Here is a 57,464-nt window from a genome sequence, read left to right as displayed (position 1 = left end):
GTTTTGAGCCGGGATGGTCCGGGCATTGAAGCCATCGCTTTGTCCCTGCGTCAAGCCCAGAGAATAGTCAAAGCCGCCCGCTGAACCGCTGGCGGCGAGCTCGACCCGGCTGGTATTGTAGGAACCGTAACCCACCGTCACGGAAGGCGAAAAGGGGCCTTGGCCGCGCTTGGTGAATATCTGGATCACGCCGGCCACGGCGTCGGAGCCATAGACTGCGCTGCTGGGGCCGCGCACGATCTCAATGCGATCAATCAGCGAGAGTGGAATGTTGTTCCAGGAGGCGGCTCCAGCCGTCGTCTGCGACTCCATCCTCACGCCGTCTACAAAAACCGGGGTGTGGCGGGTTTCACCGCCACGCACAAAAACGCTTGTATTGCTGCCGATACCGCCGTTACGGGTGATCTGTATGCCCGGCACGCGAACCAGAACATCAGCCAGCCCCACCAGGCCGGCGCGCTCTATGGTTTCACGGTCAATGACCGTGACATCAGCAATGACATCGCCGATGGGTTGGGCGCTGCGCGTAGCGGTTACCACCATTTCCTTGAGTTGTGGCGCCGCGCCGGCCTGGGCCGCCGGGGCAGTCTGGGACAAGGCGGGAAAGGCAGCGGCCACAGCCAGCGGAAGCACGGCAAGGCGTGTGTGGAAAACACAGGTTTTCATGGAATCAGACAATCAACAAAATACCCTCACTGGCTTCCCCGCCAGTGCATGAGCGTTACAAACGCTCATGCCAGTTCATGGACGTGCGCGTTCACCTTGTTGGCCGGTATCCGGGCTGACGGAACTGCCTCCATCGCCTTCCCAAGCGTGTGTTCAAAACGCTCAGTGGCTAGTGATGAAAGCTGAATGGGCTTCTGACTTGGCGTCAGGAGCCCATTCGTCCGTATTACCGTTGCGGGGGCAGCGCAGGTTAAAGGTCTCGGCGCCAGCGAATCAGGTTGACCTGATGCATGGCTTTGACCCCCTCCTGCTTCCCGTTGAACTGCAGCGTGCGAACCACACTGCGGGCACCAACAGGGCAGATTCTACGCGGGCCTTCCCCATGTCCGGCCGCAAACCCTACAATCGGAGCTGCCATGTCGAACCAAACCCAAATCGACCAGATCGTCGAACGCGTTGAGCGGCTCCTGCTGCGCTATGAGGAGCTGCAGCGTACCAACGAGCTCCTGGTGGAGCAGGTTGGCGTTCTGACGCACGAACGCGACTCCCTCAAATCGCGGCTCGGCGCGGCACGCGCCCGTGTGGATGCACTGCTGGAGCGCCTGCCCGAAACCAACGGGCATGCCGCCAAAAACACCGTGGGAACCGAGTCATGAAACAGCTCGAAGTGCAGATCATGGGCCAAAGCTATTTGCTGGGCTGCCCCGAAAATGGCGACGCCCGAATGCTGGACGCGGTCAACCGTGTTGACATGGCCATGTGCAGGATTCGCGATGCCGGGAAAATCAAGGCACGTGACCGCATTGCCGTTCTGGCGGCGCTCAATCTCGCCTTTGAGCTCCCCGAGCGCACGCCAAACGCTACGCCCACACCCGCCGCGACAACAGCGGAAACAACCGCCAGTGCTGGCGAAACAACGCATCCGCAACTCACAGCCTTGCTACAGCGGCTTGACACAGCCTTGGGCGTTGACGGCCGCCTGCTTTAAGCCCGCACCCCTGCGGTAAATCACTCCCCCACTTCGCGCGCGGGAGCCGCAAAGGCCTACAATGAACACGTCTGCGATGCGCATTGGGCTTTATATTTCCTTGAACCAATGCTCTTCGAGCACGGGCTTGGTAAATTGTCCGGCAGGTGTGATCGTCTCGCGTCAGACGAACCCGAAACCTGACTGCCCTCGCCCACCTGAACCCCGGTTCAGGATGACGGTCCAGTGGCACTCGCAGACACCTTTCTTTTCTTGTCCCGGATCCGAACGGAATCCAGGCCGCGAACAAAAACAATAGCCGGTTGCGGACCCAGCCCGCCGTGCCACAGCAGATCTGATGTCTCTCGAACCCCAACTTATTGCCGAACTTCTCCTGTTGGGTCTGTGCACCGGTTTTCTCGCAGGCCTGCTGGGCATCGGCGGCGGGATGCTGATGGTGCCGTTCATCACCTTCATCCTCACGGCAAAGGGCTACCCGCAGGAATACACCGTGAAAATGGCGGTCGCCACCTCGCTGGCCACCATCTGCTTCACCTCGTTGTCATCAGTGCGTGCGCACCACCGGCGCGGGGCCGTGCTATGGCCCATCGTTCGGCTGCTGGCGCCCGGCATTTTGCTGGGGTCATTAATTGGTGCCCAACTGGCGGTGGCCTTGCCGGGAAAAATCCTCAGCATCCTGTTTGCCGTTTTTGTGGCGTTTTCAGCCACCCAGATGTTTCTGGGCCGTAAACCCAAACCCAGCCGCACTCTGCCCGGCCGCCTGGGCACCTTTGGCATGGGTGGTGTCATCGGCATGCTGTCTTCGCTGGTGGGCGCAGGCGGCGCCTTCGTTTCGGTGCCCTTCATGACCTGGTGCAACGTGAAAATCCATGACGCCGTGGGAACCTCGGCAGCGCTTGGTTTTCCGATTGCGCTGGCCGGCACCTTGGGCTACATCTGGGCTGGCCAGAACCTACCTCAAATGCCGCCCGGCTCCATCGGCTTTCTTTACCTGCCAGGACTGGTCATCATCTCGGTGGCCAGCATTTGTACGGCGCCGCTGGGCGCACGCACCGCGCACCGCATGGACATCCAGCCGCTGAAAAAAGTCTTCGCCGTCGTGCTGTATATCCTGGCAGCCTATTTCCTGCTGCGCTAACCCTTGTTGTGCTAACGGCGGGTGACAGCACGCCGGGGCTGTGCCGTTTTGGGCCGAAAACCAATTGTCTGCTCGATCAACGCCCCGCCATCCGTCATCAAAAAAGTCTTGAACGCCTGCGCTACCGGCGTCAGCCGCTTGTTGCGACGGTGCACGACATACCAATTCAGCATCAACGGAAAACCCTGCACGTCGAGCACGGTCAGGCTGCCCACCTGAAGTTCGCGGCTGATGGTATGCGCCGACAGAAAACTCACCCCCATGCCCGCGATCACGGCCTGTTTGATGGTTTCCGTGCTCTTGATCTCCATCGCGATGTTGAGGTCGGCCAGGTGCGTGCCGAAACCCTCCTCCATCGAATTCCAGGTATCAGAACCTTTTTCACGCACAACAAAGGGTTCGCTGGCCAGGCGCGATAGCGGAATGCGCTTTTTGGCGGCCAGCGGATGGTTGGGTGCTGCCACAACAACATAGGGGTGCGGGGCGAAAGGTTCGCTCACCGTGTCCATATCCAGTGGCGGGCGCACCATGACGGCCAGATCTGTCAGGTTGTCGGTCAGTTGGCTCAAGAGTTCCTCGCGATTGCAGACGCCGAAGTCCAGCGTCACGCCCGAGTGGCGCCGTGCAAACTCAACGAGCAGGCGCGGAAAGAAATAGTCGCCGGCGCTGATCACCGCAACGTTCAGCTTGCCGCCGGAGATGCCCTTGAACTGCGCCATGGCTTCCTCCACCTCCTTGAACTGCTGGATGATGATCCGGCTGGAATGAAGCATCTCAATGCCCGCCGGCGTGAGATGAATTTTTTTGCCGAGCTGCTCAAACAGCGGAAGGCCTGCGTGGTCTTCCAGTTTGTTGACCTGGATGGACACTGCTGGCTGCGTCAGGTGCAGCTCTTCGGCGGCTCGCGAAAAACTCAAGTTGCGGGCCACAGCCTCGAACACCTTGAGCTGGCGCAATGTCGCATTCTTCATCTCGGCCCCTTTAGTCCATAACTCACAAGTAATTCATGGTATCAAATGGATTAGCAATAAATAATCATTCATTGCAAGCCGGTCGACCTGGGGGCAAGCTTTCGCCTGTGGCTATTTCTGGTCCGCCCACCAGGACTCGCCGAACTGGCCTTGCAGCCAGCCGACAAAACCGTTGACCTTGGCCGGCACCAGTTGGGGTGAGGGATAGACAGCATGGATTTCCTGCGACGGCAGCACCCAGCCGCTCAGGAGAGGCACCAGGGTGCCGCTGCGCACTGACTCATGCGCCACATACCGGGGCAAGGCCGCCACGCCCATACCGCCACGCGCTGCCACCAGCAGCGCCGAGAGATTGTTCGAGCGCAGCGGCCCACTGACCGAGACCTGCCACGCTTGGCCTTCGGCTCCGTTGAAATGCCAGCGCGCATCACCTTGCACCGTGCTGTAGATCAGCGCATCGTGCGTGACAAGATCCGCAGGATCGGCCGGCGCACCGCGCTTCCTGATGTATTCGGGCGAGGCCACGACCACCCACGGGTTGATACCCAGGTAACGCGCCCCCAACGTCGAGTCAGCGAGCGGTCCCATCCGGATCGCCACGTCAATGCCCTGCTCAACCAGGTTGACATAACGGTCTTCAAAGTTCAACTCGATTTGCAATTTGGGGTGCATCTGCATGAACCGCATGACCAGCGGCACCAGCACACGCCGTCCAAAAGCTACGGAGGTAGTGATTCGCAGGCCGCCCTGGACCTGCGACTGCAATAGCGCCGCCACCGTCTCGGCCTCTTCGACATGATGTGCAATCAGCTTGCACTTGGCGTAATACAGCGCGCCTATCTCAGTGGGCGTCACGCCGCGGGTCGAGCGGTGGAGCAGCCGCGAACCCAACTGCTTTTCCAGTTGCACCACCAGTTTGGTGGCCGACGGCTGGCCCATACCCATGTCGGCCGCCGCCTTGCTGAAAGAGCCGAGGTCCACCACGCGAATGAAAAGCCGGATGGCTTGAATGCGGTCCATGGCCACAAGTAGACCACGGCGACATCGGCCAGGCAATCATTTATTCCAGTTTGGAATAAGCGTAATGCACAGGATGGGGCTTCCCCGCAACCACCAACGCCGCGACCATCCGTCTCAACGATCAGCAACCTCTAGGAGACTTCGATGGCAAAAATGAAGGCCGCCATGGCCGCCATTCTGGTGATGGAAAAAGAAGGCATCACACAAGCTTTTGGTGTGCCCGGCGCGGCCATCAACCCGTTTTACTCCGCACTGCGTGAGCGCCAGTCGATCACGCATATCCTGGCCCGGCACGTCGAGGCCGCGTCGCACATGGCCGAAGGCTACACGCGCGCCAAGGCCGGAAACATCGGTGTGTGCATTGGCACCAGCGGCCCGGCCGGCACCGACATGATCACCGGGCTGTACTCGGCGATTGCCGACAGCATCCCCATTTTGTGCATCACCGGCCAGGCGCCGCGTGCGCGTCTGTACAAGGAAGATTTTCAGGCGGTCGACATCGAGTCCATTTCCAAACCGGTCACCAAGTGGAGCGTGACCGTGCGCGAACCGGCTTTGGTGCCGCGCTCCTTCCAGCAAGCCTTTCACCTGATGCGCTCGGGACGACCCGGCCCGGTGCTGATCGACCTGCCTTTTGATGTGCAGATGGCCGAAATTGAATTCGACATTGACACCTATGAGCCGCTACCGGTCTACAAGCCGGCTGCCAGCCGCAAACAAATCGAAAAAGCACTCGACATGCTTGCTGCTTCCAGCAAGCCTTTGATCGTCGCCGGCGGCGGCATCATCAACGCCGATGCTTCAGATCTGCTGGTCGAGTTTGCCGAGCTCACCGGTGTGCCGGTCATCCCCACCCTGATGGGCTGGGGCACCATTCCCGACGATCATCCCCTGATGGCCGGCATGTGTGGGCTGCAAACCAGCCACCGCTACGGCAACGCCACCATGCTGGCCAGCGACTTCGTCATCGGCATCGGCAACCGCTGGGCCAATCGCCATACCGGTTCGCCCGAGGTGTATTGCAAAGGCCGCACCTTTGTGCACGTAGACATCGAGCCGACACAAATCGGCCGGGTGTTCAATCCCGACTTTGGCATTGTCAGCGACGCCAAGGCCGCGCTGGAACTTCTGGTGCAAGTCGCCCGCGAACGCAAGGCTGCCAAGAGCCTGCCCGACTATGACAGCTGGGCCGCCCGTTGTGCCGAGCGAAAAAAGCTCATGCACCGCAAGTCTCACTTTACCGAGACACCCATCAAACCGATGCGTGTGTACGAGGAAATGAACAAGGTGTTCCCCCGCGACACCATTTACGTGACAACCATTGGCCTGAGCCAGATTGCCGGGGCGCAGTTCCTCAATGTGTACGGACCACGCCAGTGGATCAACTGCGGCCAGGCGGGTCCGCTGGGCTGGACCATCCCCGCGGCCCTCGGTGTGGTGGCCGCCGATCCGACACGTACCGTTGTCGGGCTGTCCGGCGACTACGACTTCCAGTTTTTGATGGAGGAGCTGGCCGTGGGCGCGCAGTTCAATCTGCCCTATGTGCAGGTGCTGGTCAACAACAGCTATCTGGGCCTGATCCGCCAGGCCCAGCGAGGTTTTGAGATGGACTACTGCGTCCAGCTGGCTTTTGAAAACCAGAACGTACCGGAAGGCGAAGGCGATCTGCGCAGTTACGGTGTGGACCACCAGGCTGTAGTGCAAGGCCTGGGCTGCAAGTCATTGCGCGTGACCGACCCTGAAAAGATCAATGACGCCATGGTCGAAGCACAGGTGATGGCACGCAAATACCGGGTGCCGGTGGTTGTGGAAGTCATCCTCGAAAAGGTCACCAACATCGCCATGGGCACGGAGATCGACAAGGTCAACGAGTTTGAAGACATCGACTGTCGCCACCCCAAGGGCCGAGAAGGCCTGGAACTGGCTGGCTTGCTCGAATAAGCCCCCCAGCAACGCCCAACGCCCCACCAGCAGAGAAACCATGCCTAAATTTTCCGCCAATCTCAGCATGCTTTATACCGAACATGCGTTCCTCGACCGCTTTGAACCGGCCGCCAAAGCTGGCTTCAAGGCCGTGGAGTTTCTTTTCCCCTATGCCTTCAGCGCCGCTGACATCAAGGCCAGGCTCAATGGCAATGGTTTGCAGCTGGTGCTGCACAACCTGCCCGCCGGCGATTGGGAAGCCGGCGAACGCGGTATTGCCTGTCACCCCGATCGCGTGGAAGAATTCCGTGCCGGTGTGGCCCAAGCCATCGCGTATGCCCAAGTGCTCGGTGTGGGTCAACTCAACTGCCTGGCCGGCAAAACACCCGCGGGGGCCAGTGACACCGTTCTGCGCAAGACTTTTGTCGATAACCTGCACTATGCAGCCAGCGAACTGAAAAAAAACGGCCTCAAATTACTGATCGAACCGATCAACACCTTTGACATTCCGGGCTTCTACCTGAACCGTACGGCACAGGCACTGGACATTCTGGACGAGGTCGGCGCCAACAACGCCTTCGTGCAGTACGACATTTACCACGCGCAGCGCATGGAAGGGGAAGTGGCGGCGACGATACAAAAACATCTGGCACGCATCGCTCACATCCAGCTGGCCGACAACCCCGGCCGCAACGAGCCGGGCACCGGCGAGATCAACTACGCATTTTTGTTCACGCATCTGGACCGCCTTGGCTATGGCGGCTGGATAGGCTGCGAATACAAACCTGCCAGCACGACGGACGCAGGACTGGGCTGGCGCCAGCGCCTGACAAGCTGACCCGCACCATCTCACAAGGAATACTTCTACATGACCTCCAACGCCCTGAAAATCGGCTTCGTCGGCCTCGGCATCATGGGCACGCCCATGGCCGGCCATCTGATCAAGGCCGGGCACCAGCTGTTTGTCCATACCCTCGGCAAGATGCCCGACGCGATTGCCAGTGGCAGCGCCACGCAATGCGTAAATGCCCGCGGCGTGGCTGAGCGCGCGGACATCATCTTCATCATGGTGCCTGATACCCCCGACGTGGAGGCTGCGCTGTTCAGCGAAGGCGGTGTTGCAACCGGTCTGAAGGGCTCGTCCGCAGACGCAGGTGAACGCAAGGTTGTCGTCGACATGAGCTCCATCTCGCCCATAGCCACCAAAACCTTTGCGCAGAAAATCAACACACTGGGCTGCGACTACCTCGACGCACCGGTGTCCGGCGGCGAAGTCGGTGCAAAAAATGCGACGCTGTCCATCATGGTCGGCGGCCCGGAAGCCGTGTTTGAACGCATCAAGCCGCTGTTTGAATTGATGGGAAAGAACATCACCCTGGTTGGCGGCAATGGTGACGGCCAGACCGCCAAAGTGGCCAACCAGATCATCGTGGCGCTCAACATCGAAGCGGTGGCCGAGGCGCTGCTGTTTGCCGCCCGCGCCGGTGCCGACCCGGCGCGTGTACGCCAAGCCTTGATGGGCGGCTTCGCGTCATCGAAGATTCTGGAGGTGCATGGTGAACGCATGGTCAAGCGCACGTTTGATCCGGGTTTTCGCATCGAGCTGCACCAGAAGGACTTGAACCTGGCGCTCTCCACCGCGCGCCTGCTCGGCATCTCGCTGCCCAACACGGCCACCGCGCAGGAGCTGTTCAATTCCTGCGTCGCACACGGTGGCAAAACCTGGGACCACTCTGCCATGGTGCGTGCACTGGAGAAACTGGCCAACTTCGAGATCGGCCAGCAAGCCGGGTGATCGTTGCCGGAACGCGCGGCACAAGCGGGGATCCGGCGTCTTTGCGTTGCGCCCGTTTGCACCGGGAGTTAACCGTCCCCAAAGTCGCTCCGCACCGCTCATGCAGCCGGCATTGGGCCCGTTATTGGTCCAGTCGAAGAAAAAGTCTCGTGCGGCCGGATCGCATTCCGTGATGGAACTGCCGAAAAAGCTCCAGCCTCCATTTCTGACCCCACTTGCTCGGGATTGGCGTCCGCACGCAGGCGCACCGGAAAGTCACTGCACTCTTACCCACCTGCGTGAAGCACAACCCTTCGCGCCGGGCAATATTTATATATAACTCATAGATAATCATTTATATGAAATACTTTAACTATCATTAATCATCCATTCTTTCTACAGTTGTCTCAAGCCCGGTGCATCGCGCATCGAAAAGTGCCCCCAGAGCATCCACCCATCAAAGGAGACCTCCATGCTCAACGCCTCGCTTGACAACACTGCCGCCGACCGGACCGATCAGACCCGCCACGCCTACAACGCCGCATTCGAAGAGCTCGGCTTGACCTGGCACTGGGATGCCCCCACTTATGCCCGATTGCAGGCCCAAGGCCGTGATGCCGTGCGTACCTATCTGGAGACCGAGCAGGCGCATCTACTGCGAGCCTACGAAGCAGACTTCCTGGTTGAGGCCATCGAAGCGGCCAAGGCCCGCTGCCATGCCAGCATGGTCGCCAGCCGGGCAAACCCGGCTCCTTATGCCGGCTGGTCCAACCATTCACTCACGCCAGCCAATAGCCGGCCAAAAAACACCACCCCTGCACCCCGGTTCACGCCGAGTGCGCTGTACACGTGAAGGGCCGGAATGTCTAACCGTTGGCTACGTTTCAGGGAAGGCAATTCAACCGGCTTCGGAACTCTCGAGGGAGAGAACATCCGGGTTTGCCAGGGCAACATGTTCTCCGGTGCGACACCCACAGACCGGGCGTTGCCGCTGGCCAGCGTCGAGCTTTTGATGCCGGTACGGCCCAGCAAGGTCATCGCGATGTGGAACAACTTCCACGCCCTGGGTCAAAAGCTCAATCTGGCCGTGCCGGCCGAACCGCTCTACTTAATCAAGGCGCCGAACTCCTACCTGGATCCAAACGGAATCATCGTAAAACCTCCATGCGATGGCAAGGTTGTTTTTGAAGGCGAACTGGGCATCGTGATCGGCAAAACATGCAAGCAGGTTCCCGAGCACGATGCGATGGATCATGTGTTCGGCTACACCTGCGCCAACGACGTAACGGTCGCCGACATACTGAACCGTGATGCCTCGTTTGCCCAGTGGGTACGCGCCAAAGGGCTGGATACCTTCTGCCCTTTCGGCCCCGTCGTAGCCACCGGTCTTGATCCGGAAAAGCTGGTGGTTAAAACCATCCTCAACGGCGAGATCCGCCAGGACTATCCCATTAGCGACATGCGCTTTTCAGTGAAGCAGCTGGTGAGCTTGATATCCCAGGACATGACACTCTATGCAGGCGATATCATCCTGTGCGGTACGTCAATCGGCGTGGGATCCATGAAACCGGGAAGCACGATCGAAGTGGAGATTGCCGGTATCGGCAGGCTCAGTAACCGGTTCGAATAACGTTTTTTACCAGGAGCACGGGTGTGAAGATTGCGATCATTGGGGCCGGAGCCATCGGCGGTTATGTGGGTGTGAAATTGGCTTTGGCCGGTGAGGACGTCACCTTCATCGTACGGGGCGCCAACCTGGACGCCATTCGAAAAAAGGGCATGAAGCTCATCATGCATGATGGCACCGAACACGTTGCGGAAAATGTCAAGGCGACCAACAACTACACAGAAGCCGGCCCGCAGGATCTGGTGATCCTGGCCATGAAGGCACATCAGGTAGAGGCTGTAGCCAACGATCTTCCCAAGCTGTTTGGGCGTGACACCACAGTTGTCACCATGCAAAACGGCATTCCCTACTGGTACTTCCATAACCATGGTGGCCCGTTTGAAGGAAGCCAGGTCCATAGCGTGGACCCCAGCGGTACGCTGTCAAAAATGATCCCTCCGCAGCGCGTCATCGGCTGTGTCGTCTACCCGGCCTCTGAACTTGTGGCGCCAGGTGTCGTGAAACATATCGAAGGCGACCGCTTTCCGGTCGGCGAGCTTGACGGCTCAATCAGCGAACGTGTCACGCGAATTTCAGAATGTTTTGGCAACGCGGGGTTCAAGGCGCCCGTTTTGGACAACATCCGATCGGAGATCTGGCTCAAGCTTTGGGGTAATCTCACTTTCAACCCCATCAGCAGCCTGGCCCATTCCACACTGGTGGACATTTGCCAATATCCGCTGACACGCGAACTGGCTGCCAGCATGATGCGCGAGGCGCAGGAAGTCGCGCACAAACTGGGCATCGAGTTCCGCGTCACGCTGGACAAGCGCATCGCCGGTGCTGAGAAAGTGGGCAAGCACAAAACATCCATGCTGCAGGACATCGAAGCCGGTCGAGCCCCGGAAATCGACGCCCTGGTGGGTTCAGTAGTCGAACTGGGACGCCTTACGCAAACACCAACGCCGCACATCGACACGGTATATGCCCTGGTCAAGCTGCTCGCAAAAACCATGGACGAAGAGCGCGGACAGGTGCGCCTTCAGCTCGCGGCCTGATTGCCCGGTAACGCCGGGCTTTGGGCTTGGCACCGACAGGACTGTGCCAGCCAATCAGGCCTCATCCAATTGCTGCGGCGCACAACGGTTTTTCTTGTTGCCGCGACCTGCGGCAAGCCTCAAAAACGATCCGACTCAAGGTCCAAAGGCCAACGATTTCTTCATAGCCTCAACCACTGCGTCCGAAGGAGTGTCGAAATCGAACTTGGCCCCAAGGTCCAACGCCTTTAACAGAAGCGGGTTTGCGTTCTTGAGGGAGTCGAACAGAGTAGCCGCTTTTTTGGTCACATCTGCTGGAGCGCTAGGGTGAACGTACAGCCCGTAGCCCCAACTCGCGTTGGCGGTCGGCACAATCACCAGTTGCGCCATATGGATGCGTTCATCGGTACCGTGGTGGCTTTTCATGGTGGCAGCCTGTGCACTCTGTAGCCGGGTAATCAGGCCGGCCCACCGGTCCGCTTGCCAATGAAATGCCGCTTTGGTCGGCAAGTAGCTTTGCCCCAGCCCTTGTTGAGGCAATATTTCGACCACCGTGCCGCAAAAATTCTCGGCTTTTACGAGCGATGTGGTCACACCGCTTTTCATGCCAAAGCAACTGGTCGCCTTGAGCTTGGCGAGCACTTTGGCTTGATCAGCGGGAGGGAGCGTCTTCAACTCGACCGGTTTGCCGTCCTTGACCGTTCCGATGTCAGCCAGAATCAGTACAGCCGACTGGATCGGGTCCATGTTGACAGCCACCGGCTTATAGCCCGAGGCAAGACCGACCACGGGGTTGCCATAGACCCAGCATGGTGGAGCCGGCTTCTTGACGGCTGTCAAAACATCCTGCGTCTCCCGGATGTTGAGCACCGGCGTGACCGACAGCCCCGTGGGACGGATAAAGTCAACGAGTTCTTTCAGGGCACTTTCGGTTTGCGAGGCTCCCTCGCCCCGGATCACTTGCGGATTAAGGTAAAGCCCGCCTTCGCACGACTGCGCTTGGGCGGTCACACCGCAGGAAAACAGAACTGCCAGGAACAATGCGTTTTTCATGGTTTTTACCTTTCAAAGCATGTGTGAGGTTCCAGTCACGCACCTCGACGCGGAGCATCAGCTAGCCCGCTGAAATTCATGTTACGGCGTTGTCACACTTTCCTCCTAGGGACATACGCTATCCAGGCGCGCCATACAGCGCCGAAGCGGCTCCGGAGAAACCCTAGAGCGGCTCGAAAATCCCGCAAACTTGACCCCTGTCAAGAGTTTTTGGCCCACTTGGTAAGACCATACGTCTGCAATATGCTCGGCTAGGGAATCAGTAAAGAAATTCCAGCCAACAACAGAGTTACCCAATACAGGAGACAACGTGATGAAAACCAGATTTGCGAGCATCAAGAATAAAGTGGCTGCAGCAGGGACATGCGCCATCGCAGCAGCGGCGCTGACGGCTTTCCCGGCCCACGCGGCCTGGGAGCCCACCAAGCCGGTGGAGTTCGTGGTACCAGCAGGTACCGGTGGCGGGGCCGATCAGATGGCTCGCCTGATGCAAGGTATCGTCATCAAGCACAAGCTGATGAAAGAGCCGCTGATCGTCGTCAACAAGTCCGGCGGCGCGGGCGCCGAGGGTTTCCTCGAGGTGAAAGGGGCCACGGGCAATCCGCACAAGATCATCATCACGCTGTCCAACCTCTTCACCACGCCACTGGCAACCGGTGTTCCCTTCAACTGGCGCGACATGACCCCCGTGTCCATGATGGCGCTGGACCAGTTCGTTCTTTGGGTGAATGCGGAAAACCCCGCCAAGACCGCCAAGGACTACCTGGCAGCTGTGAAAACCGCAGGCCCCAGCAAAATCAAGATGGGCGGCACCGGCTCCAAGCAGGAAGACCAGATTATCACCGTCGGCATTGAGCAGGCCACCGGCACCAAATTCATCTATGTCCCCTTCAAGGGCGGTGGTGAAGTCGCTGTGCAGCTCGTCGGAAAACACGTTGACTCTTCCGTCAACAATCCGATCGAGGCAGTTGCCCAGTGGCGCGCCAACCAGCTCCGGGCCCTCTGCGTCTTCGATGACAAACGGATGACTTACAAGACCAAGGTCACCGATACCCAGTCGTGGGCCGATATCCCGACTTGCAAGGAAGCCGGTGTGCCCACCGACTACACCATGCTGCGCGGCATTTTCATGGCGCCCGGTGTGTCCAAAGACCAGCTCGAGTTCTACGTCACGCTGCTCAAGAAGATTCGCGACACGCCTGAGTGGAAAGACTACATGGAAAAAGGCGCGTTCAACCAGACCTCCATGTCCGGCGACGAGTTCGGCAAATGGCTGGGCAGCGCTGAACAGCGCCATCGCGAGCTGATGAAGGAAGCCGGCTTCATCGCGAAGTAACGATCAAGAAAGCCCCGTTCGCCGGGTTTTCCCCTGCGGGCTGGCCACGCGCCAGCCCCACAATCAATCAAGTTCGCCCTGGTGCAGGGCACTCAATCCAACGGAGTTGCTCATGGAGCCAAACCAAGAATCCGGCGCGGAAGTCCGCTCGGGCGTCGCGACCTATGTCGTTGAAGCAATCGTCGCCACCTGTATCGTCATCCTGGGCGCCATAGTCATCCAGGGCAGCTGGGCCCTCGGGTCCGGCTGGACCAGCGACGGCCCCGGCTCAGGCTACTTCCCGTTTTATATCGGCATCATCCTGTGCATTTCAGGCGCCGGCACCCTTTATCAAACCCTGTTCGGCAAGGAAAAAAATACCGAAGTATTCGTCGACGGCGAACAGCTCAAACGCGTTTTATCGGTCCTGATTCCTGCCATCGTTTACGTGGGGGCAGTCCAGTTTTTAGGCCTCTACGTTGCATCGGCCGTTTACATCGCACTGTTCATGATCATCCTGGGAAAATTTTCCCCGATCAAAAGCGTGATCACAGCCTTCCTTGTGAACGCACTTTTTTTCTTCATGTTCGAGGTCTGGTTCAAGGTTCCCTTGTTCAAGGGCCAGTTCGAGCCGCTGAGCTTCCTCGGCTACTGAGCCCCCTCTACCCACAACGAGCCCACTGAACTTTTACCGGATATCGAAATGGAAGAACTTAACTCGCTTTTTCACGGATTCAGCGTCATCCTGACGCCGATGAACATCGTCCTGATGTTCGTGGGCATCATTCTGGGTGTGCTGATCGGCGTGCTGCCCGGCCTGGGCGGCGCCAACGGTGTGGCTATCTTGCTGCCACTGACTTTCACGATGTCGCCCACTTCGGCCATCATCATGCTGTCCTGCATCTATTGGGGTGCGCTTTTTGGCGGTGCGATCACCTCCATTTTGTTCAATATTCCGGGAGAGCCCTGGTCGGTGGCCACCACCTTTGACGGCTACCCGATGGCCCAGCAAGGCAAAGCCGGCGCCGCGCTGACGGCTGCGTTCACCTCCTCTTTTATCGGCGCTTTCGTTGCCGTGGTGATGATCACCTTCCTGGCGCCACTCGTCGCCAAGTTCGCGCTCAAGTTCGGCCCTCCCGAGTTTTTCGCGGTCTACCTGCTGACTTTCTGCAGCTTTGTGGGCATGGGAAAAGGGTCTCCGTTCAAGATCCTCGCGTCCATGACGATCGGCTTTGCGCTGGCGTCTGTTGGGATGGACACCGTGACCGGCCAGTTGCGCCTGACCTTCGGCATCCCGGACCTTATGCGCGGTTTCGATTTCCTGATCGCGGTGATCGGTCTGTTCGGTATCGGCGAAATCCTGCTGTCCATGGAAGAAGGCCTGGCTTTCTCTGGCAAGAGCGCCAAGATCGACCCCAAGGTCGTACTGGAAACATGGAAGAAGTTGCCGAAATACTGGATGACGTCCCTTCGCAGCTCGCTGATCGGCATCTGGATGGGCATCACCCCTGGCGGCGCCACACCTGCCTCGTTCATGAGTTACGGCCTTGCCAAGAAGATGTCAAAGAACGGCTCGAAATTCGGCACCGGCGAAATCGAAGGCGTGATTGCGCCCGAAACCGCAGCGCATGCCGCCGGCACCAGCGCCCTGCTCCCCATGCTGGCACTGGGCATTCCAGGCTCACCCACCGCAGCCGTGCTGCTCGGCGGCCTGCTGATCTGGGGCCTGCAGCCCGGACCGCTGCTGTTTGTTGAACAGAAGGACTTCGTCTGGGGGCTTATCGCCAGTATGTACCTGGGTAACCTGGTGGGCCTGATCGTTGTGCTGACCACCGTCCCGTTGTTCGCATCCATCCTGCGCATTCCGTTCTCCATCATTGCCCCTGTGATTGTGGTGATCTGCGCGATTGGCGCCTACACCGTGCACAACGCCATGCTGGATATCTGGTTCATGATGCTGTTCGGTGTCATCGGCTATCTCTTCAAGAAGCTCGACTATCCGCTGGCGCCGCTGGTTCTGGCACTGGTTCTCGGAGACAAGGCTGAGGATTCATTCCGCCAGGCCATGCTTGTGTCGCAAGGTGAAATGTCCATCATGTGGTCTAACCCACTGGTCGGCGGCATCACCACGCTGGCCCTGGTGTTGCTGTTCTGGCCATTGATTTCTCGCGTCATGGCAAAGATTCGCCCACCCAAGAAGAGCGAATTCGCGGCAGAACAGCCGGTGGACTGACCTCCTGCGAAAAGCCACAAAAAAGCCGGGTACATCACCCGGCTTTTTTATTTCCGCTTCGCTGAACCTGTCAGATCTTGCCGCGTTGTTTAAGCCGGCTAAGGGTTTCTGCTGAGAGATTCAGGTAAGACGCCAGTTCCTTCTTCGGAATGCGGTCAAACAGCTCCGGATGTTTGCGCTGAAAGCGCTTGACGCGCCCCGGTGCATCCAGCAAATGCAGCGTGATGGTATGGGCCATGATTTCACTCATCAGGCGCATCACGTAATACTCGAACGACTGCTTGATTTCATGATGCCGCTCCAGGAAAGCCACCCATTCGGGCAAGGGCAGCTTTGCCACCCGAACCTTGGTAACGCAGACCGTGCTGTATGGCGTGGGGGTGCCCAGGCGCCAGGCCGCGTAGCTGGTTTCCATGTCCCGCTCGTCGGCAAAGCGAAGAATCATCTCCTTGGCCTGCTCGTTGGTCACCACCCGCTTGAGGATGCCCTCAAGAATGAAATATTGCTCCATTTCGTGCACGCCCTGCTCCAGCAGGGAATCACCTTTCTGGCCGTCAACAATGACCAGGTGCGACTCCAATTCTGCACTCTGTTCCGCCGTCATCCCCTTCAAAACAATGTTCTGCGCCAACTGCACGCGAATGACGTTTCTCTCGGGATGATTTGGTATGGACGACATGGGGACAATAAGGATTGAGCGAGACGCAGATTGGCGGGTTTTTCGGGGTGGGGAATCCACCGAAAATTGACCGTGGTCAATGGCCAAATCTGAATCGATTCCTATGATACCTCGACGGTGCAAATGACCCGCCTGAGTGCAAAAAGTGAAGCAACGTGACCCACCGCGGAAGACCCTGATTCAGGTCAATACGTTTTCCAGGGCGGGACACACAGCCAACTGCTTTGCTCAACCTTTATCGAAGTCACACGAAGAAACATTCATTATGACCAACGCGACCTCCACGACAGAGCAGATCGACGGTTTTCACCTCGTCATCGATGCCCTCAAGCTCAACGGCATTGACACGATCTTCGCCCTGCCCGGCATTCCCATTACCGACCTGACCCGCAAGGCGCAGGCCGAAGGAATCCGCATGATCTCTTTCCGCCACGAGCAGCACGCCGGCAACGCCGCTGCGGCTGCGGGCTTCCTGACGCAAAAACCAGGGATTTGCCTGACGGTATCCGCGCCAGGCTTCCTCAACGGACTCACCGCCCTGGCCAATGCAACGACCAATTGCTTCCCGATGATCCTCATCAGCGGCTCCAGCGAACGCGAGATTGTCGACCTTCAGCAAGGCGACTACGAGGAAATGGACCAGCTGGCAATTGCCAAGCCATTGTGCAAAGCAGCATTTCGCGTCCTCCATGCCGAAGACATCGGTGTCGGCATCGCTCGCGCCATCCGTTCGGCGCTGTCTGGCCGTCCCGGCGGCGTTTACCTCGACCTGCCGGCCAAACTGTTCAGCCAGTCGATGGACGCCGCAGCCGGCAAGAAATCGCTCATCAAGGTGGTCGATCCCGCACCGCGCCAGATTCCCGCCCCCGATGCGGTCAAACGCGCACTGGACCTGCTCAAGGGCGCCAAACGCCCGCTGATCGTGCTTGGCAAAGGCGCTGCCTATGCGCAGTGCGACGCCGATATCCGCACCCTGATCGAGAAAACCGGCATCCCTTATTTGCCGATGTCCATGGCCAAAGGCCTGCTGCCGGATACGCATCCACAGTCGGCTTCGGCCACCCGCTCTCACGTGCTGGCAGAAGCCGATGTGGTGATGCTGGTCGGTGCGCGCTTGAACTGGTTGCTCTCGCACGGTAAAGGCAAGACCTGGGGCGGCCAGAATGCCGACACCCGCCAGTTCATCCAGATCGACATCTCGCCGACCGAAATGGACAGCAACGTACCGATCGCCGCACCCCTGGTCGGCGACATCGGTTCGTGCGTCTCCGCGCTGCTGGCAGGCCTGGGCTCAAGCTGGGCCAAACCGCCGGCCGAATGGACTCAAGGGATCAACGAACGCAAGGACAAGAACCTGTCCAAAATGGCGGCGACGCTGGCGCTCAATCCGCCCACGATGAACTTCCACAGCGCACTGAACGTCATCCGCAATGCTGTCAAGGCGCGTCCCGACGCCATCGTGGTGAACGAAGGCGCGAACACCCTGGATTTCGCGCGCAGCATTGTCGACATGTATGAGCCCCGCAAGCGTCTGGACGTCGGCACMTGGGGCATCATGGGCATCGGCATGGGCTTTGCCGTCGCGGCCGCGGTGGTTACGGGTAAACCCGTAATTGCCATCGAAGGCGACAGCGCTTTCGGCTTTAGCGGCATGGAGGTAGAAACCATCTGCCGCTATAACCTTCCAATTTGTGTCATCGTCTTCAACAACAACGGCATTTACAAGGGCACTGACGTCAATCCGCTAGGCGGCGATGTGGCACCCACCGTTTTCGTCAAGAATGCACGCTACGAAATGATGATGCAGGCTTTCGGCGGCGTGGGCGTTCTAGCCAACACACCGGCAGAGCTGGCCAAGGCGCTGGACGAAGCCGTCAAGTCCGGCAAGCCGACCCTGATCAACGCGATCATTGACGAAACTGCAGGCACCGAGAGCGGCCGGATCACAAGTCTGAATCCGCAAAGCGCTGCAGCAAAGAAGTAATCCAAAGCATCCTAAGGAGAAATCAAAATGAGCAACAAACCACTCGCCGGCATCAAGATCATCGACTTCACCCACGTTCAGGCAGGACCCGCCTGTACCCAGATGCTGGCCTGGTTCGGCGCTGACGTGATCAAGGTCGAGCGTCCTGGCTCTGGCGACGTTACCCGAAGCCAGTTGCGTGACATCGAAGGCGCTGACGCGCTGTATTTCACCATGCTCAACAGCAACAAGCGCGGCCTGACGTTGGACACCAAAAAGCCCGAAGGCAAGGAAGTGTTGGAGAGGCTCATCAAGGAATCCGACGTGATGGTCGAGAATTTTGGTCCCGGTGCGCTGGACCGTATGGGATTCACCTGGGAACACATCCAGTCACTCAACCCAAAAATGATTCTGGCATCCGTCAAGGGTTTCTCTGACGGCCACCACTACGAAGACTTGAAGGTTTACGAAAACGTGGCCCAGTGCGCAGGCGGCGCAGCGTCCACCACCGGCTACTGGAAGGGCGAGAACTCAGGCCCCACCATTTCGTCTGCCGCTTTGGGTGACAGCAATACCGGCATGCACCTGGCCATCGGTATTTTGACGGCCTATATCGGCCGCCAGCAGACTGGCAAGGGTCAAAAAGTGGCCGTGTCCATGCAGGACAGTGTGCTCAACCTGTGCCGCGTCAAAATGCGCGACCAGTTGCGTCTGGACAACCTCGGCTACCTGGAAGAGTACCCGCAATACCCGCATGAAATGGAAGCCTTCAAAGACGGCGTAGTGCCGCGTGGTGCCAATGCCGGCGGTGGCGGACAACCCGGCTGGATCTTGAAGTGCAAGGGCTGGGAGACCGACCCCAACGCCTACATCTATTTCACGGTCCAGGGTCACGCCTGGGAACCGATCTGCGACGCACTGGGCAAACCCGAGTGGAAAACCGACCCCGCATACACCACGGCCAAAGCACGCCAGCCGCACATCATGGACATCTTCGCCACGATTGAGGCATTCATCGCTGACAAAACCAAGTTCGAAGCCGTGGACGTCTTCCGCAAGTTTGATATTCCCTGCGCGCCCGTGTTGTCGATGAAGGATTTGTTGAATGACAAATCCTTGCGCGCCAGTGGTTCCATCGTGGAAGTACCGCACAAAGTGCGCGGTAGCTACTTCACCGTGGGCAGTCCGATCAAGTTCTCTGACACCAAGCCCGAAGTCACGGCATCGCCCCTGCTGGGTGAGCACACCGACGAGGTTTTGTCTGAACTCGGTTACAGCAAGGACCAGATTGCGGCCATGCACACTGCAAAAGCGGTGTAAACGCAGTTTTCTGCCTTACCGGCCTTGATGGCCCGCAAAAAACGGCGTTCAGTTTGAGCGCCGTTTTTTTTAAGCCTCAGCCAGCCTATTTGCCAGCACCAGGAGTGGACCTATGCAAACAACAACCGACCTGAAACAGCTTGTTGAGGCCGTTGGCGACGCGATTGTGGCCTCGGATGCCGGCGGCGCGATCGTGTTGTGGAACCCAGCGGCCCAGCGCATGTTCGGTTTCACGGAAGATGAAGCCTTGGGCAAGTCCCTGGACATCATCATTCCGCAGCGCCAGCAGCAGCGGCACTGGGACGGCTATCACAAGACCATGGAAACCGGAAAAACCCGGTATGGCAACGACGTTCTGCGTGTGCCGGCCGTGCACAAGGACGGGCACGGGCTGTCTATTGCCTTTACCGTCGCCCTGTTACATACCCCGGACAACAAGGTCTCAGCCATAGTCGCGGTGATCCGCGATGAAACAGCCCGCTTTGCCGAGGAGCGCAACCTGAAAAAGCGCCTGACGGAGCTTGAGATGCAGCTTGCCCCTCAGGTTAATACACCCTAACCCAAACCGTACAGGCACACCACTGGAGCAGTGATTAACATAGGGGTGAACCGGGCACACGATGTCTCGGCCATGGCTCAAACCATGCGTAAACACCCAATTTTTCAACTTCCCGGCAGGAACTTTCATGAGCAAAGCGTTAGACGGCGTTCGCATCCTTGACTTCACCCACGTCCAATCAGGGCCGACGTGCACCCAATTGCTGGCCTGGTTCGGCGCCGACGTCATCAAGGTCGAGCGAGCAGGCGAAGGCGACGCGACGCGCGGGCAGCTGCGCGACATTCCCGGTGTGGACAGTCTGTACTTCACCATGCTCAACCACAACAAGCGCTCGATCACGCTGGACACCAAAAAGCCGAAAGGCAAAGAGGTTCTGGACACTTTGATCAAGGAATGCGACGTGCTGGTGGAGAACTTTGCGCCTGGCGCGCTCGACCGCATGGGCATCACCTGGGAACACATCCAGAAACTCAATCCCCGAATGATCGTCGCCTCGGTCAAGGGCTTTGGCCCGGGCCGCTACGAAGATTGCAAGGTTTACGAGAACGTTGCCCAGTGTGCCGGCGGCTCGGCCTCTACGTCCGGGTTTGACGATGGCCCACCCATGGTCACGGGCGCACAAATTGGTGACAGCGGAACCGGCCTGCACCTTGCCCTGGGCATCGTCGCCGCCCTCTATCAACGCAACACCACGGGGCGCGGGCAGAAAGTGCTGGCGCCCATGCAGGATGCGGTGCTGAACCTGTGCCGCGTCAAACTGCGCGACCAGCAGCGCCTGGAGCGCACCGGCACCATGCATGAATACCCACAGTATCCTGACGGCAAGTTCGGTGAGGCCGTGCCGCGCGCCGGCAATGCCTCCGGCGGTGGCCAGCCGGGCTCCATCCTGAAATGCAAAGGCTGGGAGACCGATCCCAACGCGTATATCTACTTCATCACCCAGGGCGCCGTGTGGCCAGCCGTGTGCAAGGTGATCGGCGAAGAAGGCTGGATTGACGACGAAGCTTTCGCGACGCCGGCGGCCCGGCTGCTGCATTTGAAGCCCATCTTCGCGCGCATCGAGAAATGGACCATGACCAAGACCAAGTTCGAGGCCATGGAGATTCTGAACAAGTACGACATTCCCTGCGGCCCCATCCTGTCGATGAAGGAGATCTCGGAAGAACCCGGGCTCCGCGAAACGGGCACCATTGTTGAAGTCGATCATCCCACCCGCGGTAAGTACCTCACCGTGGGCAACCCGATCAAGATGTCGGACAGCGCCACAGAAGTCACGCGCTCACCCCTGCTGGGCGAGCACACGGACGAAGTATTGACGCAACTAGGTTACGGCGCCGATTACATCGCCGAATTACGCGCCGAGCGCGTCATCTAGGTCAGGCAGCCCCACGCCACCAACGCCAGCCACACAGCGAGCCCACACGCTTCATGAACCATCCCATCATTCCCATCGCCGTCATCGACGCCTCCAAGCAGCGAAAGCGCCAGGCACCCAAGGGGCGCCGCGTCGACCCGCAGGCGCTGGCCGAAGTGCAGAGCCTGCTGGGCACCGAGTCGCGCCAGCCGGACTTGCTGATCGAACACCTGCACAAGATTCAGGACAAGTTCGGTCACCTGTCAGCCGCCCATCTGGCAGCACTGGCCCAGGAGATGAAGCTGGCGCAGACCGAGGTTTATGAAGTAGCAACCTTCTATCACCACTTCGACGTGGTCAAGGAAGGCGAAGCCGCTCCGGCCGCACTCACGGTGCGGGTCTGCGATGGCCTTTCTTGCGAGATGGCGGGCGCCAAAGACCTGCTGGCCAAGCTCCCTGCCCTGCTCGGCCGCGAAGTCCGGGTCATTGCCGCGCCTTGCATAGGCCGCTGCGAGCAGGCGCCGGCAGCCGTGGTGGGACAAAACCCCGTACCCAATGCCAGCTGCGAAACCGTGATGGCGACCGTCGCAGCAGCGGCTGTGCAGCACGTTCCTGACGGTTTTATCGACCTGCCCACTTACCAGGCAGCCGGTGGTTACGCCTTGCTCAAGCATTGCATCTCGGGCGAACGCGATATCGAATCGGTCCTCAAGACCATGGAAGACTCCGGCCTTCGTGGACTTGGTGGGGCAGGCTTTCCATCCGGGCGCAAGTGGCGCATTGTCCGGGCCGAAAAAGGCCCGCGCCTGATGGCGGTGAACATCGACGAAGGCGAGCCCGGCACCTTCAAGGACCGCGTCTACCTGGAGCGCGACCCGCACCGTTTTCTCGAAGGCATGCTGATCGCCGCCTGGGCCGTCGGCATCGAAAAAATTTACGTTTACCTGCGTGACGAATACCACGGCTGCCGCAACATGCTGGAAGCCGAACTGGCCAGGCTGCGGCTGGACCCGCTGATGACCGGCATGCCGGAAATCGAACTGCGCCGCGGCGCAGGCGCTTATATCTGCGGCGAAGAGTCGGCCATGATCGAGTCCATCGAGGGTAAACGCGGCATGCCCCGGTTGCGTCCGCCCTACGTAGCGCAGGTAGGCCTGTTTGGCCGGCCGACGCTGGAGCACAACTTCGAGACGCTGTACTGGGTGCGCGACATCCTGGAAAAAGGCGGCGAATGGTTCGCCTCGCACGGCCGCAACGGCCGCAAAGGCTTGCGCTCATTCTCGGTTTCCGGTCGAGTCAAGGAGCCCGGCGTCAAGCTGGCGCCGGCCGGCATCACCATCCAGGAACTGATCGACGAATACTGCGGCGGCATGCTGGACGACCACAAGTTCTACGCTTATCTGCCCGGCGGCGCTTCAGGCGGAATCCTGCCAGCCACGATGAACACCATCCCGCTGGACTTCGACACGCTGCAACCCTATGGCTGCTTTATCGGCTCGGCTGCGGTGATGGTCCTCTCCGACAAGGACACGGCCACCGATGCAGCGCGCAACATGATGCGTTTTTTCCACCACGAGTCCTGCGGCCAGTGCACGCCCTGCCGTGTCGGCACGGCCAAGGCGGCGCACCTCATGGAGCAGCCCAAGTGGGACCTGGCCTTGCTGGCGGACCTGTCGCTGGTCATGCGTGATGCGTCGATCTGCGGCCTCGGCCAGGCGGCGCCCAATCCGATGGACTGCGTCGTCAAATACTTTCCGCATGAGCTGGCCTGAGCACGCCCGGACACAAAGACAAAAGGCACCACGATGAATGCAATCACCCGCCAGGAACTCGCCGAACTCGACGCACCGCTCGTCAGCTTCAGCCTCAATGGGCGTGAAGTCCAGGGCCGCGCCACCGAATCGCTGCTCCAGGTCGCCAAACGCGAAGGCGTAGAGATCCCGCACCTGTGCTTCAAGGAGGGCATGGAGGCCGTCGGCAACTGCCGCTCTTGCATGGTCGAGATCAACGGTGAGCGCGTACTCGCTCCCTCATGCTGCCGGGCACCGGCCGCCGGCATGAAGGTCGTCACCGATAGCGAACGCGCCGTGGCGTCGCAAAAAATGGTGCTGGAACTGTTGCTGTCGGACATGCCCGAGAAGGAATACACCCGCAACAACGAGGTGGACCAATGGGCCGCCAAGATCGGTGTCGGAAAGCCCCGTTTCGAGGCGCGCCAGCAGGTGCGCCAGGACGTGTCGCACCCCGCCATCGCCGTGAACCTGGACGCCTGCATCCAGTGCACGCGCTGCCTGCGCGCCTGCCGTGACGAACAGGTCAACGACGTCATCGGCCTGGCTTTCCGCGGCGACCAGGCCAAGATCGTTTTCGACATGGACGACCCCATGGGCGTATCCACCTGCGTGGCCTGCGGTGAATGCGTCCAGGCCTGCCCCACTGGTGCGCTGATGCCCGCCCGCGAAGCTGCCCTGACTGTTCCCGACAAGCAAGTCGAGTCGGTCTGCCCGTATTGCGGCGTCGGCTGCCAGCTGACCTACAACGTCAAAGACGACAAGATTCTTTTTGTGGAAGGCCGCGACGGCCCCGCCAACCACGAGCGCCTCTGCGTCAAGGGCCGCTATGGTTTTGACTATGCGCACCATCCGCACCGCCTGACCAAGCCACTGATCCGCCGCGAAGGCATGCCAAAGACCGGCGACTTCACCATGGACCCGGACCGCGTGATGGACGTGTTCCGTGAAGCCAGCTGGGAAGAAGCGCTGGAATTCGCTGGCGGCAAGCTCGCAGCGATCCGCGACCAGTACGGCAAAAAATCGCTGGCCGGTTTTGGCTCGGCCAAAGGCAGCAACGAGGAAGCCTATCTGTTCCAGAAGCTGGTGCGCACCGGTTTCGGCAGCAACAATGTGGACCATTGCACGCGCCTGTGCCACGCCTCCTCGGTCGTCGCCCTCCTGGAAGGCATAGGCTCCGGCGCGGTATCCAACCCTGTTATGGATGTCACCAAGGCCGATGTCGTCGTGATCATCGGCGCCAACCCGACAGTGAACCACCCCGTGGCCGCCACCTGGATCAAGAACGCCGTGAAAAACGGCACCAAGCTGATCGTGATGGATCCGCGCCGCTCCGACCTCACCCGCGTGGCGCACCGCCACCTGCAGTTCAAGCCCGACACCGATGTGCCCATGCTCAACGCGATGATGAACGTCATCGTGACCGAAGGCTTGGTGGACCAGGCTTTTATCGACAGCCGCACCATCGGCTACGAAGAGCTGCGCAAGAATGTTGAGGGCTACACGCCCGAGCTGATGGCCCCGATCTGCGGTATCGACGCCGAGACGCTGCGCTACGTGGCCCGCCTGTTCGCCACCTCCAAAGGCTCGATGATTCTGTGGGGCATGGGCGTTTCGCAGCACGTGCACGGCACTGACAACGCGCGCTGCCTGATTGCCCTGTCGCTGATGACCGGCCAGATCGGCCGCCCCGGCACCGGCCTGCATCCGCTGCGCGGCCAGAACAACGTGCAGGGTGCGTCCGACGCAGGCCTGATCCCCATGATGCTGCCGGATTACCAGCACGTCTCCAAGCCCGAAGTCCGCGCCAGCTTTGAGAAGGCCTGGAAGGTGGCCCCCGGCTCCCTGGACGACCAGGTCGGCCTGACGGTGGTCGAAGTGATGCACGCCATCAAAAAGGGCGGCATCAAGGGGATGTACGTGCAGGGCGAGAACCCGGCCATGTCCGATCCCGACGCCAACCACGCGCGTGAAGCCCTGGCTGCGCTTGATCACCTGGTGGTGCAGGACATCTTCTTGACCGAAACGGCCTATCTGGCGGACGTGATTTTGCCGGCCAGCGCCTTCCCGGAAAAAGACGGCAGCTTTACCAACACCGACCGCCTCGTGCAGATGGGCCGCAAGGCGATCAACCCGCCCGGCGATGCGCGCCAGGACCTCTGGATCATCACGCAGATCGCCAACCGGATGGGCTGCGGCTGGCACTACAACCATGTCAGCGAAGTCTTCGACGAGATGCGCCACACCATGCCGAGCATTGGCGGCATCACCTGGGACAGGCTTGACCGCGAGCATTCGGTCACCTACCCTTGTATGAAGGAAGGCGATCCAGGCCAGTCGGTGGTATTCGTGGAAGACTTCCCCCGCGAAGGCGGCCGCGCGAAGTTTGTGCCGGCCGACATCATCCCGGCCAATGAGCGCCCGGACACCGAATACCCGATGGTGCTGATTACCGGGCGCCAGCTGGAGCATTGGCACACCGGCAGCATGACCCGACGCGCGACGGTACTCGATGCGATCGAGCCGGATCCGGTTGCGTTGGTGCACCCCCTGGATCTTGCGGCCCTGGGCGGCAAACCGGGCGATGTCGTAACCATCGAGTCACGCCGCGGCAAGGTGGAGCTGTATGCCCGCGCCGACGAAAGCTCGCCACGCGGCGCGGTTTTTGTACCTTTCTGTTACTACGAGGCAGCCATCAACAAGCTGACCAACGCCGCGCTGGACCCGTTTGCGAAGATCCCGGAGTTCAAATACTGCGCGATCCGCGTGTCGCTGGGCGGCGTGCCACCCGAGCAGGATAGCTACGGCGGTGGGCAAGCGCTGAAGAACTCGATCGCTCTTGCGGGGTTCTGAGTATTTTTTGGCAGCAATGAGAAGCAAGGCATGAGCGGCCCGCCTCTGCTGCGTAAAGACAGCGCGTGAGTGCTATCAAATTTATAGCTGCTTACGCCCTTTTTTATTGGGTTTCAGGCCGATTATTCCAATAATCCATCCAGCGCCCCCGCTGCAAACTTCTGCGCCCGGCGGCAGAGCGCCTGGATTGCAAGCGCCCTGCGTCTACGCTTGCGCAGGCGCCGGCATCACCACCACCCCGTCCTCGTCGGAGTAGAGCCAGTCGCCCGGCCGCACCCAGACGCCCTGTATCTGCACAGCGATGTCACGCAGGCCCGCCTGGCGCCTTTCCGTGGGCAGCGGCATGCTTGCCAGGGCGCGGATGCCGGTCTGGCATTGCGCCAGCTCCGCCACGTCGCGCACGCAACCGTCAATCAGCACCCCTGCCCAGCCGTTTTTGGCGGCGGCGGCGCCCAGATTGCCGCCCAGCAGCGCGCGGCGCAGCGAGGCGCCCCCGTCCACCACCAGCACGCGCGCCTCGCCGGGCGACTCCACCGCCGCCTTGACTGGCGAGTTGTCTTCAAAGCACTGAACGGTGACCACGGGCCCGCTGAACTTCTGATGCCCGCCATAGCTCCTGAAAACCGGCGGAAGCACCCTGAAGCGGCCCGAGGTGTCGCCTTTGTGGAGGTCGCAGAGATCGCAGGTGGCGAAGGAGGCGAGATTGTCTTGGCTCATTTTCCGGTGACTTTCTTGATGACGGGTTTGATGTCTTCGCGCCGGGCGGGCAAGACCACCGCATTCTCGCGGGGGGCGTTCAGCACGATGGAGGTCGAGGTCTCGGTGAGGATACAGAATTTGGTCACCACCGCGTCCAGGTGCGCCACGTCGATCACTGCGATTTCCAGCACCCAGCTGTCTTCGCCGGTCACGTTGTAGGCATTGATGACTTCAGGCGTCTGCTCGATCAGCTTGACCACCCGGGCGTACTCGACCCGCCCTACCCGCGCAATAGCGCGTATGCCGTAACCCAGCCGCGCAAGGTCAACCTCGGCCCGGTAACCTTTGATCACGCCGCCCAGTTCGAGCTTGCGCACACGCTCCGTGACTGCCGGCTGGCTCAGGTGAACACGGCGGCCCAGCTCGGCCATGGTGATCCGCGCATCGCGCTGCAGTTCGCCGAGGATGCGGCTGTCGTAATGGTCCCACTCAGTAGTTTCGGTCATATCGCTTTTCAAGCTTTAAATTTAAAGGCCAGCTGCAGTTTTGCCGTTAGTTTTGCATAGTCTGACGGCGTTTGGCAACCTACCATGCAGACATGACCTCTGCGCTCATTTCATCCTCCGCCACCGGCAAAGCGCCGGCGCTTTTGATCCCTGCCCTGCTCGCCTGTTACCTGGTGTGGGGCTCCACTTACCTGGCAATCCGCTTTGCCCTGATCAGTTTTCCGCCTTTCTTCCAGATGGGCACGCGTTTCCTGGCGGCCGGCCTTCTGATGATGGCATGGGTGCTGATACGCGGGCACAAGCTGCCCAGCAGGCGCGAGTGGGCCAACGCCGCAGTCATCGGCACCCTGATGCTGGGCGGCGGGATGGGGCTGACAGCAGCGGCTGAAGTTCACATCGGCTCCGGACTGATCGCCACCTTCATCGCGGTGGTTCCCATGATGGTGTCGGCCTGGGGCCTCCTGCTGGGCCAGTGGCCCAGCAGGCTGGAGTTCCTGGGCATGGTGGTGGGGCTGGCAGGTGTGCTGATGCTGGTGCAAGGCGCCAGCTTTAGTGCTGCTCCCGTCGGCATGGCGTGCATTGCGGGGGCGACCTTGCTGTGGTCACTTGGCTCGGTGCTGTCCACCACCCGGCTGCCGCTGGCGAATGGCCCCGCGGGTTTTGCCAGCGAAATGTTGTGTGGCGGCGCGGTGTTGATGGCGATTTCTCTTGCATTGGGTGAGCACCGCGAAGCCGCTGCCAACTGGCCCGCGCAGCCTGAAGCCGTGCTTGCGTGGCTCTATCTCGTGGTGTTTGGCTCGCTCATCGCCTTCAGCGCCTACCTCTATTTGCTGGCCAATGCCTCACCTGCAGTAGCCACGAGCTATGCCTTTGTGAACCCCTTGATCGCGATTTTTCTCGGTGCATTCTTCGCCGGAGAGTACGTCACTGGGGGCGAATGGGCCGCTTGCGGCGTGATTCTCATGGGTGTTTTCCTGATTTTCAGAGGTAAATCTGCAACATAAAAGCGCAAATAAAGTGCGCTTTCGCTAGGAAACTGCGTTTTTCTCCAGTAGCATCCGCATTGCCACAAGGAAGAGTAGTTATCCGTGTGGTGATTTATCAACTTCTAGAAGGAAAATCAATCATGGCAACTGCAAAAAAAGCACCGGCTAAAAAAGCGCCTGCAAAAAAGGCTGCTCCGGCAAAGAAAGTAGCTGCGAAGAAAGCAGCTCCTGCGAAGAAGGCTCCTGCGAAAAAGGCAGCGCCTGCAAAGAAGGTAGCCGCGAAGAAAGCAGCTCCCGCCAAGAAAGTTGCGGCCAAAAAGCCAGCAGCGAAAAAAGCGCCTGCCAAAAAGCGCACTCCCAATGCAGCGTTCATGAAGGCACTGACCTTGAGCCCCGCACTGGCAGCCGTGGTGGGCGACAAGCCTCTGCCACGTACCGAGATCGTCAGCAAGCTGTGGGTTTACATCAAATCCAAGGGCCTGCAGGACAAGGTCAACAAGCGCATGATCAACGCCGACGAAAAACTGCGTGCCGTCTTCGGCAAGGCGCAGGTGTCGATGTTCGAGATGGCTGGCCTGATCGGCAAGCACGTCAAGTAATCGGTTCTTACCGATATCAAAAGGCCGGTATCTACCGGCCTTTTTTTATGCGCGTGTGCAGCAGGGCCCATGCCAAGCGCCCAGCCGCTGGCACGCTTCCTGCGTTACTCCGGCGCTCTTCCGCCCGCTTCCATTAACGCCCAAAACTACCTGAAACGTCTGCTAATGCCATAGGGTTACTCGGTAGCCTGCCACCAGCGGCACAGTCGAAAACCGACGCTATTGTTGCTAAGATAAAAAATTCCCCGCGGCACCGCCCGCACCAGACTTAACAAAACAAGACTCCATGTCGATGCCACTGCAGCTACTGCATTCAAAAACCGAGGCGGCGGAAAATTTCGCGCGCCCTGCCTGTCACCAGCGCGACGGTTTTCCCACACCCTGCGCCAAGTCCTGCCTTAGCATCCCGCGATAATGCTGCGCTTTATTTTTACCCGACTGAGCCTGATCATTCCCACCTTTTTGGGGATGACTCTGCTGGCCTTCTTCCTTATCCGCATGGTGCCCGGCGACCCGATCGAAACCATGGCGGGCGAGCGCGGCATCGATCCGGTGCGCCACGCGCAATTGCTCAAGGAATATGGCTTGGACCGACCCGTAATGGTGCAGTACGGCATCTACATCGGCCGGGTCCTGAAAGGCGACCTGGGCAAGTCCCTGATCACGCAGGAGCCTGTACTGCGCGAATTCCTCACGCTGTTTCCGGCCACCATCGAACTCGCCGTGTGCGCCATTTTGTTTGCACTGCTGATCGGCATCCCCGCGGGCATTCTGGCGGCGGTCAAGCGAAACTCCATACTCGACCATGGCGTCATGGGGGTGTCCCTCACGGGGTATTCCATGCCTATTTTCTGGTGGGGGCTGCTGCTGATCCTGCTGTTCTCGGTGCAGCTCGGCTGGACACCCGTGTCGGGCCGGCTCTCCGTGCAGTACTTCATCGAGCCCACCACCGGCTTTCTGCTGATCGACTCGCTGCTGTCGGACGACAAGGGCGCGTTCTGGTCGGCCGCCTCGCACCTGATATTGCCCATGATCGTGCTGGGCACCAACCCGCTGGCGGTGATCGCGCGCATGACGCGCTCGGCCATGCTGGAAGTGCTGGGCGAAGACTACATCCGCACCGCGCGCGCCAAAGGACTTTCCAACCTGCGCGTGGTGGCCCTGCATGCGCTGCGCAACGCACTGATCCCGGTGGTCACCGTGATCGGCCTGCAGGTGGGCGTGCTGTTTACCGGCGCCATCCTCACCGAAACCATTTTTTCCTGGCCGGGCGTCGGCAAGTGGCTGATCGAAGCCATCAGCCGCCGCGACTACCCCGTGCTGCAGGGCGGCATCCTTCTGCTGGGCGCCATCGTCATGGCCGTCAACCTGCTGGTGGACATCACCTACGGCATCATTAACCCACGCATCAGGCACCAGCGATGAGCACGGCCACCTTGAAACCCGCTACCGCGCCCGCGCCACCGCATCCGCTGCGCGAATTCTGGAACTACTTCAGTGCAAACAACGGCGCCGTGATCGGCCTGGTCATTGTCATTGGCGTGTTGCTGATCGCGCTGTTCGCGCCGCTGCTGGCGCCGCATGCGCCCAATATCACCAACAACGCGGTGTTCCTCAAACCCCCAGCCTGGCAAACCGGCGGGTCATGGACTTACCCCCTGGGCACAGACGCGATCGGTCGGGATATCCTGACCAGGTTGATGTACGGCGCCCGCCTGTCGCTGGTCATCGGCCTGGCTGTGGTGGCGCTGTCGGTGGTCGTCGGCACGGTGCTGGGCCTGCTGGCAGGCTTTTTCCGCGGCATCTTCGAGATCGCGGTGATGCGCCTGATGGACATCATCCTCACGCTGCCCAGCCTGCTGCTGGCCATCGTGATCGTGGCCATCCTCGGTCCCGGCCTGATGAACGCGATGCTGGCTGTCGCCATCGTCGTGCTGCCGCATTACGTCCGTATCACACGCGCCGCGGTGATTGCCGAAACCTCGCGCGACTACGTAACCGCCGCACGCATGAGCGGTGCCAGCCGCATCCGCCTCATGTTCAGCGAAATCCTGCCCAACTGCACGGCGCCGCTGATCGTCCAGGCCTCGCTCGGCGTGTCCACCGCCATCCTGGACGCAGCCGCCCTGGGCTTCCTGGGCCTGGGCGCCCAGCCGCCCTCACCCGAATGGGGCACCATGCTGGCCGACGCCCGCGAATTCGTCCTGCGCGCCTGGTGGGTAGTCACCTTCCCCGGCCTCGCAATTTTGATCACTGTGCTGGCCTTCAATTTGCTCGGCGACGGACTGCGTGATGCATTCGATCCGAAGTTAAAACGATGACCCCCGTTGCGGACTCACTTCGTGTAGCCGCCTCCCCCCTTCCAGGGGGCGGCCACTGCGGCCCGGCAAAGCCGGTTCCGCGCGGCCACTGGCCATACTCTTGGACCGCCGCCAAAAGCAGCTTGTTGTCCAAATTTCCTCACTGTGAAAGGACCTAACCATGGCCCTTCTTGAAATCGAAAATCTTTCTGTTGAATTTCCCTCACAAAACGGCGTGATGCACGCCGTCGACGGCATCAGCCTGTCGCTGGAAGAAGGCGAAGTCCTCGGCATCGTGGGCGAATCCGGCTCCGGCAAGAGCGTCACCATGATGGCCTTGATGGGCCTGGTGGCCTACCCCGGCCGCGTGAAAGCCGACAAACTGCGGTTTGCCGGCCACGACCTCCTCAAGCTGTCGCAAGGCGAGCGCAACAAGCTCATCGGCAAAGACGTCGCGATGATCTTCCAGGAACCCACGACCAGCCTGAACCCCTGCTTCACCGTCGGCTTCCAGATCACCGAAACCCTGCGTCTGCACCTGGGCATGGATAAAAAGGCGGCCACACGCAAGGCTATCGAACTGCTTGAGCAGGTCGGCATCAATTCACCCGAAAGCCGCCTGAAGGCCTATCCGCACCAACTGTCGGGCGGCATGAACCAGCGCGTGATGATTGCCATGGCGATTGCCTGCAACCCGCGCCTGCTGATTGCCGACGAGCCCACCACGGCGCTCGACGTCACCATCCAGGCCCAAATCCTGGACCTGCTGCGCAGCCTGCAAAAAGAGCGTGGCATGGCCCTGGTGCTGATCACGCACAACATGGGCGTGGTGTCCGAAATGGCACAGCGCATCGCGGTGATGTACGCCGGCCAGATCATGGAAGAGCAAAGCGCACACGCCCTCTTCAACACCCCGCAGCATCCCTACACCGAAGCACTTCTGTCGGCCCTGCCCGAGCGCAGCGACGGTAGCGCGCGCCTGGCAACCATCCCCGGCATGGTGCCCGGCCTCTATGACCGCCCTGCCGGATGCCTGTTTGCCCCGCGCTGCGCCTATGCCACCGAACATTCCCGCAACGAGCGCCCGCTGCTGCGCGCCTGGAAGGACGGCATGGTTCGCTGCCACTACCCACTGGGTGATCCCAGCCGCGAGGCCAACATCGAACGCGACACCCCCGTGATGGAGGCCGCGCAATGAGCACCGCCACCGTCACTACCCCAGGCACCCTGCCTACCGGCCCCGTCGTCGAGGCCAAAAACCTCAAACAGGTTTACGAAATCCGCCGCGGTTTCATGCGCAAGTCCGACCACCTGCAAGCCGTCGGCGGCGTGTCCTTCTCGGTCCATGCCGGCAAGACGCTGGCTGTCGTGGGCGAATCCGGCTGCGGCAAATCGACGCTGGCCCGCATGGTGTCGCTGATCGAAACGCCCACGGGCGGCGAACTGCGCATCACCGGCATCGACGCCGTCGGCTCCCCCGAAAAGCGCGTGGGCCTGCGCAAGGCCGTGCAGCTGGTGTTCCAGAACCCCTACGGCTCACTCAACCCGCGCAAGAAAATCGGCGCCATCCTTGAAGCGCCGCTTGAAATCAACACCACCCTGAACGCTGCGGAGCGCGCCGAAAAGGCACGCGCCATGCTGGCCATGGTGGGCCTGCGCCCAGAGCACTATGACCGCTATCCCCACATGTTTTCAGGCGGCCAGCGCCAACGCATCGCCATCGCGCGCGCGCTGATGCTCAACCCCATCGTGGTAGTGGCCGATGAGCCGGTGTCGGCTCTTGACGTCTCCATCCAGGCCCAGGTGCTCAACCTGCTGGCCGACCTGCAGCAGTCCATGGGCCTGGCTTACCTGTTCATCTCGCACGATCTGGGTGTGGTGCGCCACATCGCCCACGACGTGCTGGTGATGTACTTGGGCCATGCCGTTGAACAAGGCGAGAAAAATGCCCTGTTCAACCGACCCCTGCACCCCTACACCCAGGCCCTGCTGGCCTCCACACCCGGCTTGGCCGGCACCGGCGTCAAACAGCGCATCGTGCTCAAGGGCGAGCTGCCCTCGCCGCTGAACCCGCCCACCGGTTGCGTGTTTTCCACCCGCTGCCCCCACGTCACCGACCGTTGCCGCGCCGAAAGGCCGCAGCTGCGTGAAGTTGCAGAGCGGCAGGTTGCGTGCCACTATGCTGAAAACTTTCTCACTGCGTGACCTGAAACCATGCGCTCAAGCACCGGTTTCAGGCCACGTTTTTCAATGACCAGGGCGCACAACGTCACAAATGTTGTGCAATCTGGCCGCAAGCCCCGCTGCAAGAAGCAGCATTAACCTCCAAAGGGATCGTCAAATGATTCAGACCAAACCAAGTGCAAGCCGGCTGCGTCCGGTCCAGCGCGCATTGCTGTGCGCTGTTGCCCTGCCAGCGCTGCTGGCACTTTCACCCGTCTCCGCGAAGACGCTGGTGTTCTGCTCTGAAGGCAGCCCCGAAAACTTCTACCCTGGCGTCAACACCACGGGTACGTCGTTTGATGCCAACGAACCCGTCTACAACCGCCTCGTGGAATTCGAATACGGCGGCACCAAGGTCGTTCCCGGCCTGGCCGAAAAATGGGACATTTCCGCCGACGGCAAGGAATACACCTTCCACCTGCGCAAGGGCGTGAAGTGGCATGCCAGCAATAAGGCCTTCAAACCAACGCGCGACTTCAACGCAGACGACGTGCTGTTCATGTTCGAACGCCAGTGGAAAGAAGACAACGCTTTCTTCAAGGTCACCAGCCCCAACCACTCCTACTTCAGCGACATGGGCATGCCCAAGCTGCTGAAATCGGTGGAAAAGGTCAACGACTACACCGTCAAGATCACGCTGGACAAGCCTGAAGCACCGTTCCTCGCCAACCTGGCCATGCCTTACGCGGCCTTGCAGTCCAAGGAATACGCCGACGCCATGCTGAAAGCCGGCACGCCGGAAAAAATCGACCAGGACCCGGTCGGCACCGGCCCCTTCTACCTGGTTCAGTACCAAAAAGACGCGGTCATCCGCTACAAGGCCTTCCCGCAATACTGGGGCGGCAAAGCCAAGATCGACGACCTCGTGTACTCGATCACGCCTGACGCTTCGGTCCGCTGGGCCAAGCTGCAGAAGAACGAATGCCACGTCATGCCCTACCCCAATCCCGCCGACCTCGACGCGATCCGCAAGGACGCGAACGTGACGATCGTCGAGCAGGCCGGCCTGAACGTGGGCTACCTCGCCTACAACACGACCAAGAAGCCGTTTGACGACGTGCGCGTGCGCAAGGCCATCAACATGGCCATCAACAAGAAAGCCATTGTTGACGGTGTGTACCTGAGCACCGGTGTTGCCGCCAAGAACCCGATCCCGCCAACCATGGCCGCATACAACAACGCCATCAAGGACGACGAGTACAACCCCGAAGCCGCCAAGAAATTGCTGGCCCAGGCCGGCTTCCCCAACGGTTTCACCACCGACCTGTGGGCCATGCCCGTGCAGCGCCCGTACAACCCGAACGCCAAGCGCATTGCCGAGTTGATGCAGGCTGACCTGGTCAAGGTCGGTGTGACCGCCGAGATCAAGAGCTTCGAATGGGGCGAGTACCGCAAGCGTTTGCAGGCTGGCGAACACCAGATGGGCATGCTGGGCTGGACCGGCGACAACGGCGATCCTGACAACTTCATGTACACCCTGCTCGGCTGCGCTTCAGCCCAGTCCGCCAGCGGTTCCAACATCGCCAAGTTCTGCTACCAGCCTTATGAAGACCTGGTCCTGAAAGCCAAGACGGTGACCAATCCTGCCGAGCGCATCAAGCTCTACCAGCAGGCCCAGGTCATCTTCAAGGAACAGGCGCCCTGGTTCACCATCGCCCACGCGGTGCAGCTCAAGCCCATCCGCAAAAGCGTGATCGGCTACAAGAACAGCCCGTTCGGCCGCCACAACTTCTACGCTGTCGACATCAAGGAATAATCCTTCATGGCTTGAAGCGGCTTTGTCATAAAGCCGCCTCCATTCAAAACCCTCCTTCTTCAAGGAGGGTTTTTTCATTGTGGCGCCTTGTTTTTCGCGAGCCGCTGTACGTCTTTACAGGTCTGCACTAACCCTGCTTGTGAAGCCTCCTCCGACTGGAGGGTGCATTTTCCCGTGGAATGGAGGAATATCCATTTCCCCGAATTCTGCAGGCCGAAGGCCGGCGAAGGAACAAGAAATGGGACAGACACTCGGAGCGGTCAAGACGAGGCAACAGGGCATCCTGACGGATGCGGCCCGGCGTTGGGAAGAGCGCATGAAGCAGCGCGAAACCGGCCTTGAAAAAATCCGGAACCAAGGCCCGGGCGCCGCCGACACACCCAAGCGCCAAGCGGAATGGACAGCCCGTCAATTGACCAGGGCCGCGGGCGGCTTTCCCCTTTTCCCCGAGCGTGTCATTGGTACGTGGAATCCCGTGGAATACGCGCCCAGCGTCCAGGCCTCGGACGCCGCGAAACCCGTGGCCCGCATCGTCCAGCAGCGCAGCGCCGGCCATACGCCCATCGGCGTGGCCACGGGCCTGCTGATCGGGTTCGACCTGCTACTGACGAATCATCACGTGTTTCCTTCGAAGATCGACGTCGACGGCCACGCGGCGAATTTTTTCTACGTGCGCGATGAGTACGGCATCAACAACGGCAAGTACTACGACTTCGATCCAGACCGTTTCTTTGTTACCGACCCGGACCTCGACTTCACCATCGTGGCGGTGCAGCCCCGCAGCCGCGAGAGCGACCAGATTGCCTCATGCGGCTGGACGCGGCTGATCGAGGCAACGGGCAAGGTGTTGACGGGCGCTCCGGTCAATATCATCCAGCACCCCGCCGGCGGGCCGCGGGCCTTCGCCATCAGCGACAACAAGTTAATGGACATCCTGCCCACCGGCTTTCTTCACTATGAGACGGACACGCGGCCGGGCTCCTCGGGCTCCCCGGTCTACAACACCGACTGGGAACTGGTGGCGCTGCACCACTGCGGCGTGCCGGCGATGCGGGACGGCCGGATCCTGGACAAACGGGGCGCCCCCTGGGACCCGGAGTCGCAAAGCGACGACGACATCCAGTGGATCGCCAATGAGGGCGCGCGCGTCAGTTTCATCGTTGAAAGGCTTAAATCCATGTCGATTCCAGAATCCATGCGCATGATCGCCCGGCAATTGCTGGCGACCACGGCAGACCCGCTCACCGGCACAGAGAGCGTGCCGGCCGCCCCCCCCTCGTCATCCCTCTTACCTCTCGCCTCACGGCCCGGCGGCGGCAACACCTTCAATTTCTCGGGGCCTGTAACCCTGCACGTCTATGGCGGGCAGGCGCTTCAGCCCGGCGTGCCTGCCGCCGCTGCGCCCGTGTCGGTGCCTGCACCCGCGGCGGCCGCGCAAGTTCGTTTGTCTGATGGTTCCGGTGCGCCTTCGGCGGATGGCCTCTTCACCGCCTTTCAGGAAAAGTCCCTGGTTTTCGACGAGGACTACGCGGGCCGCAAGGGATACAACCCGAAATTCCTCGGCCAGGAGGTTCCAGCCCCTGTGGCCCAATCGCGATGGGATGGTGCCCTCTATTCGGTTGCCGATTATGAGGAATTCAATGCCAGTGTGGACGACGTGCCCGCAGTGAAGACAAGCCACCTGGCGCCGGCCGATCCGCTACCGCTTGACTACCACCACTTTTCCCTCGTGATGCACAAGCCGACACGCATGTGCCTGTGGACCGCCTCGAACTACGACTACCGCCCCAAATCACGCACCGACCCGCGGAAGCGGGCGGATTTCGGAGGGGAAAACTGGCGAGAAGACCCGCGGCTGCCGCTGGAATACCAGTTGCTCAACAAGGACGTCTACGGCCCGGCCAAACGGATTGACCGCGGGCACATTGTCCGCCGCGAAGACAACTGCTGGGGCGCCGACGCGGACGAAACCGAATTCGCGAACGCCGACAGCTACCACTGGCCCAACTGCACGCCGCAGCATGAGGCATTCAACCAGGAGAACCCCAATGACCGCAGCGGCCAGCGCGTCTATGAAGGCGGAGTGGTCGGTATCTGGGGCCAGTTTGAGCGCCTGCTCACCGACCAGGTTCAGGAGTCGGGCGGGCGCGCCGTGCTGTTCGCGGGGCCGGTGCTCACCGAATTCTTCGAGTCCAAAAACTGGGGAACCGGCAAGGTCAAAATCCCCAAAAAATTCTGGAAGGTTGTGGTCGTGCCCGAATCGCAAAAACGCGGCGCGAAGCTGTTGGCCTATGGTTTCGTCTTCAGTCAGGAAAAACCGATCAGGCAGTTCGGCGACACCTATGAGTCGATAGACATGCCGGCCTTCGAACGCAACCAGGCCGCCATCGCGGAGATCGAGGAACTGGCCGGCTTGAAGTTCGACCCCAAAATCGTCGCCGCGGACCAGTACGCAGGCCAGTAGCTATCCGGTAGCGGCCCGCATTGCTGCAATGGTTACGGCGCCTTGGCCAGAGCGTTTTGCGTAATCGCCGACAAGGTGCCACGCGTGGTGATGACTTCCGGATCCAGCGTGACCTCAATCACCGTGCCCTCCTTGCGAGCCAGCGCCGCAAGCAATTCCGCCTCAAAATCCGCGGTGCGCGTGATGCGCACGCCGGCGTAACCGTAGGCGCGCGCCAGCGCCGCAAAATCCGGGTTGTTCAGGCTTGAACCACTTTGGTGTGTTGGATACTCCCGCTCCTGGTGCATGCGGATCGTCCCGTACATGCCGTTGTTGAGCAGCACGATGATGCTTTTGGCGCCGTGCTGCACGGCAGTGGCCAGCTCCTGGCCGTTCATCAAAAAGTCGCCGTCACCCGCGATGGTGAAAGCCACCCGGCCTGTCGTGATGGCCGCAGCAATACCGGCCGGCACGCCATAACCCATCGCGCCCACGGTGGGGGCCAGCTGCGTCTTGTGGCCTTTGACGAGACCGTGATGCTGAAAGAAACGATGCACCCAGCTGGCAAAGTTGCCGGCGCCGTTGGTCAGCACTGCATCCGCCGGCAGGTGCTTTTGCAGCATGCCGACGATGGCGGGCATGTCGATATCACCCGGCAGGTTCGCGGAAGGTGTCGGCTTGAGGTTTTCCAGATAGTCCTCGTTCGCGGATGTGGTCCAGGCTTCCCAGGCCACAGACACCGGCGCCGTGAGTACCTCCAGCGATCGCGCAGCCGCGTTCATGGTGGCGTTGATGGCCAGATCGGCCTGGTAGACGCGGTTGAGCTCCTCGGCGCTCGAATGGATATGCACCAGCTTTTGCTTGGGCCGGGGCGCCTCCAGCAGCGTGTAAGTACCAGTCGTCATCTCACCCAGGCGCGGGCCTATGGCGATGATCAGGTCGCTGGCCTTCACGCGTGCGGCCAGCTTCGGGTTCAGGCCGATACCCACGTCGCCCGCGTAGAGCGGATGGTGGTTGTCAAAGGTGTCCTGGAAGCGAAAGGCATTGCCCACCGGCAGCTTCCAGTTTTCGGCAAAGCGCTGCAACGCCTGCGCCGACTGCGGCGTCCAGCCGCCGCCGCCGGCGATGACGAGCGGGCGCTCGGACTTGAGCAGCATCTCGCGCAGCGTACGCAGCGAGCCCGGGTCGCTCCAGGCCTGCACCGCCTCCACGCGCGGCAACGGTTGGGCGGCGGTCATCTGCGTCAGCATGTCTTCCGGCAGCACCAGCACCACGGGGCCGGGCCGGCCATTCATGGCGGTGGCGAAGGCGCGCGCCACGTATTCAGGAATGCGGTCGGCCTGGTCGATCCGCTCCACGCGCTTGGCAAAGCCTTTGGTACTCGGGCCAAAAAAGTTGAAGTAATCGACTTCCTGAAAAGCCTCGCGGTCGCGGCAGTCGCTGGCCACGTCCCCCACCAGCAGCACCATGGGGGTTGAATCCTGGAAGGCCGTGTGCACGCCGATGGACGCATTGGTGGCGCCCGGCCCGCGCGTGACCATGCACACGCCCGGCCGCCCTGTCAGCTTGCCGTGCGCCTCGGCCATGAAGGCCGCGCCGCCCTCTTGCCGGCAGGTGACGAACTGGATCTTGTCCTGGCGCGCATGCAGGCCGTCCAGCACAGCCAGGTAGCTTTCGCCGGGAACGCCAAACGCATGGGTAACGCCCTGGGCCAGAAGGCAATCGACGAGAAGGTGGCCGGCGAGTTGAGGGGTGGTCATGAGCCTATTGTGCCGCTGGAATGTGCACAGGCGCAGCGACCTAGCGGCGACTCTTCAACCAAGCGGGTGCCGCGGAACCGGCTTTGCCGGGCCGCAGTCGCCGTCCCCTGCAAGGGGAAAAGGGCTACACGAAGTGAGCCCGATAGGGGTGGCTCAATTTTTCGGCTTTGCCGGGCCGCAGGCGCCGCCCCCTTGAGGGGGGAACAGGCTACACGCAGTGAGCCTGGACGGGGGTGGAACAATTATTCAGGCGTAGCCGCGTCGCCGTCACCACCGCCGGCGGCGAGGGCCTGGCGCGCCAGCTCTTCGTCGCTCAGCGGCGGGGCCGATTCGAGGGCGGCCAGTTCGTCGAGGAACTCCTGCGTCGGCTCCTCGTGTTCGAGCAGTACTTCTTCCAGCTTCTGCCGGCCGGTCTCTACGTGCACCGAGGGAGAATGCAGTTCGGACGGCGGTACCGGGAATTTTTCACCCAGTTCAAATTTGAGCGCCTCGGCTTTCTGGTCTACCCAGTTTGCGAAGTCGCCGTCTTTCGGCGTGTCTGAATTGTTCATGACCATCTCCTTTGCCTCAGGGGCGCCGGCGCGGACGGCCGGTACCTGCTTCATTATGGAGGTACCCTTGGCCGCTGTCTGTCATCCAATAACGATGACTCTCGAGTGTTCTTGCTTTAATTCACCAAACAGTTAAATTCTTGCCATGCCGACCCCTAAAACCAAGCCCGCCGAACCCCGCTCGCGCGATGCCGACCGCTCCCAGCTGGCCATCCTGCTGGCAGCCCGCGACGAGTTCGCGCAACACGGCCTGGGCGGTGCGCGGGTAGACCGGATTGCCGAACGCGCCGACGTCAACAAACGCCTGATCTACTACTACTTCAAGAGCAAGGACGAGCTCTTCCTGGCGGTGCTGGAAAACGCCTATGCCGACATCCGCGAGGCAGAAACAGAGCTGCATCTGCGCGACATGGATCCGGCACAAGCCATCCGCCGCCTGACGGAATTCACCTGGGAATACTACATTGCCCACCCCGAGTTTTTGACGCTTCTCAACAGTGAAAACCTGCACCAGGGGCGGCATCTGGCCATGTCCAGCCGCGTACAGGAAATGAACTCGCCCCTGGTCCAGACGCTGGCGGAAATCCTGGAGCGCGGGCGCGCAGACGGGCTGTTTCGCGGCGGCATCGACCCGGTGCAGCTCTACGTTTCCATTGCCGGCATGTCGTATTTCTACCTGTCGAACAACCACACGCTGTCGGCCATTTTCGGGCGCGATCTCATGACGCCCAAAGCCCGCCACGAGCGACTCTCGCACATGTGCGAGGTCATCCTAGGGTATGTCCTTAGAAACTGATTCCGGGCAGTCATTGACGCAGCGACGAGGCCATTTTTACAATTCGTAATTCACTTATTGGTGAATTATGAGTAAACTGCATTCCGATAACCCAACAACACCGGCGGCATGCACAGGTCTTTCGCAGTCCTTCAATGACCCCTTTCAGGAGACAAAGCACATGAAATTCACACGTCGTGCCGCAGTGGCCAGCCTCACCTGCCTGGCGGCACTGTCACCCCTGGTGGCCAGCGCCCAGGGCGCCTACCCCAACAAGCCCATCCGGGTCATCGTGCCTTTTGCCGCGGGCAGCACCACCGACATCATTGCCCGCGCCATCACCGACAAGATGAGCCAAAGCATGGGCCAGACACTGGTGATCGACAACCGCGGCGGCGCCAGCGGCACCATCGGCCAGCAGGCCGTGGCCACGGCCGCGCCGGACGGCTATACCATCATGATCCACTCGTCCTCGCACACGGTCAGCCCCTCGACATTCGCCAAGCTGCCGTTCGACACCTTGGGCGACTTCACGGGTGTGACGCCGATCTCGAGCACGCCCAATGTGCTGGTCATGTCGCCGGCCAAAAACATCAAGACCCTGCAGGAGCTGCTGGCCGCGGCTCGCGCCAAGCCCGGCAGCATGAACTTCGCCTCGGCCGGCCAGGGCAGCGCCACCCACTTGAACGCCGAGAAATTCAAGCTCGCCGCCAAAATCGAAGCCACCAACATTCCCTTCAAGGGCTCCGGTGAAGCCGTGACAGAAGTGATGGCCGGCCGCGTCGACTACTACTTCTCGCCGATCGCACCGGTGATAGGCCAGATCAAGAACGGCCAGCTCGTGGCCCTCGCGGTCGGCTCGCCCAAACGCGCCAGCGCCCTGCCCCAGGTCCCCACCACGGCTGAAGCCGGCGTTCCGGGTTCAGAGTTCAACTTCTGGATCGGCATGATGGCCCCCGCGAAAACACCGCGCGACATCGTCAACCGCCTGCACGACGAAGTGATCAAGGCCCTGAACACGCCCGAAGTCAAGGAACGCTTCGCCGCCCTGGGCGCCGACACCTGGACACTCTCGCCCGAGCAGTTCGACACCTATATCAAGGACGAGATCAAGAGCAATGCCGTGCTGGTCAAGGCCGCTGGCCTGCAGCCCACCCAGTAACACCCGGTCAGTTTCCCCGCAGCGTCCCGTCCCTCCAACACCCCTGGCCGGACCAGGTAGGGCCGCCGCATTTTTCACCTCCTCAAAGGACCCCATGGCTACTCAACGACTAGGACTCATCATGCACGGCGTCACCGGACGCATGGGCATGAACCAGCATCTGATCCGCTCCATCGTCGCGATCCGCAAACAGGGCGGCGTCACGCTCTCCAACGGTGACAAGGTGATGCCCGACCCGATCCTGATCGGCCGCAACGCCGAAAAGATTGAAGCCCTGGCCAAAGCCCATGGCCTCGCGCGTTGGGGCACCGACCTCGACGAGGCGCTGAAGAACAAGGACGACACCATCTTCTTCGACGCCGGCACCACGCAGATGCGCCCCACCCTGCTGGCCAAGGCCATCCGCGCCGGCAAACATGTCTACTGCGAAAAGCCGATTGCCACCAACCTCAACGAGGCCGTCGAGATCGCCCGCCTGGCCGAAAAGTCCGGCCTGAAACACGGCGCCGTACAAGACAAACTCTTCCTGCCCGGCCTGCGCAAGCTTGACATGCTGCGCCGCGCCGGCTTCTTCGGCAAGATGCTCTCGGTACGGCTCGAGTTCGGTTACTGGGTCTTTGAAGGCGACCTGCAGCCGATCCAGCGCCCGAGCTGGAACTACCGCACCGAAGACGGCGGCGGCATGATCCTGGACATGATGTGCCACTGGCGCTACGTGCTGGACAACCTGTTCGGCGAAGTCAAGTCCATCTCCTGCATAGGCGCCACCCACATTCCCGAACGCTGGGACGAAGCCGGCAAGCCCTACAAGGCCACCGCCGACGACGCAGCCTACGCCACGGCCGAACTGGTCGGCCACAGCGGCGAGCCGGTGATCGCGCAGATGAACATGTCCTGGGCGACCCGCGTGAACCGCGAAGACCTGGTCACCTTCCACGTCGACGGCACGCACGGCTCAGCCGTTGCCGGCCTCTCCTCCTGCAAGGCCCAGTCGCGCGTCAACACGCCACGCCCGGTCTGGAACCCGGACGAGAAGCAGACGATGAATTTCTCTGACCAGTGGCAGGAAGTGCCGGACACCCAGACCTACGACAACGGTTTCAAGATCCAGTGGGAGCACTTCATCCGCCATGTGGTGGAAAACGAACCCTACAAATGGACGCTGCCCGAAGGCGCCAAAGGCGTGCAGCTGGTTGAAGCCGCGCTCGAAAGCTGGAAAGAGCGCCGCTGGGTGGACGTGCCCGCGCTACAAGTTTGATAGCTGCTCGCGCCCATGAGATAAGGGCTACAGGCACATTTTTCATACAGAAAAGGTAGATTCATGGCTTTAACCCTTTCCCTGCCTGTCGCCGCGGGCGGCCTGCGGCCTTACACGCTGCAAGGCCGTACACCGGTGAAGCCCGCACCGGGCGTCAAATTCAACCGCATCGCCTACTCGGCCGCCCACGTGGTCGCCGACCCGCTGGCCGCGATCGACCCCTGGGTCAATTGCGCGATCGACTGGGACACGACTATTGCCTACCGCCGTCACCTGTGGTCGCTGGGCCTGGGTGTGGCCGAAGCCATGGACACGGCGCAGCGCGGCATGGGCCTGGACTGGCCCACTTCTCTGGAACTGATCCGCCGTTCACTCGACGCCGCCAAGGAAGTGCCGGGCGCGCTGGTCGCTTCCGGTTGCGGCACCGACCACCTGGTGCTGGAAAACGTCAAGAGCGTCGATGAAGTCATCGCCGGCTACGAAGAGCAGATGGCCGCGATTGAAAAACTCGGCGGCAAGCTCATCGTGATGGCCAGCCGCGCGCTCGCCCGCGTCGCCAAAAGCCCGGCAGACTACGAACGCGTCTACGACCGCATCCTGAGCCAGGCGAAACAGCCGGTAGTACTGCACTGGCTGGGCGACATGTTCGACCCCGCACTGGCCGGCTACTGGGGCAGCAGCAATGTCGAAAAAGCCATGAACACGGCGCTCGGCATCATCAACGCCCACCCCGACAAGGTTGACGGCATCAAGATCTCGCTGCTCGACAAGGACAAGGAAATCGCGATGCGCCGCAGGCTGCCAGCGGGCGTACGCATGTATACGGGCGACGACTTCAACTACGCCGAGCTGATTGCCGGCGATGGTTTCGGCAAGGAAGCGATGCACGGCCAGAGTGATGCGCTGCTGGGCATCTTCGACGCCATCGCACCGGCCGCCAGCGCCGCACTAGGCGAACTCGCGCAAGGCAATGTCGAGAAATTTCACGCCATCCTCGGCCCCACCGTGCCGCTGTCGCGCCACATTTTTGCCGCACCCACACGTTTCTACAAAACCGGCGTGGTCTTCATGGCCTGGCTCAATGGCCACCAGAAGCATTTCACGATGGTGGGCGGGCAACAGAGCACGCGTTCGCTGCAGCACTTCGCCGAGCTGTTCCGCTTGGCCGATGCCTCCAACCTGCTTGAACAACCGGACTTGGCAACCCAGCGCATGAAGACGCTACTGGCGCTGCACGGCATGTAATGGTTCCCCCCCGTTGCCGACTCACTGCGTGTAGCGGTCTCCCCCCTCAAGGGGGCGGCGCTGGCGGCCCGGCAAAGCCGGTTCCGCGGCGCCTGCTTGAAAAAACCGTCGCGATATTCCTGTCAGATCGTTCATAAATAAATTCACCTGGAGACAACCATGAAGACACGCACTTTCCTCAAGGCCACCCTGGCCACAGCCCTCGCAGCCGCAGCCTTCGGCGCCGCGGCGCAGGCTTACCCCAGCCGCCCGGTCAAGGTCATCATCCCCTTCCCGCCCGGCGGCACGCTGGACGCGGTGGGCCGGCAACTGGCGCAAAAGCTCAGCGAACAGATGGGCCAGCCCTTTGTGGTGGAAAACCGTGCGGGCGGCAACGGCACCATCGGCGCGCATGTGGTCGCGCAGGCGCCAGCAGACGGCTACACCCTGCTCTTCAATGCCTCCACTTTCACCACCGCACCCATGACGATGAAGTCGGTGCCTTACGGTGTGGTGAAAGACTTTACGCCCGTCTCGCTGGTTGCCAAGGCGCCCTTGTCGATTGCCATCAACAAGAACCTGGCGATCACCGACGTGAAGTCGCTGATTGCCCACGCCAAGGCCAATCCCGGCAAGATGACGTTTGCGGTCGGCTCCATTGGTTCGGCCGGCCACCTGTCAACCGAACTCCTCAAGCGCGCCGGCGGCATCGAATACACCGTGGTGCCCTACAAGGGCACGGCGCCGGCGTTCCAGGACCTGATCGGCGGCCAGATCGACGGCTTCATCGACCCCATCCTCGGCTCGCTGCAGTACCACAAGAGCGGCATGCTGCGCGTCGTTGCCGTGACCGGCGACAAGCGCGTGCCCAATCTGCCCGATGTGCCGACCGTGGCCGAGACAATTCCCGGCTACGAGTTTTACAGCTGGTACGGCCTGTGGGGCCCGGCAAAATTGCCGGCAGACATCACGCAGAAACTCAACACCGAAACCAACAAGGCGCTCGCCAGCGACATGCGTGAAAAGCTCCTCCAGCAAGGCCTGGTGCTGACACCCGGCACGCCGGAGGACTTTGCCAAATTCCAGAACAGCGACATGGCGCGCTCGCAGAAGATCATCACGGACGGCAACATCCGTGTCGAATAACATGCATAACCATGGCCACTGAAGACGTGAAACGCGCACTTGTCACGGGCAGCAGCTCAGGTATCGGCATGGCCATTGCGCAAGCGCTGCTGGACCAGGGCTGGGACGTCGTCGGCCTGGACCTGGCGCCTGCACGCATCGTGCATCCGGCGTTTTCGTCCACCGAAGTCAATCTGTGCAATACCGAAACCACGGAGCGCGCCGTGCGTGCGGCTGGCGGGGTGCAGGCGCTCATCCACGCCGCCGGCGTGCTGCGCGTCGGCCAGCTTGGTGCGCTGCGCAACGAAGATTCAGCGCTGATGTGGCAGCTCCACGTGGATGCCGTCACGCGCATCGCCAACCTGGTGGTACCGGCCATGACACAAGCGGGCACAGGCCGCGTGGTGCTGGTCGGCAGCCGCGTGGCGCGCGGCATGGCCGGCCGCAGCCAGTACGCCGCAACCAAGGCCGCACTGGTGGCCCTGGCACGCAGCTGGGCTGCCGAAACCGTGGCTTCGGGCGTGACTGTCAATGTGGTGTCGCCGGCCGCCACCGAAACAGCCATGCTTGCCGACCCTGCGCGAACGACGGTCCCGCCGAAGCTGCCGCCGCTGGGCCGGTTGATCCAGCCGCGGGAGATTGCCGCGCTGGTCACCTTCCTGCTCTCACCCGACGCCGCGGCCATCACCGGCCAGGAGATCCAGATCTGCGGAGGCGCGTCGCTTGCGGCGTGAAGGCATGGCTCCAGCTGCAAACGCTATCGGCATTGTCGGTCTGGGCCTCGTCGGTACCGCGCTGGCGCAGCGCCTGATGGCCGCTGGCTTCCAGGTCACCGGCTTCGACCTGCGGGAAGAAGCCCGGGCCGCTCTCACCGCCCAGGGCGGCCGCGCTGCCGGCTCCCTGGCCGAAGTTGCCAATGCGGCTTCCTGCATGGTGTTGGCGGTCTTCAATACCGACGACGTGCTCAAGGTGGTCGAAGGGCCGGGCGGCCTGCTGTCCGTCTTCGGCGTTCGCAGCATCATCGACTGCTCCACCGGCACACCTCACGAACTCGCGGCCTTGGCCGCGCGGCTCGCAGCACGCGGCATCAACTTCATCGAAGCGCCGCTCTCGGGCTCCAGCCAGCATATCGCCGCCGGTGAAGCCACCCTGCTGCTGGGCGGCGAGGCCGGGGCATTGCAAGCATGCGAATCCGTTCTGGCCGCCATTTCAGACCAACGCATCCACGTCGGCGGCGCCGGCATGGGCGCCAAAGCCAAGCTGGCTACCAACCTGGTGCTGGGCCTGAACCGGGCGGTGCTGGCCGAAGGCATGGTCTTTGCCGAAAACATGGGTATTCCCCCCGAGCAATTCCTGGCGCTGGTGCTGGCCAGCCCGGCCACATCAGGCGCGGCCGAGGCCAAGGGCCGGATGATGGTGGAGGAAAACTTTGCGCCGCAGTCGCGCATCCACCAGCATCTCAAGGACGTCAAGCTGATGATTGACAGTGCCGCGGCCGAAGGCCAGAAACTGCCCTTGTCCGAAGCCCATGCAGCGCTGATGCGTGCAGCCATTGCCGCCGGCGACGGCGAGCTCGACAACGCAGCCATCATCCGCGAACTGCGCCGGCAGAAAATCGCACCACCGTCCAACTGACTTCACTAAAACTACACCCCTACCTTTACCGCATGCGTAATTTTTCCCAGGACCACCGCTGGCTCTCCATCAACACCGCGACCGTGCGCAAAAGCCGCGGCGTCGAGCAGCCGCTGACCACCATCATCGAAGCCTGCGTGCAGCGCGGCATCAAGGCGATCTCGCCGTGGCGCGACCAGGTCGCGGCCGCCGGCCTGCCCGCTGTTTCGAAACTCGTCAAAACCCACGGACTTGAACTCTCCGGCTACTGCCGCGGCGGCATGTTCCCCGCAGCCGACGCCGCCAGCCTGCAGGCTGCGCATGACGACAACCGCCGCGCGGTCGATGAGGCCTGCGAACTCAAGGCCGCTTGCCTGGTGCTGGTGGTGGGCGGCCTGCCCGGTGCGCTGGCCGGCAAGGCGGCACACAAAGACCTGGCGCTGTCGCGCAGCCAGGTCACCGACGGCATTTCCCAATTGCTCGAATACGCCACAAGCTGCAGCATGCCGCTGGCCATCGAGCCGCTGCACCCCATGTATGCGGCAGACCGCGCCTGCATCAACACCATGGAGCACGCGCTCGACGTCTGCGATGCCCTTGACCCCTCAAGAAGTGGCGCACTCGGTGTGGCGGTAGACGTGTACCACGTGTGGTGGGACCCGAAACTGCAGCGGCAAATCGAACGGGCAGGCAAGGAACGCCTGCTCGCCTTCCATGCCTGTGACTGGCTGACACCCACGGCCGACTTGCTGAACGACCGCGGCATGATGGGAGACGGTGTGATTGACATCCCGAAAATCCGCGGCTGGATGGAAACGCAAGGGTTCGCGGGTTACAGCGAGGTGGAGATTTTTTCCACCGGCAACTGGTGGCAGAGGGAAGCCGGCGAGGTGCTGGATACCTGCATTGCCCGGCACCGCAGCGCGGTGTAAAGAGTCCTCTTCATCCTGCCGGCAGATGGGCTGCTAGATGACCATCTTGAGGCGGAGCTCCAGACGCGAACCTCGCTCTATCGCCTGCGCAATCCGGGTCTGCCGTTCAGTCGCAGAAAGTGTTTTGTCGTCGTTGATGGCCTGGCGTGTCTTGAACATTTCCAGGTCGGCAATGGGGATCAGCTGCCGGTTACTGGAAGACCGGAACCGGGACAAGCCGTTAACAGCCAGGAGGATGCGCTTTTCGGCAGGATCGCTCTCTGCAAACCCGACGACGAACTTCCGGATGGACGCCTTCAACGGGTCAGGCAGCGTTGCCTTCCAGAGCAATGGGGATTGCGGTATGAGGGGCGATTCCCAGATGACTTTTACCTCCCTGGCAAGGTCCGCAAAGTCGCGCTGAAAGAATGCAAGCTCTTCATTGTTGGCCGTCGCCACATCAATTTGCTTTTTCGATACCTTCAGCAGGTTTTGCTGGTGGCTCCCTGTCTCCACTGACTTGAAAATTTCCGCGGGCCTGCTCACGCCATTCTTGGTGAAGGCAAAATACAGCGGCACCAGATGCCCCGACGTACTCTTGGGATCGCCATCGCCAAAGCGCAGGCCGGCGGCCTTTTCGATCAAGGGCTTGAGCGCCTCGATTTGCGAACTGCGATGGGTCACCAGGATGGACTTGTAGCCTACGCTGCCATCCCCCGTGACCATCTGCGCAAAAACGCCACCGGCGCCCGAGGCCACCACATCCAGAGCAGGAACATTGCCCATCCAGGCCAGATCTATTTCTCCACCAATGAAGGCGGTTACCAGCGCGCCCTGCGACTCATAGACACGCAGATCAATCGGACGGCGGATGGCCGCGCCCAGGAGTTTGACGAAGGGCTCCCAGCTCGCGCGGGTCTCCGCAGCCGCCCTGGGCGATATCAAACCAAATACCAGCATTGGCTCTGCAGCAGGCTGCGCCATCACTGGTGAAGGAAGCAGTGGCCCGGCGCACAGCCCGGCAAGACCATGGAGGACAATTCGACGTTGAAGGCTCATATCATTTTCTCCATCAGGCTGAAACAACAGAAACACCCCGTTCGGGCAGGTGAAGGGTTACGGCATCACCCTGGAACCAGTCGGATGCCGCGTCCGAAGACACGACAAAGATGGAGCCCAAGCTGGTGTCGACGGTGAACTCGCGGACACTGCCCAAATAGGCTTTCTTGGAAACCACACCGGGCAAACCTTCATCTCCGGGCGGTGCAATCGTCCAGGCTTCAGGACGAATGGCCGCTTTCACCAGACCGGGCTCGACGGGATGCAGGGCTTTCACGCGCAACGCCCCCAGCTGAATCCGGCCGTCCGCAAACGCCTCCCCTGGAAACAGCATGGCCTCGCCCATGAATCCGGCAACAAATTCGCTGTTGGGTCGCTCGTAAAGTTCCGAAGGGGATCCTGCCTGGGCAATCACCCCCTGGTCCATGACAATGATCTGGTCACTGACGGCGAGGGCCTCGCTTTGGTCGTGCGTGACATAAGCAACGGTCAGTCCCAGGCGCTGCTGCAGCCCGCGGATTTCTTCACGCATGGACCGCCTCAGCCGCGCATCCAGATTCGAGAGCGGCTCGTCAAACAGCAACACTGACGGCTCCAGCACCAAGGCACGGGCGACGGCTACACGCTGCTGCTGCCCGCCGGACAGCTCACTGGGCAACCGGTCGTCATAGCCGGACAAACCGACCGCCGACATGGCGACCTGCGCGCGCTCAAGCAGCTCTTTGGCATGGACACCGCTGACGCTCAAGCCATAACCCACGTTCTCCAGCACGCTCATATGCGGGAACAAGGCATAGCTCTGGAACACCATGCTGACGTTGCGTTCGGCGGGTCCGAGATGGGTCACGTCACGGCCGTCGATCAGGATCTGGCCCGCACTGGGCGTCTCCAGCCCGGCGATCATGCGCAGCGTCGTGGTCTTTCCGCAGCCTGAAGGCCCCAGTATCGTCGTCAACGTGCCCTTGGGAACGGTAAAACTGATTCCTTTGACCACCAGGGGCGACGGGTCGCTGCCATAACGTTTTTGCACGTTCTTGAATTCAATGCCGAGTTGGCTCATGAGCAGACTTTCTTTGTTTGTATGAAAGAACGGAAAGGAGGCGAAGAAGAAGCGGTACCGTCGGGAAGTTTTTCCATTGCGGGTCTGCGCCCGTCACGCAGCGGCCGCATGGAGTTTTCCCAAAAAATTGCTATCGATGAGTTCGTTGTAATCGCGCACGCTGGCAATCACGTGCGGCCCAGAAAGCTCTTCGGCGCCATGGCTGGTGCAGATTGCCACAGCCCGCATGCCGGCGCGCCGCGCGGCTTCTATGCCAAAGGGCGCATCTTCAAACACGATGCAGCCGGCCGCCGCAACCCCCATGCGGCGCGCAGCCTCCAGGAATATGGCGGGCTCGGGTTTCCCTGCCAGGCCTTCGTCGCCACCCACTACAGCATGAGGCGGGGACACCATGGCAAGCCCGGCCATCGCAAACGCGATGTTGTGCTGGTCACCGGCGGTTCCCACACCCACTTTCAGCCCTTGCGCCGTGGCCAACCCGGCAAAGGCCTTGAAGCCCGCCACTTCGGCAAACACAGGTGCGAACAGCTCGCGGTAGATGGCTTCCTTTTCCGCAACCAGCAACCGCGCCTCAGAAATTTCAATGTCACGCTGAAACAACTGATTCATGGACTCAGTGCCAGTGCGCCCGGTGGTGCGCCTGAGGATGTCAGCCAGCGCCATCTGGACACCGTGACGCCGTGCGAACTCACTCCACGACCTGGCATGCCACGGCATGGAGTCGATCATGGTTCCATCCATGTCAAAGATCAGTGCGTCAGTTCCAGATGCACCGAGCCGGGCTTGTTGGATCATCAGTTACTCCTGTTTCAAAGACGCTTTGACCAATGAACCGATGGATCCGCCACAACGCCTGGCCATGCTTTTGAAATCAGCGCCCGCCTGAGTCATTGGTAAATATCCTTGTTGTACGTAAAAGGAGTTGGCCTGGGATGTCATTGACGGTGGACTACTGGTTGGCACCTACCGTGCGCCGCCCCAGCTTGCGTTCGCCAACAAGGAACTGGATCAATGCCGTGACCATAGACATCAGGACGATCAGTACAGTGCAGTACGCCAGCGCCACGCCATAGTCGCCAGTCCCTACCCTGCCAATGATGTAAGTGGTGGCCAGCTCGTATTCGGCTGTCACAAGAAAAATGACGGCAGAGACCGTGGTCATCGAGCGCACGAAGCTGTAGACCAGCGCGGCCACCAGGGCGGGCTTGAGCAAAGGCAACACCACACGGCGCAAGGTGGTCAGGCTGCTGGCCCGAAGCATGACAGAGGCTTCGTCGAGGGACCGGTCCAGCTGCTTGAACGATGCTGTTCCGGCCCGAACCCCGACAGGCAGATTGCGAAACACAAAGCACAGGACAATGACCAGGCCGGTACCCGTCAGCTCCACCGGCGGCACGTTGAAAGCCAGGATGTAGCTGACACCCAGCACCGTGCCGGGAATGGCAAACGTCAACAAAGCGGAAAACTCAAACAGGGCCTTGCCCCTGAATTCGGTCCGCGCCAGCAACCAGGCAATCAGCAAGCCGATGCTCGCGCAAACAGGCGCCGCAATGGCCGAAAGCGTGATGGTGTTGAACAACGAACCCCAGGCGGTTCCGGCCCAGACCAGACCATGCGCACCCCACTGCATGTCGAACGCAGTCTTGAAATGCATCAAGGTCAAGGTGTAATCGCGCCCCCAGATTTTGACAAAACCACCCGCGAACGCGAAGAAATAGACAACCATCGTGAAGACCAGCCAGGGGCCTGCGACCCAGGTGCACAGGCGGCGCACCCCTGTCGGCAGTGCCATGGGCACGCCAGCGTCGCCTTTACCGGAAACGGTTGTGAAGCTGGTTTTTCCCAGGATGCGCCGCTGCACGAAGAAGACCGTCAACGCAAACGTTGTCAGCACCAGGGCCAGGGCCGCGGCCATACCCTGGTCCAGTGAAGCGCCCACAATGGCAAAAAAGATTTCCGTTGAAAGGACTGCATAGCCGCTACCCAGAATGATGGGGTTGCCAAAATCGGAAATGCTTTCGATAAACCCCACCAGAAACGCATTGGCCAGGCCAGGCGCCAGAAGCGGTAGTGTGACGGTCAGGAAGGTTTTCATCCGGCTGGCACGCAGGGTCTGCGCAGCTTCCTCCAGGGATGGGCTGATGCCCTGCACCACGCCGCGCATGATCATGAAGGCAATGGGTGTGAAGGCGAACAGCTGCGCCAGCCAGACGCCAAATACCCCATAGAACCAGCGGGTGGGCGTGACGCCGAAAGACCATTCCATCAACTGGTTGACGATGCCGGCCCGGCCAAACAGCAGGATCAAACCCAGGCCCACGACAAACGGTGGCGTGATGATTGGCAGCATGGCCAGGGCGTTAAGCGGTTTCTGCAGGCGCCTGCTGGCGCTACGCTCCGCGATGAGCGCAATCATCGTGCCCAGCACGGTGGTGCCGGCCGCGGTCAGCAACGCCAGGTACAGGGTATTCCACGCCACGCCGCAATTGGTCCCGCCTCCCAGGCAGCCGACACCCCACACGCGCGCCGTGCCGACTCGCTCCCACACAGCCCCCAGGGCGAAACCTCCGTCTTCCGCATAGAAAGCAGCAGACAAGGATTTGGCGACCGGAAACACCACAAACAGCGACAGCAGCGCACCGCACCCCACGACCGTGGCGGCTACAAACACGTCACCACGGAAATAGCCCAGACGGGCGATACCCGAACCCAGCAACATGACCAGACAGACCAGGACCACAAAGCCACCCCAACCAATGCCGGATTGGCCTTGCGGGAGCGTACCCACCGCGGCATTGAGCCACTCGTAAGACCACCCCGTGGCCCCGATCACGAATCCGCTCACGCCCAACCCCAGCAGGCCGATCACGGCCCCTGCAATCAGCACGCCGCCTTGAAGCCTGCTGGCCGGCAACCAGGCGCCGACCCCTGCAACCAGCAAGCCGGCCACACCCGTCCACAGCCAGCTTCGACCAAGCAGAGCAGCGTGCGTCAGGCCATTGGCCGTCACGGGGTCGGTAAAGAGCCTGGGCATGGCAAAGAGCAGCGAGCCACTTTGCAGGTAGTACCACGGCAGCGCCAGGTAAGCGGCAAGGCCGATGAGCACCCAGACGTATATCGCCCGCTGGGTTCGTTCAGTGATTTGGACTGGCATAGGAGTAGCGAAGGGTCGAGCTGGATCGGCAGCTCTTGGGGTTGAAGGTTGTCAGCGCCACCCTGCTGCGCAGGGCGCCGCCCGAACTTACTTGGGCTGGTTGAAAACCTTGCGTTCCCAGTTGAGGATCAGCTGGCGGCGAATCGCCGTTTGCCCATATTTGGCGTAGTCGTAATCAATCAGCTTGATTTTTTTGAAATCAGGAATACGGGGATCCAGGGGGGTTGCCTTGTTGGAGGGCAACTGGAACTGCTTGACTGCGGCACCAAATTGCTGCGCGCCCGGCGTGAGGGCCCATTCGTAAAATTTCCTGGCGTTCGCCAAATTGCGTGCACCTTTAATAATGGACATGGAGCCCACCTCGGCACCAGTGCCATCCACGGGCGTGATGGCATCAACCGGGAAACCTTGCGCTTTTTCACCGGTGACATCATGTACAAAACTGATGGAGACAGACGCCTCGCCGCGGGCAACCGCTTTGATGGGCCCCACGCCGGAGCGTGGATAGGTGCCCACGTTTTTATGCAATGCCGACAGGTAATCGAACGCCTTTTCTTCGCCCATCATTTGCACCAACGTGGCGATCATGGTGTATGCCGTGCCGCTGGCACGAGGGTCCGCGACCAGGATCTCCCCCTTGTATTCCGGCTTGAGCAGGTCTGCCCAGACCTTGGGAATTGGCAGCTTTCTTTTGGCCAGCAGTTCGGTGTTGTAGCCAAAGCCCAGTGGCCCGGAATACACGCCCACGGCCTTGAAGCCCGACTGCTCCGCCTGCTTTTGCGCCCAGGCATGCAATTGGGGCAATGACGGAGACTTGTATTCGAGCGTCAGGTTCTGTTCCGCGGCCAGCAGATGCGGGTCACCCGTGCCACCAAACCAGAGGTCGGTCTTGGGGTTGGCGCGTTCGGCGGTGACCTGCGCCAGCGCCTCCCCCGACCCCTTCAGCGTCATGTTGACCTTGATGCCGCTGGTCTTGCCAAAGGTGGTTTGCATCAGGTTGCACCAGTCCGCCTGGGCGGAGCAGATGATATTGACTTCCCCCTCCTGGGCCAAAGCTGGAAGGCCGAGAGCAAGCAGCAAGGGGGCCGCAAAGAGCGCTGTTTTTTTCACGTTAGTCTCCTGAAGGATGGGCGACGAGGCCCGATTGAATACGTTCCATGTGTTGAGGTGTTCAGTCAAATGGCATGACCACGCTCACCCCCCGGGCCCCCAGATGCACGCTCACCGGGGAGCCCACCTGGCGGGCCTGTGTCTCGCTTTGCACCAGGACCATCAAGGTCCCCAGCGCCGTCAGCACGTGGTACTCGGTGTTGCGCCCCAGGTAGGCGTGTGAGAGAACTTTTCCGGGCAAGCCTTCTCCACTGGCGGGTGCCAGCTGCCAGGCATGTGGGCGCACCACGAGGCGGACTTTTCCCTGCCGCCGCGTCAGTCCGGGCGCGATGCGCAAGGGCCCCAGCTGAATCGCACCGGATACATCGGCCTGGGCGTCAAACATCACGGCATCTCCCATGAAGGCCGCAACAAATTCGCTGTGTGGCGTCTCATAGACTTCCTGCGGTGTGCCCACCTGCATGACCTGTCCTTCATGCATCACCACCACGGTGTCGCTGACCGCCATGGCTTCGCCGTGGTCATGCGTCACGTACAGCACGGTCAGCCCCAGGTTTTGCTGAAGGGCGCGTATGTCTTCCCGAATCTGGCGCCGCAAACCCGCATCCAGATTGGACAGCGGTTCATCCAGCAGCAATACCTTCGGCTGCAACGCAAGCGCCCGGGCCAGGGCCACACGCTGCTGCTGCCCCCCCGACAACACAGCCGTGTTGCTCCCTGCACTGCTCTGCAGCCCCACCATGCCCAGTGCGAGCCGCGCACGCTCGTCACGCTCGCGCGGACGCAGTCCCAGCATGCGCAAGCCGTAACGCACGTTGTCCAGTACGTTGAGATGCGGAAACAGGGCGTAGCTCTGGAACACCATGCTGATGGGACGTTGTTCGACGCCCATGTCGGTCACATCCACCCCGTCGAGCAGGACCCGGCCCGAGGTGGGCCGGGCCAGTCCCGCCACCATCCGCAGCAAGGTGGTCTTGCCACAACCGGACGGCCCCAGCAAGGTCGTCAGTTGCCTGGACGGTATGCGCAAGTGGATATTGCACAGGGCACGGACCCCATTGGGAAAGCTCTTGCTGATGGACTGGAACTGGACGGCGCTACTCATGGGGCACTTCCTGGGGCCACCGGACGACGGCATCCACCCCCACCACATGGTTGTCTTGCACACGGTTGAACAGATCCACTGCGGCGTTCATCGACAGTGCAATCTGGCGGCAAATTGACAACCCCAGGCCGACACCAGAGGTTCCCGACGATGACTGGAAAGGCTCGAACAGGCGGGCCTGGACAGCTTCATCCATGCCGCCACCGTTGTCCCAGATCAGCAGTTCGGTTTCGCTGGGCAAAGCCCGAATCACCAAGCCCAGAGCGCCGCCCTTGGGCGTGTGCTGGATAGCGTTGGACATCAGGTTACGGATCAACTCTCCCAACAACCAGGGATCGGTGATCAGGCGCACCGGAATGGCCTGCATCGAGAAGTCAAGTTTCTTGCGGGCCAGCAAGGGCGCAAATTCCATGACCACGTCACGTGCGGTAGTCGCCAGGTCCACTTCAACCCAGTTGGCCCGGCGTACCAATTGCTCCATCTTGGCGACAGACAGCAACTGGCGAACCAGCTCACTGGAACGGTCCACGGTATTGAGCATCTTGGGCAGCGTTTCCCGCACGTCCAGCTGCCCGGACATGGCGCCCTGCAGCTGGGTGCGCAGCACCGCAAAGGGCGTACGCAACTGGTGAGAGGCATCGGCCAGAAACTTCTTCTGCTGATCCAGCGATTCCTGCTGCTGCTGCATCAGCCAATTGACCGTCCTGGCCAATTGCCGCAGCTCAGCCGGCTGCTGGTTCGTGACCGGCCGCAAGTCTTCCGTGCGGCGGCTGTCGAGCTCTTGCCCCAACTCCACAACGGGTTTAAAGGCCTGGCGCAAAACCCACCACAAGGCGGTGGCAAACGCCAATACCTTGAACAGCCACCAAAGTCCTGCAGGCAACCCAAAGAGTGTCTGGGGGTATGCCGCGCCCACCCAGTCCAGAAGGCACCAGGCCAACAGCAGCCCCAGCGACCAGGCCCAGACAAACAACCGCATTGATCGCCCGGCCCGCCATGGGCGCCAAGCCGTCCATGGCTTTCCCCGCAGCAGGCTCACTGTTTTCACGGTTGATCCTGCCTTTCAGCCAGGGCATCATCCATCAGGTAGTAGCCAACGCCCCGCAGGGTGACAAGACTGGCTCCGGACCCCAGGATGCGTTTGCGTAACCGGTGCACCAGCACCTCAATGGCATCCGCACCGGCCGAGCCTTCGTCACCAAAGACGGCCTGGAGCAAGTCATCCTTGGCCACAGCCTTGCCGGGATGCATCATCAGCGCCTTGAGAAGGGCCAGTTCACGCCCCGACATTTCAAGCGGCAGTGCGCCGCGAAATACCTGTCCGTTGTCCAGGTCCAGGCGCAAGGCGCCGCAGCGGAAATCTTCCACGCCCAGGCTGCGGCGCACGAGCGCCTTCAGGCGGGCCACCAGCTCCTCCACATCAAAAGGCTTGATCAGGTAGTCGTCCGCGCCGGAGTTCAATCCCAGCACCCGGTCTTCGACCGCAGTACGCGCCGTCATGACCAGTACGGGAAGCCGGGAACCTTCGTCCCTCAGGTGCTGCAGCAAATCCAGGCCATCCATGCCGGGCAGGCTCAGGTCGAGCAGGGCCGCATCAAACGGGCGATGCCGTGCCATCACGAGCGCCTCCTTCCCGTCGGCGCAGCAAACGACATGGAACCCGCGGGCAACCAGCATGCGGCTCAGGGCGTCCACAAGATTCAGGTCGTCTTCAACCAGCAGGATGTTCATGAAACGAATCATGCTGGAGGACAGACGGTTAAACCACCGAGGAAACGCCGACACCTGGTGAAAGCTCGGTGAAAGCTGGGGCGTAAAGCGCAAAAAAAAACGTGCACCCGC

Annotated in this window: 51 protein-coding genes and 1 riboswitch (1 of these 52 cut by a window edge); of the genes, 34 read left to right on the top strand and 17 right to left on the bottom strand. The window is 61.0% G+C overall.

What is annotated here, in order from left to right; all coding sequences use genetic code 11:
- Positions 1-666 carry the beginning of a TonB-dependent receptor domain-containing protein gene (locus AC1D13_RS09525; RefSeq protein ID WP_477689408.1) on the bottom strand. 1,245 nt of this gene lie to the left of the window's left edge, so 666 of the gene's 1,911 nt are visible here — the first part of the coding sequence; its start codon is at positions 664-666; the stop codon falls past the left edge of the window.
- A gap of 84 nt (positions 667-750) precedes the next feature.
- Positions 751-1,036, bottom strand: a riboswitch (cobalamin riboswitch).
- A gap of 46 nt (positions 1,037-1,082) precedes the next feature.
- On the opposite strand from AC1D13_RS09525, the gene AC1D13_RS09520 reads away from it, so the two are divergent.
- From AC1D13_RS09520 to AC1D13_RS09510, 3 genes are all read left to right on the top strand, one after another.
- Positions 1,083-1,322, top strand: a complete 240-nt coding sequence (locus AC1D13_RS09520) for a DUF904 domain-containing protein (RefSeq protein ID WP_457280495.1) — start codon at positions 1,083-1,085, stop codon at positions 1,320-1,322.
- On the top strand, positions 1,319-1,654 hold the full coding sequence (locus tag AC1D13_RS09515) for a cell division protein ZapA (protein WP_457280494.1): 336 nt from the start codon (positions 1,319-1,321) through the stop codon (positions 1,652-1,654). Before AC1D13_RS09520 ends, AC1D13_RS09515 begins: the two co-directional genes overlap by 4 nt.
- Before the next feature lie 337 nt (positions 1,655-1,991).
- Complete coding sequence (locus AC1D13_RS09510) at positions 1,992-2,792, top strand: sulfite exporter TauE/SafE family protein (protein ID WP_457280493.1); 801 nt, start codon at positions 1,992-1,994, stop codon at positions 2,790-2,792.
- A gap of 11 nt (positions 2,793-2,803) precedes the next feature.
- Here the strand turns inward: AC1D13_RS09510 and AC1D13_RS09505 are convergent, their stop codons facing one another.
- Both AC1D13_RS09505 and AC1D13_RS09500 read right to left on the bottom strand, forming a co-directional pair.
- Positions 2,804-3,763: a LysR family transcriptional regulator gene (locus AC1D13_RS09505; RefSeq protein ID WP_457280492.1), complete on the bottom strand. Its 960-nt coding sequence runs from the start codon at positions 3,761-3,763 to the stop codon at positions 2,804-2,806.
- A gap of 111 nt (positions 3,764-3,874) precedes the next feature.
- On the bottom strand, positions 3,875-4,783 hold the full coding sequence (locus tag AC1D13_RS09500) for a LysR family transcriptional regulator (RefSeq protein WP_477665807.1): 909 nt from the start codon (positions 4,781-4,783) through the stop codon (positions 3,875-3,877).
- 144 nt (positions 4,784-4,927) lie between these two features.
- Between AC1D13_RS09500 and gcl the strand changes: the two genes are divergently transcribed.
- From gcl to AC1D13_RS09470, 6 genes are all read left to right on the top strand, one after another.
- Positions 4,928-6,724 (top strand): glyoxylate carboligase, encoded by a 1,797-nt coding sequence (gene gcl, locus AC1D13_RS09495; protein ID WP_477665806.1) that lies wholly within the window; start codon positions 4,928-4,930, stop codon positions 6,722-6,724.
- Positions 6,725-6,764: 40 nt separating this feature from the next.
- Entirely contained in the window at positions 6,765-7,544 is a 780-nt protein-coding gene (gene hyi / locus AC1D13_RS09490) for a hydroxypyruvate isomerase (RefSeq protein ID WP_457280489.1), read from the top strand.
- 30 nt (positions 7,545-7,574) lie between these two features.
- Positions 7,575-8,501 carry a 2-hydroxy-3-oxopropionate reductase gene (glxR, locus tag AC1D13_RS09485; RefSeq protein ID WP_477689407.1) on the top strand — a complete coding sequence of 309 codons (927 nt, stop codon included), beginning with the start codon at positions 7,575-7,577 and terminating at the stop codon, positions 8,499-8,501.
- A gap of 451 nt (positions 8,502-8,952) precedes the next feature.
- Positions 8,953-9,333, top strand: a complete 381-nt coding sequence (locus AC1D13_RS09480; RefSeq protein WP_477689406.1) for an HAD family hydrolase — start codon at positions 8,953-8,955, stop codon at positions 9,331-9,333.
- 9 nt (positions 9,334-9,342) lie between these two features.
- Positions 9,343-10,110: a fumarylacetoacetate hydrolase family protein gene (locus AC1D13_RS09475; protein WP_477689405.1), complete on the top strand. Its 768-nt coding sequence runs from the start codon at positions 9,343-9,345 to the stop codon at positions 10,108-10,110.
- 23 nt (positions 10,111-10,133) lie between these two features.
- Positions 10,134-11,144: a 2-dehydropantoate 2-reductase gene (locus tag AC1D13_RS09470; RefSeq protein WP_457280485.1), complete on the top strand. Its 1,011-nt coding sequence runs from the start codon at positions 10,134-10,136 to the stop codon at positions 11,142-11,144.
- Between the two features lie 135 nt (positions 11,145-11,279).
- Here the strand turns inward: AC1D13_RS09470 and AC1D13_RS09465 are convergent, their stop codons facing one another.
- Positions 11,280-12,176, bottom strand: coding sequence for a hypothetical protein (locus AC1D13_RS09465; RefSeq protein WP_457280484.1), 897 nt, complete (start codon positions 12,174-12,176; stop codon positions 11,280-11,282).
- Positions 12,177-12,489: 313 nt separating this feature from the next.
- Between AC1D13_RS09465 and AC1D13_RS09460 the strand changes: the two genes are divergently transcribed.
- The 3 genes from AC1D13_RS09460 (at position 12,490) to AC1D13_RS09450 (ending at position 15,724) form a co-directional block, all read left to right on the top strand.
- Positions 12,490-13,512, top strand: a complete 1,023-nt coding sequence (locus AC1D13_RS09460; RefSeq protein WP_457280483.1) for a Bug family tripartite tricarboxylate transporter substrate binding protein — start codon at positions 12,490-12,492, stop codon at positions 13,510-13,512.
- Positions 13,513-13,624: 112 nt separating this feature from the next.
- Complete coding sequence (locus AC1D13_RS09455) at positions 13,625-14,146, top strand: tripartite tricarboxylate transporter TctB family protein (protein WP_457280482.1); 522 nt, start codon at positions 13,625-13,627, stop codon at positions 14,144-14,146.
- 48 nt (positions 14,147-14,194) lie between these two features.
- The gene (locus AC1D13_RS09450) at positions 14,195-15,724 is read left to right on the top strand and encodes a tripartite tricarboxylate transporter permease (RefSeq protein WP_457280481.1); all 1,530 of its coding nucleotides are present in this window, start codon (positions 14,195-14,197) and stop codon (positions 15,722-15,724) included.
- A gap of 70 nt (positions 15,725-15,794) precedes the next feature.
- Here AC1D13_RS09450 and AC1D13_RS09445 read toward each other — a convergent pair whose 3' ends face one another.
- Positions 15,795-16,403: a Crp/Fnr family transcriptional regulator gene (locus AC1D13_RS09445; protein ID WP_457280975.1), complete on the bottom strand. Its 609-nt coding sequence runs from the start codon at positions 16,401-16,403 to the stop codon at positions 15,795-15,797.
- Positions 16,404-16,668: 265 nt separating this feature from the next.
- Here AC1D13_RS09445 and oxc point away from each other — a divergent pair, with 265 nt between their 5' ends.
- From oxc to fdhF, 6 genes are all read left to right on the top strand, one after another.
- On the top strand, positions 16,669-18,387 hold the full coding sequence (gene oxc / locus AC1D13_RS09440) for an oxalyl-CoA decarboxylase (protein ID WP_457280480.1): 1,719 nt from the start codon (positions 16,669-16,671) through the stop codon (positions 18,385-18,387).
- A gap of 27 nt (positions 18,388-18,414) precedes the next feature.
- Positions 18,415-19,686, top strand: coding sequence for a formyl-CoA transferase (frc, locus tag AC1D13_RS09435; RefSeq protein WP_477689404.1), 1,272 nt, complete (start codon positions 18,415-18,417; stop codon positions 19,684-19,686).
- 112 nt (positions 19,687-19,798) lie between these two features.
- Complete coding sequence (locus AC1D13_RS09430; protein ID WP_477689403.1) at positions 19,799-20,245, top strand: PAS domain-containing protein; 447 nt, start codon at positions 19,799-19,801, stop codon at positions 20,243-20,245.
- A 127-nt stretch (positions 20,246-20,372) separates the two neighbouring features.
- The gene (gene frc / locus AC1D13_RS09425) at positions 20,373-21,620 is read left to right on the top strand and encodes a formyl-CoA transferase (RefSeq protein WP_477685526.1); all 1,248 of its coding nucleotides are present in this window, start codon (positions 20,373-20,375) and stop codon (positions 21,618-21,620) included.
- Positions 21,621-21,673: 53 nt separating this feature from the next.
- Positions 21,674-23,371 (top strand): NAD(P)H-dependent oxidoreductase subunit E, encoded by a 1,698-nt coding sequence (locus AC1D13_RS09420; RefSeq protein ID WP_477689402.1) that lies wholly within the window; start codon positions 21,674-21,676, stop codon positions 23,369-23,371.
- A 33-nt stretch (positions 23,372-23,404) separates the two neighbouring features.
- Complete coding sequence (gene fdhF, locus AC1D13_RS09415; protein WP_477689401.1) at positions 23,405-26,242, top strand: formate dehydrogenase subunit alpha; 2,838 nt, start codon at positions 23,405-23,407, stop codon at positions 26,240-26,242.
- 204 nt (positions 26,243-26,446) lie between these two features.
- Here the strand turns inward: fdhF and rraA are convergent, their stop codons facing one another.
- Together rraA and AC1D13_RS09405 are read right to left on the bottom strand one after the other, a co-directional pair.
- Positions 26,447-26,959, bottom strand: a complete 513-nt coding sequence (rraA, locus tag AC1D13_RS09410; RefSeq protein WP_457280474.1) for a ribonuclease E activity regulator RraA — start codon at positions 26,957-26,959, stop codon at positions 26,447-26,449.
- A complete protein-coding gene (locus AC1D13_RS09405) occupies positions 26,956-27,447 on the bottom strand; it encodes an Lrp/AsnC family transcriptional regulator (RefSeq protein ID WP_007873193.1) in 492 nt (163 codons plus the stop codon). The genes rraA and AC1D13_RS09405 overlap by 4 nt, the downstream gene beginning before the upstream one ends.
- Before the next feature lie 92 nt (positions 27,448-27,539).
- Between AC1D13_RS09405 and yedA the strand changes: the two genes are divergently transcribed.
- The 8 genes from yedA to AC1D13_RS09365 all read left to right on the top strand — a co-directional run bounded on the left by yedA (position 27,540) and on the right by AC1D13_RS09365 (position 37,775).
- Positions 27,540-28,451 carry a drug/metabolite exporter YedA gene (gene yedA, locus AC1D13_RS09400; protein WP_477689400.1) on the top strand — a complete coding sequence of 304 codons (912 nt, stop codon included), beginning with the start codon at positions 27,540-27,542 and terminating at the stop codon, positions 28,449-28,451.
- Between the two features lie 122 nt (positions 28,452-28,573).
- Positions 28,574-29,032: an SWIB/MDM2 domain-containing protein gene (locus tag AC1D13_RS09395; protein WP_122956824.1), complete on the top strand. Its 459-nt coding sequence runs from the start codon at positions 28,574-28,576 to the stop codon at positions 29,030-29,032.
- Positions 29,033-29,446: 414 nt separating this feature from the next.
- Positions 29,447-30,457, top strand: coding sequence for an ABC transporter permease subunit (locus tag AC1D13_RS09390; protein WP_457280472.1), 1,011 nt, complete (start codon positions 29,447-29,449; stop codon positions 30,455-30,457).
- Positions 30,454-31,353, top strand: coding sequence for an ABC transporter permease subunit (locus tag AC1D13_RS09385; protein ID WP_457280471.1), 900 nt, complete (start codon positions 30,454-30,456; stop codon positions 31,351-31,353). Before AC1D13_RS09390 ends, AC1D13_RS09385 begins: the two co-directional genes overlap by 4 nt.
- Before the next feature lie 160 nt (positions 31,354-31,513).
- Positions 31,514-32,530, top strand: a complete 1,017-nt coding sequence (locus tag AC1D13_RS09380) for an ABC transporter ATP-binding protein (protein WP_457280470.1) — start codon at positions 31,514-31,516, stop codon at positions 32,528-32,530.
- Entirely contained in the window at positions 32,527-33,537 is a 1,011-nt protein-coding gene (locus tag AC1D13_RS09375; protein WP_457280469.1) for a peptide ABC transporter ATP-binding protein, read from the top strand. Before AC1D13_RS09380 ends, AC1D13_RS09375 begins: the two co-directional genes overlap by 4 nt.
- Positions 33,538-33,673: 136 nt before the next feature.
- Entirely contained in the window at positions 33,674-35,311 is a 1,638-nt protein-coding gene (locus AC1D13_RS09370; protein ID WP_457280468.1) for an ABC transporter substrate-binding protein, read from the top strand.
- A 238-nt stretch (positions 35,312-35,549) separates the two neighbouring features.
- Positions 35,550-37,775, top strand: a complete 2,226-nt coding sequence (locus AC1D13_RS09365) for a DNA/RNA non-specific endonuclease (protein WP_477689399.1) — start codon at positions 35,550-35,552, stop codon at positions 37,773-37,775.
- A 32-nt stretch (positions 37,776-37,807) separates the two neighbouring features.
- Here the strand turns inward: AC1D13_RS09365 and AC1D13_RS09360 are convergent, their stop codons facing one another.
- Together AC1D13_RS09360 and AC1D13_RS09355 are read right to left on the bottom strand one after the other, a co-directional pair.
- The gene (locus AC1D13_RS09360; protein ID WP_477689398.1) at positions 37,808-39,514 is read right to left on the bottom strand and encodes a thiamine pyrophosphate-binding protein; all 1,707 of its coding nucleotides are present in this window, start codon (positions 39,512-39,514) and stop codon (positions 37,808-37,810) included.
- Between the two features lie 242 nt (positions 39,515-39,756).
- Complete coding sequence (locus AC1D13_RS09355; RefSeq protein ID WP_457280465.1) at positions 39,757-40,065, bottom strand: hypothetical protein; 309 nt, start codon at positions 40,063-40,065, stop codon at positions 39,757-39,759.
- A 145-nt stretch (positions 40,066-40,210) separates the two neighbouring features.
- On the opposite strand from AC1D13_RS09355, the gene AC1D13_RS09350 reads away from it, so the two are divergent.
- From AC1D13_RS09350 to AC1D13_RS09315, 8 genes are all read left to right on the top strand, one after another.
- Positions 40,211-40,861: a TetR/AcrR family transcriptional regulator gene (locus AC1D13_RS09350; RefSeq protein WP_477665797.1), complete on the top strand. Its 651-nt coding sequence runs from the start codon at positions 40,211-40,213 to the stop codon at positions 40,859-40,861.
- A gap of 160 nt (positions 40,862-41,021) precedes the next feature.
- Complete coding sequence (locus AC1D13_RS09345) at positions 41,022-42,002, top strand: Bug family tripartite tricarboxylate transporter substrate binding protein (protein ID WP_457280463.1); 981 nt, start codon at positions 41,022-41,024, stop codon at positions 42,000-42,002.
- A 94-nt stretch (positions 42,003-42,096) separates the two neighbouring features.
- Positions 42,097-43,260 (top strand): Gfo/Idh/MocA family protein, encoded by a 1,164-nt coding sequence (locus AC1D13_RS09340; protein WP_477689397.1) that lies wholly within the window; start codon positions 42,097-42,099, stop codon positions 43,258-43,260.
- 63 nt (positions 43,261-43,323) lie between these two features.
- Entirely contained in the window at positions 43,324-44,505 is a 1,182-nt protein-coding gene (locus tag AC1D13_RS09335; RefSeq protein ID WP_477689396.1) for a dihydrodipicolinate synthase family protein, read from the top strand.
- Between the two features lie 159 nt (positions 44,506-44,664).
- A complete protein-coding gene (locus tag AC1D13_RS09330; RefSeq protein ID WP_477689395.1) occupies positions 44,665-45,630 on the top strand; it encodes a Bug family tripartite tricarboxylate transporter substrate binding protein in 966 nt (321 codons plus the stop codon).
- An 11-nt stretch (positions 45,631-45,641) separates the two neighbouring features.
- Positions 45,642-46,343 carry an SDR family NAD(P)-dependent oxidoreductase gene (locus AC1D13_RS09325; protein ID WP_477689394.1) on the top strand — a complete coding sequence of 234 codons (702 nt, stop codon included), beginning with the start codon at positions 45,642-45,644 and terminating at the stop codon, positions 46,341-46,343.
- A gap of 4 nt (positions 46,344-46,347) precedes the next feature.
- The gene (locus tag AC1D13_RS09320; protein WP_477689393.1) at positions 46,348-47,244 is read left to right on the top strand and encodes an NAD(P)-dependent oxidoreductase; all 897 of its coding nucleotides are present in this window, start codon (positions 46,348-46,350) and stop codon (positions 47,242-47,244) included.
- 32 nt (positions 47,245-47,276) lie between these two features.
- Complete coding sequence (locus AC1D13_RS09315) at positions 47,277-48,155, top strand: sugar phosphate isomerase/epimerase family protein (protein ID WP_477689392.1); 879 nt, start codon at positions 47,277-47,279, stop codon at positions 48,153-48,155.
- Between the two features lie 33 nt (positions 48,156-48,188).
- Here AC1D13_RS09315 and phnD read toward each other — a convergent pair whose 3' ends face one another.
- The 8 genes from phnD to AC1D13_RS09275 form a co-directional block, all read right to left on the bottom strand.
- Positions 48,189-49,220: a phosphate/phosphite/phosphonate ABC transporter substrate-binding protein gene (gene phnD / locus AC1D13_RS09310; protein ID WP_457280456.1), complete on the bottom strand. Its 1,032-nt coding sequence runs from the start codon at positions 49,218-49,220 to the stop codon at positions 48,189-48,191.
- Entirely contained in the window at positions 49,207-50,253 is a 1,047-nt protein-coding gene (locus tag AC1D13_RS09305) for an ABC transporter ATP-binding protein (RefSeq protein WP_457280455.1), read from the bottom strand. Before AC1D13_RS09305 ends, phnD begins: the two co-directional genes overlap by 14 nt.
- A 93-nt stretch (positions 50,254-50,346) precedes the next feature.
- Complete coding sequence (locus AC1D13_RS09300) at positions 50,347-51,048, bottom strand: HAD family hydrolase (protein WP_457280454.1); 702 nt, start codon at positions 51,046-51,048, stop codon at positions 50,347-50,349.
- Between the two features lie 154 nt (positions 51,049-51,202).
- The gene (locus AC1D13_RS09295) at positions 51,203-53,407 is read right to left on the bottom strand and encodes an ABC transporter permease (RefSeq protein ID WP_477689391.1); all 2,205 of its coding nucleotides are present in this window, start codon (positions 53,405-53,407) and stop codon (positions 51,203-51,205) included.
- An 87-nt stretch (positions 53,408-53,494) separates the two neighbouring features.
- Complete coding sequence (locus tag AC1D13_RS09290; RefSeq protein WP_477689390.1) at positions 53,495-54,517, bottom strand: ABC transporter substrate-binding protein; 1,023 nt, start codon at positions 54,515-54,517, stop codon at positions 53,495-53,497.
- Between the two features lie 61 nt (positions 54,518-54,578).
- Positions 54,579-55,622, bottom strand: coding sequence for an ABC transporter ATP-binding protein (locus tag AC1D13_RS09285; protein WP_477689389.1), 1,044 nt, complete (start codon positions 55,620-55,622; stop codon positions 54,579-54,581).
- Positions 55,615-56,601 (bottom strand): sensor histidine kinase, encoded by a 987-nt coding sequence (locus AC1D13_RS09280; protein ID WP_477689388.1) that lies wholly within the window; start codon positions 56,599-56,601, stop codon positions 55,615-55,617. The genes AC1D13_RS09285 and AC1D13_RS09280 overlap by 8 nt, the downstream gene beginning before the upstream one ends.
- 65 nt (positions 56,602-56,666) lie before the next feature.
- A complete protein-coding gene (locus tag AC1D13_RS09275) occupies positions 56,667-57,365 on the bottom strand; it encodes a response regulator transcription factor (RefSeq protein ID WP_477689387.1) in 699 nt (232 codons plus the stop codon).
- Positions 57,366-57,464 lie beyond the last annotated feature (99 nt).

This window comes from Polaromonas sp. P1_E12, from assembly GCF_056405975.1.
Note: the sequence above shows the minus strand (reverse complement) of the source record. Positions and strands in the feature narration are given on the sequence as shown.

Bases quoted from the DNA above. Each gene is read 5' to 3' on its own strand.
- AC1D13_RS09520 (WP_457280495.1), top strand. From the start codon at position 1,083: ATGTCGAACCAAACCCAAATCGACCAGATCGTCGAACGCGTTGAGCGG.
- AC1D13_RS09515 (WP_457280494.1), top strand. From the start codon at position 1,319: ATGAAACAGCTCGAAGTGCAGATCATGGGCCAAAGCTATTTGCTGGGC.
- AC1D13_RS09510 (WP_457280493.1), top strand. From the start codon at position 1,992: ATGTCTCTCGAACCCCAACTTATTGCCGAACTTCTCCTGTTGGGTCTG.
- AC1D13_RS09505 (WP_457280492.1), bottom strand. From the start codon at position 3,763: ATGAAGAATGCGACATTGCGCCAGCTCAAGGTGTTCGAGGCTGTGGCC.
- AC1D13_RS09500 (WP_477665807.1), bottom strand. From the start codon at position 4,783: ATGGACCGCATTCAAGCCATCCGGCTTTTCATTCGCGTGGTGGACCTC.
- gcl (WP_477665806.1), top strand. From the start codon at position 4,928: ATGGCAAAAATGAAGGCCGCCATGGCCGCCATTCTGGTGATGGAAAAA.
- hyi (WP_457280489.1), top strand. From the start codon at position 6,765: ATGCCTAAATTTTCCGCCAATCTCAGCATGCTTTATACCGAACATGCG.
- glxR (WP_477689407.1), top strand. From the start codon at position 7,575: ATGACCTCCAACGCCCTGAAAATCGGCTTCGTCGGCCTCGGCATCATG.
- AC1D13_RS09480 (WP_477689406.1), top strand. From the start codon at position 8,953: ATGCTCAACGCCTCGCTTGACAACACTGCCGCCGACCGGACCGATCAG.
- AC1D13_RS09475 (WP_477689405.1), top strand. From the start codon at position 9,343: ATGTCTAACCGTTGGCTACGTTTCAGGGAAGGCAATTCAACCGGCTTC.
- AC1D13_RS09465 (WP_457280484.1), bottom strand. From the start codon at position 12,176: ATGAAAAACGCATTGTTCCTGGCAGTTCTGTTTTCCTGCGGTGTGACC.
- AC1D13_RS09460 (WP_457280483.1), top strand. From the start codon at position 12,490: ATGAAAACCAGATTTGCGAGCATCAAGAATAAAGTGGCTGCAGCAGGG.
- AC1D13_RS09455 (WP_457280482.1), top strand. From the start codon at position 13,625: ATGGAGCCAAACCAAGAATCCGGCGCGGAAGTCCGCTCGGGCGTCGCG.
- AC1D13_RS09450 (WP_457280481.1), top strand. From the start codon at position 14,195: ATGGAAGAACTTAACTCGCTTTTTCACGGATTCAGCGTCATCCTGACG.
- AC1D13_RS09445 (WP_457280975.1), bottom strand. From the start codon at position 16,403: ATGTCGTCCATACCAAATCATCCCGAGAGAAACGTCATTCGCGTGCAG.
- frc (WP_477689404.1), top strand. From the start codon at position 18,415: ATGAGCAACAAACCACTCGCCGGCATCAAGATCATCGACTTCACCCAC.
- AC1D13_RS09430 (WP_477689403.1), top strand. From the start codon at position 19,799: ATGCAAACAACAACCGACCTGAAACAGCTTGTTGAGGCCGTTGGCGAC.
- frc (WP_477685526.1), top strand. From the start codon at position 20,373: ATGAGCAAAGCGTTAGACGGCGTTCGCATCCTTGACTTCACCCACGTC.
- AC1D13_RS09420 (WP_477689402.1), top strand. From the start codon at position 21,674: ATGAACCATCCCATCATTCCCATCGCCGTCATCGACGCCTCCAAGCAG.
- fdhF (WP_477689401.1), top strand. From the start codon at position 23,405: ATGAATGCAATCACCCGCCAGGAACTCGCCGAACTCGACGCACCGCTC.
- rraA (WP_457280474.1), bottom strand. From the start codon at position 26,959: ATGAGCCAAGACAATCTCGCCTCCTTCGCCACCTGCGATCTCTGCGAC.
- AC1D13_RS09405 (WP_007873193.1), bottom strand. From the start codon at position 27,447: ATGACCGAAACTACTGAGTGGGACCATTACGACAGCCGCATCCTCGGC.
- yedA (WP_477689400.1), top strand. From the start codon at position 27,540: ATGACCTCTGCGCTCATTTCATCCTCCGCCACCGGCAAAGCGCCGGCG.
- AC1D13_RS09395 (WP_122956824.1), top strand. From the start codon at position 28,574: ATGGCAACTGCAAAAAAAGCACCGGCTAAAAAAGCGCCTGCAAAAAAG.
- AC1D13_RS09390 (WP_457280472.1), top strand. From the start codon at position 29,447: ATGCTGCGCTTTATTTTTACCCGACTGAGCCTGATCATTCCCACCTTT.
- AC1D13_RS09385 (WP_457280471.1), top strand. From the start codon at position 30,454: ATGAGCACGGCCACCTTGAAACCCGCTACCGCGCCCGCGCCACCGCAT.
- AC1D13_RS09380 (WP_457280470.1), top strand. From the start codon at position 31,514: ATGGCCCTTCTTGAAATCGAAAATCTTTCTGTTGAATTTCCCTCACAA.
- AC1D13_RS09375 (WP_457280469.1), top strand. From the start codon at position 32,527: ATGAGCACCGCCACCGTCACTACCCCAGGCACCCTGCCTACCGGCCCC.
- AC1D13_RS09370 (WP_457280468.1), top strand. From the start codon at position 33,674: ATGATTCAGACCAAACCAAGTGCAAGCCGGCTGCGTCCGGTCCAGCGC.
- AC1D13_RS09365 (WP_477689399.1), top strand. From the start codon at position 35,550: ATGGGACAGACACTCGGAGCGGTCAAGACGAGGCAACAGGGCATCCTG.
- AC1D13_RS09360 (WP_477689398.1), bottom strand. From the start codon at position 39,514: ATGACCACCCCTCAACTCGCCGGCCACCTTCTCGTCGATTGCCTTCTG.
- AC1D13_RS09355 (WP_457280465.1), bottom strand. From the start codon at position 40,065: ATGAACAATTCAGACACGCCGAAAGACGGCGACTTCGCAAACTGGGTA.
- AC1D13_RS09350 (WP_477665797.1), top strand. From the start codon at position 40,211: ATGCCGACCCCTAAAACCAAGCCCGCCGAACCCCGCTCGCGCGATGCC.
- AC1D13_RS09345 (WP_457280463.1), top strand. From the start codon at position 41,022: ATGAAATTCACACGTCGTGCCGCAGTGGCCAGCCTCACCTGCCTGGCG.
- AC1D13_RS09340 (WP_477689397.1), top strand. From the start codon at position 42,097: ATGGCTACTCAACGACTAGGACTCATCATGCACGGCGTCACCGGACGC.
- AC1D13_RS09335 (WP_477689396.1), top strand. From the start codon at position 43,324: ATGGCTTTAACCCTTTCCCTGCCTGTCGCCGCGGGCGGCCTGCGGCCT.
- AC1D13_RS09330 (WP_477689395.1), top strand. From the start codon at position 44,665: ATGAAGACACGCACTTTCCTCAAGGCCACCCTGGCCACAGCCCTCGCA.
- AC1D13_RS09325 (WP_477689394.1), top strand. From the start codon at position 45,642: ATGGCCACTGAAGACGTGAAACGCGCACTTGTCACGGGCAGCAGCTCA.
- AC1D13_RS09320 (WP_477689393.1), top strand. From the start codon at position 46,348: ATGGCTCCAGCTGCAAACGCTATCGGCATTGTCGGTCTGGGCCTCGTC.
- AC1D13_RS09315 (WP_477689392.1), top strand. From the start codon at position 47,277: ATGCGTAATTTTTCCCAGGACCACCGCTGGCTCTCCATCAACACCGCG.
- AC1D13_RS09305 (WP_457280455.1), bottom strand. From the start codon at position 50,253: ATGAGCCAACTCGGCATTGAATTCAAGAACGTGCAAAAACGTTATGGC.
- AC1D13_RS09300 (WP_457280454.1), bottom strand. From the start codon at position 51,048: ATGATCCAACAAGCCCGGCTCGGTGCATCTGGAACTGACGCACTGATC.
- AC1D13_RS09295 (WP_477689391.1), bottom strand. From the start codon at position 53,407: ATGCCAGTCCAAATCACTGAACGAACCCAGCGGGCGATATACGTCTGG.
- AC1D13_RS09285 (WP_477689389.1), bottom strand. From the start codon at position 55,622: ATGAGTAGCGCCGTCCAGTTCCAGTCCATCAGCAAGAGCTTTCCCAAT.
- AC1D13_RS09280 (WP_477689388.1), bottom strand. From the start codon at position 56,601: ATGCGGTTGTTTGTCTGGGCCTGGTCGCTGGGGCTGCTGTTGGCCTGG.
- AC1D13_RS09275 (WP_477689387.1), bottom strand. From the start codon at position 57,365: ATGATTCGTTTCATGAACATCCTGCTGGTTGAAGACGACCTGAATCTT.